This is a genomic window from Dongia deserti (assembly GCF_003574735.1).
Lineage (GTDB): Bacteria > Pseudomonadota > Alphaproteobacteria > Dongiales > Dongiaceae > Dongia_A > Dongia_A deserti.
This window is the reverse complement of the sequence record NZ_QORW01000009.1, coordinates 219931-274605: the sequence shown is the minus strand read 5'-3', so window position 1 is coordinate 274605 and position 54675 is coordinate 219931. Positions and strand designations below refer to the sequence as shown.

Here is a 54675-nt window from a genome sequence, read left to right as displayed (position 1 = left end):
CCGGAGCGGCGACTCCAATATGCGCTCCGTCTGGATCTGCTCGCGTAATGATGTGATCGGCAATCTGGCGGTGCTGGCGGCCGCAGCCGGCGTGTTCGGCACCGGCACCGGATGGCCAGACCTCGTGGTCGCCGCAATCATGGCCAGCCTCAGCATCAGCGGTGGATGGCAGATTGTCCGCCAGGCGCGGGGTGAATTGCGCGCCCAGGCTCCCTACCCCGCTTAGGCGGAGTTGGCAAACTGCTCGATCACCCACTGCCGGAACGCGGCGATGCGCGGGATCTCGATCTCTTCCGCGCGGCTCACCAGGAAGTAGGAGCGGCCGGACTTCACACTCACTTGGAACGGCGCAACCAGGCGGCCGGATTTCATCTCCTCCGGATACATCCGCGGATCGAGCATGCCGACGCCGCCGTCGTTGATCGCGGATTCGATCACCAGGTCGGCGGTTTCCAGCACGATGCCGCGATCGACCACCAGGTCATCGAGGCCGGTCTGCGCGGCGAAGATTGTCCAGCACTGATAGAGGTCGTCGCCTTGGCGTACATGGAGCAGCGGCCGCGTGCGCAGGAACTCGGCGAGATTGTTGCCGGCGCCGGCCGCCACTTTCGGCGAGCAGACCGGTGTGAATTCCTCCCGCATCAGCAGATCGACGATCAGCGCATCGACCGTGTTGGTGCCGAAGAAGATCGCCATATCGACCGGCGCGCTGGCGAAGTCGATGTTGCTGGGCGGGGTGTCGATGCGGATCTCGAGATCGGGATGCTGGCGCTGGAAGTCGGCTAGGCGCGGCATCACCATCCTCCGCGCGAAGGTCGGCGGCAGCGATAAGGTCAAAGGCGGATTGGCATGGGTCGCCTTGATGCCGGCGATCACCTCCGCGATCTTGTCGAAACTGCCAGTCAGGACCGGCAGCAGCTTGCGCCCCTCTTCCGTCAGCTCCAGCGGTCCTTTGCGCTTCAGCAGCTGCACGCCGAGGATGTCTTCCAGGTTCTTGACCTGCCGGCTGACGGCGCTTTGCGTCACCAGCAACTGGTCGGCGGCCCTGGTGAAGCTCAAGGATCGGGCGACCGCCTCGAACGCGCGCAGGGCATTGAGTGGCGGCAGGCGGCGGCGGGTCGGTCTTTCAGCCATCGATACAGCGGGTAGATCGCGTCATAGTTATCAGTGATCAGGTATCAGGAATCAGAAGAGAATACACCGCATTTTCCTCTCATCTGATTACTGATCCCTGATTCCCGATTTCTGGCGTGCTTCGCGCGCGATCATCCAAAGCCCCGCCGCCACGATCAGGGCGGCGCCGCCCAGCGTGCTGACGCCAGGGATATCGCCCCACATGACGTAGCCCCATAGGCTGGCCCAGATCAGTGCGGAATATTCGAACGGCGCGACGAAGCTGGGCGCCGCGACCTTGTAGCCGGCGGTATAGAGGATCGACGCCAGGGCCGCCAATGCGCCGAAGCCCAGCAGCTTGCCAGCATCGAGCAGCGTCGGGGTGATCCAACCGCCGGTCAGGTAGCTGAGGCTCGGGTGGGCCGCATCATGGAAGGCGCCGCTGCCGAAGACGAGGCTGAGCAACAGGCCTGTCACCAGGAATCCGACCAGCTGCCAGAAGCTCATGACCGCCGAATTGACCCGCATGCCGACGGGGCGTGTCAGCATGAGTCCGAGCGCGTAGCACAAGGTGGCAAAGAGCACGAGCAGCGACGCGGGCTCGAACACCCCAACGCCCGGATGCTGCACGATGACGACGCCGATGAAGCCGACCCCGACCGCTGTCCAGCGCCAGGGTGGCACCCGTTCGCCGATCACCAGCCGAGACAGCGCCGCCACCATCAGCGGCATGGAGAAATAGATCGCGACCGCATCGGCGAACTCCATCGCCGCCAGCGAAATGTAGAAGCTGAGGCTGGCCAGCGACAGGATCGCGGCGCGCAGCAGCAACAGCCCGCTCGGCCGCGTGCGCAGGAGCAAAGTGAGTCCGCCATTGGCGGCGATCCAGCCGAAGATCAGCGCCAAAGCCGCGCCGGCACGGAACGTCTGCATCTGATGCACGGGATAGGACTGGCTGAGATCCTTGATGAAGGCGTCCTGCAGCGCCGTCACCGCCACCGCCAGACTGAGGATGAGCGCGCCTTTCAGCCGCTGCTGCGGCCGCGCGTCGGCATCGCTGCGGGCGTCGACCGCCGCCGCCGATCCGGATTTTTCCCGTGTGATGATGGTCCTGCCTCGTCGCCGTGCTGCCCGCCGCGGACACTCATAGCAGGTTCTTCGCCGCTGCCAACGAGAGGCGATGGAGCCAGGAGCTAATTCTTAGGTATTACAGCCATGTAGGCGGAAGCATCCATGGCGGTTTTACCCGATCTTAAGCCTAATCGACTACCTCTTGCGCAACCCTGCAAGCGTGGCTGGCGCCTCGAAGCGCGAGAGGAAGGATACCCCATATGTTCAAGTCCTTGACGATCCGCCGGAAGTTCTATGGCTTCGGCGGCCTGATGGCCGCGATTGCCTTGTTCATCGGCGCAATCGGCTACTGGGGAATTTCCCGACAGAGCACCGAGCTCGATAGCGTCGCCACCACGTCTCTCGCGCTGCGCAATCATCTCGAGAGCGACATGATGCACGACGCGCTGCGCGCCGACATCCTGACCGCATTGCGCGCGGCGCGGGACAGCAACGCGGATGATATGAAGCAGGCGAAGGCTGATCTCGCCGATCATAGCCAGAATTTTCGCGACCGGATCGCCGCCAACAAGGAACTTGCTGTGAGCGCGGAGGTCCGTGGCGCGATTTCGGAGGTCGAACCGAAGCTGGACACCTATATCAGAACGGCCGAATCCCTGATGGCTCTCGCTGAAAAGGATTCGGCCGCGGCTGAAGCCCAATACGCGCCGTTCCTTGCGACCTTCGAGGAGCTGGAAGACAGCCTGGGCAAGCTCAGCGATCTCATCTCCGCCTCCGCGCAATCCGCCAATGAATCCGCTCAAGGCACCGCTGCCCTTGCGGGGAATGGCCTGATCGCGGTCATTGTGCTCGCGATGGTCCTGCTCGCCGGCCTCGTCTTCGTGATGGTGCGTAGCATCTGTGCGCCGTTGGACGTGATGACGGGAGCCATGGGTACGTTGGCATCGGGCAATCTCGATATCAAGATTCCGGCGCTCGGGCGCAAGGACGAGATCGGCAACATGGCTGCCGCCATGCAGGTCTTCAAAGACAACGCCGTTCGTGCCGAGCGCCTGGCTGCCGAGCGGCGCAAGGAGCAGGAGGCGAAGGCCAAGCGCGCCGAAAAGCTGGAGCAGCGCACCGCCGCCTTCGACCGCAGCGTCACCACGGCCCTGACGGCCGTCACCACCGCGACCGGCGAGATGGAGGCCAACGCCGCCGCCTTGTCGGCGACGGCCGAACAGACCAGCCGCCAGGCGAATATCGTCTCAGCCGCCTCGGAAGAGGCGACCAACAGCGTCCAGACCGTCGCCGCGGCAACCGAGCAGCTCTCCGGATCGATCTCCGAGATCAGCCGGCAGGTCGGTCAATCCGCCGACATTGCAAGCAAGGCTGCGGCGGAGGCGGAGCGCACGAACGAGCAGGTGCGCAGCCTGGCGGACGCCGCCCAGAAGATCGGCGAGGTGGTGAGGCTGATCAGCGATATCGCGAACCAGACCAACCTGCTGGCGCTCAATGCCACGATCGAAGCGGCCCGCGCGGGTGAAGCCGGCAAGGGCTTTGCCGTAGTCGCATCGGAAGTGAAGAACCTCGCCAACCAGACCGGGCGCGCGACCGAGGAGATCTCCGCTCAGATCGCCTCGATCCAGAACGCCACCTCGAACTCGGTGGAAGCGATCCAGGGCATCACCACCATCATCAACGAGATCAATCACGTCGCCGCATCGATCGCGAGCGCGGTCGAGGAGCAGGGTGCTGCGACACGCGAGATCGCCCGGAACATCCAGCAGGCCGCCGCCGGCACGCAGGACGTGTCGTCAAACATCACCGGCGTGACGCAAGCCGCCGGCGATACCGGCCACGCCGCCGGTCAGATGCTCGCCGCCACCAAGGAGCTTGGCCAGCAGTCCGAGACGCTGCGCAGCGAGGTGGATCGGTTTTTGCGGGATATCAAAGTTCAGTAGCCAGATGTCAGAGATCAGATGTCAGAATTCACTTCTGACATCTGTCATCTGATCTCTGTTCTCTGATTATGCGATCGTATCGACCTTGCCGCTGCCTTGCGGCGGTGCTTCGCCGGTAGGCTGTTTGGCGACGCCCACCAGCGCGGGGCGCAACAGACGGTCGTGGATCGTGTAGCCGGCCTGCATCACCTGCACGACCGTGCCCGGCTGATGCTCGGTGGTCGGCACTTCGAACATCGCCTGATGCAGGTTGGCGTCGAACTTCTCGCCCATCGGCCAGATGCGCTTGACCTGCTGGCGCTCCAGCGCGGCATCGAGCTGGCGTTCAGTCGCGCTGACACCCTCATGCAGGTTCTTGAGCGCCTCGTCAGAGGCCAGCGCCGCCTGCGGGATCGCTTCCAGGGCGCGGTGCAGATTGTCGCTGACCTGCAGGACGTCGCGCGCGAAATTGGTGATCGCATATTTGGCGGCATCCTCGCGCTCGCGCTGGGCGCGCCGGCGCACGTTCTCCGCCTCGGCCAAGGCGCGCAGCACCTGATCCTTGAGCTGTGCGGCTTCCTGTTTCGCCGCCTCGAGCTGCGCCTCCAAGGATGGGGCGGCAGGAACCTCCTGCCCGTCGTCGATCGGGCCGGGATCGTTGGCCGGCTCTGGCATTTGGGTGTTGTCCTTCTCGTCGCTCATGTCGCGATCCAGTATTCCGTCTCGTCTTAAGGGAATGGCCGCTGTTTTAGGGCCAAGCCATAGATGGTCAATCGCTAAATCCGGTCAAGACGCCGCACGTTAACGAATGGGCCCCGAGCATTTCCGCCGAAGTGGAAGCCGGTTCGGCGTCGAAAATGCAACAAAAAACCAAATTGGCTCAGCCCAGAATCCGCCCGATTACCTTGGCGGTGTAATCGACCATCGGGATGATGCGGGCATAGTTGAGCCGGCTGGGGCCGATGACCCCGACGGCGCCGACCAATTGCCGCTGGCTGTCCCGATAGGGCGAGATCACCGCCGAGCAGCCGGCAAGGCCGAACAGATTGCTTTCCGCGCCGATGAAGATCTGGACCCCTTCGGCCTGATCGGCCGCTTCCAGCAGCTTCAGCAGTTGCTCCTTGGTCTCCAGCGCCGTGAACAGCGAGCGCAGGCGCTCCAGATCCGCCGCCTCCTGCACGTCGTCCAGTAGGTGCGACTGGCCGCGCACGATCAAGGCGCCTTCCGCCCGCTCGCCATCGGACCAGGTGGCGAGTCCCGTCTCAACCACCTTGCGGGTGAGGGAGTCGAGTTCCGCCCGTTGGCTCTCGAGCTCTTCCAGGATCGAAACGCGGGCCATGCCGATGGTGCGCCCGACCAGCCGCGCGCTGAGGTAGTTCGTCGCCTCGATTAGCGTCGAAAGCGGCAGCCCCATAGGCACGTCTATCAGGCGGTTCTCGACCATGCCGCCCTCGGTCACCAGCACCACCAAAGCGCGGCCCGGCGAGAGATGCACGAACTCGATATGTTTCAGCGACCGGTCGCTCTTGGGCGCCAGCACGAGGCCGGCGGCCCGCGACAGGCCGGAGAGGAGGGTGGTCGCCTGCTCCAGCACTTCGGGGAAGGAGCGGCCAGAGGCATTGCACTGCCCGTCGATCGCCTCGCGCTCCTCCGCGGTGAGGCCGCCGACCTCCATCAGCCCATCCACGAACAGGCGCAGCCCCAACTCCGTCGGCAGCCGTCCGGCCGAGGTGTGGGGCGCGAACAGGAGCCCGATTTCCTCCAGGTCGGCCATGACATTGCGGATGGTTGCGGGCGACAAGTGGCCGAGGCGCCGGGACAACGTGCGCGAGCCGACCGGCTCGCCCGTCTCGACATAAGCATCGACGATCTGGCGGAAGATCTCGCGTGACCGCTCCGACATCTCTGCCAGCACTGGCCGATGCCCGGCGATCGTCGGGACGTTGCTGTTTCCACCCTTCGGATTGAATTGCATGGCAGTTCGACCTCCGGATGGACGAATCTAGGAAGCGGGGAACGCAACGTCAACTCACCGTTGCCAGCGTGAGATCCCGCCGGCACAGTCGCTCGCCATGCGTAAGATGAAAACCAGGCGGCGGATCAGGCGCACTGCAGCCACCGATGGTGCTGCCGTTGGCCCATGCCCGCTATGCGACCGGCCGATGGTGACGGGGCCGAGCCTCGACGAGCACCATCCCCTCCCGCGCAGCCATGGCGGGCGCGCGACCGTGACCGTACACAAGATCTGCCACCGCGCCATCCATGCGATGTTGAGCGAGCGCGAGTTGGCGGAGGAATTCTCCGATTTTGACAAGCTGCGCACCCACCCGATGCTGGCCCAGTTCATCGCCTGGGTGAAGAAACGGCCGCCGGAATACTACGACCGCACGCGCTGGTCCCGCAGCCGGCGGTACAAATGACGCCCCCACGTCTGTCATCCCGGCCAAATCGCGCAGCGGCGTAGAGCCGGACCTATGGTGCGTCACCGCTTTCCGCATGGGTCCCGGCTCTCGCTGCGCTCGGCCGGGATGACAGGCGGAGAAGCGTGGTGTAGCTTCCGCCCCGAATTTTGACCCTAATCACAAGGAGCGCGACCCATGCGCCCATCTGGCCGGGCGGCGGACGAAATGCGCGCCGTCGAGCTCTTGATCGACGTCAATAAATATGCGGAGGGCTCGTGTCTCGCCAAATTCGGCGAGACCCACGTCCTGTGCACCGCCTCGATCGACGACAAGGTGCCGCCCTTCCTGCGCAATAGCGGGCAGGGCTGGGTGACGGCGGAATACGGCATGCTGCCTCGCTCCACCCATTCGCGCACCGAGCGCGAGGCCGCCAAGGGCAAGCAGTCCGGCCGCACCCAGGAGATCCAGCGCTTGATCGGCCGCGCCTTGCGCACCGTCACCAACCTCAAGGGATTCGGCGAGCGCCAGATCAAGATCGATTGCGACGTGCTGCAGGCCGATGGCGGCACGCGCACTGCCGCCATCACCGGCTCTTACGTCGCGCTCTATCTCTGCTTCCGCCACATGAAGAAGCTGGGCGCGGTGAACGAGATTCCACTGAACGATCAGGTCGCGGCGGTGTCCTGCGGCATCCACCAGAAGCAGGCGGTACTTGATCTCGACTATGCGGAGGATTCGACCGCCGAGGCGGATGCTAATTTCGTGCTGACAGCCAAGGGCGGCATCATCGAGGTGCAAGGCACCGCCGAGCGGGAGCCGTTCAGCGAGGCCGAGTTCATGCAGCTGCTGAGCTACGCCCGCAAAGGCGTCGCCGAGCTTACCCGCCTGCAGCGCGTCGTGCTGGGGTTGGAGTAATGTGCTAGCGTACCTTCTAATACCATCATTGCCGGGCTTGACCCGGCAATCCAAGTGACGGTCAGTGGTACAGCAACAAAAATTTGGATCACCGGGTCTCGTCGCGCTGCTCCTCGCCCGGTGACGACGGTAAAAGGAAGATGCCCGAGGCCACCTACACCATCACCCGCGAGCACGATCCGGATGCGAAGGAGCGTATCTGCCGCTCCGTGCTGGAGTCGCTGCCGGACTGGTTCGGCATTCCGGAGGCTATCGACCAGTTCTGCCGCGAGGGGCGCGATCTGCGCATGTGGGTGGCGCGCAAGGGTGACGAGGTGGCCGGCCTTGTCACCGTGCTGCAGCACTTCCCGGCGACGGCGGAGCTGCATCTGATCGCGATCCGCGCCGAGCATCACCGCGCCGGGCTCGGCGAACGCTTGCTCGAGGAAGTCGAGACGCATTTGACGAAAAAGGCGACGCGCATCCTGACCGTGAAGACTTTGGCGCCGAGTGCCGGTGACCGGCTTTACGCGCGCACGCACCGCTTCTACGCGGCGCAAGGTTTCGTGCCGCTGGAAGTGTTCCCCACCTTGTGGAACGAGGCGAATCCCTGCCTGTTGATGGCGAAGGTGCTGCGCGTGCCGCGCCGTTTCACGGAGAAGAAGCTGGTGATCGCCAGCCACAACAAGGGCAAGCTCAAGGAGATGGTCGAGCTGATGGCACCCCTCGGCATCGAGGTCGTGCTGGCAAGCGATCTCGCCCTCGCCGAGCCGGAAGAGACCGAGGATTCCTACATCGGCAATGCCAAGCTGAAAGCGGTCGCTGCGGCCAAGGCGTCCGGCCTGCCAGCCCTGGCGGATGATTCCGGCCTGTCGGTCGAGGCGCTGGGCGGCGCGCCCGGCATCTACTCCGCGCGCTGGGCCGACAAGAATGGCGATGGGGCGCGCGACTTCAACATCGGCATGGATCGCGTGCTGCGCGAGCTCAGCCCGCACACCAACCGTCGCGCGCGCTTTGTCAGCGCGCTGGCACTCTGCTGGCCCGACGGGCATTGCGAATTGTTCGAGGCCTGGGTTGAAGGCGAGATCATCAACGGGAAGCGCGGTGCACGCGGCTTCGGCTATGACCCGATCTTCCAGCCGCTCGGCTACGACATCACCTTCGGCGAGATGGACCCCGACCACAAACGCGAAATCAGCCACCGCGCCGAAAGCTTCCGCCAGCTGATGGCGGCGTGCTTCACAGGCGATGATCGCCGCACGTAGAATTTTGCGCGCGCATCGACATAAGGAAGACGTCGTGTGAGCGCGCCTGGCCTCGGCTTCGGCATCTATATCCACTGGCCGTTCTGCCGGTTGAAGTGTCCCTATTGCGACTTCAACTCCCATGTGCGCGAGCGTATCGATCACGCACGCTGGCGTAGCGCGCTCTTGCGCGAACTCGAGCACTACGCCCGCGACACGCAGGGCCGCACAGTCACCAGCATCTTCTTCGGCGGCGGCACGCCGTCCCTGATGGAGCCGGAGACGGTGGCGGCGCTGATCGCACGTGCACGCGACCTCTGGCGGATCGCAGGTGACATCGAGATCACCCTGGAAGCCAATCCGACGTCGGCCGAGATCGAGAAGTTCCGCGCGTTCCGGGAAGGCAGTGTCAATCGCGTGTCGCTCGGCGTGCAGAGCCTGATCGCCCGCGACCTCAAATTCCTCGGCCGGCAGCATGATGCCGCGCAAGCGCTTGCCGCAGTTCAGATGGCCGCGACGACCTTCGATCGCTTTTCCTTCGACCTGATCTATGCCCGACCCGGCCAAACGCTGGAGCAATGGCAAGACGAGCTCGACCGCGCCCTTGAGTTCGCTGCCGGTCACATCTCGCTCTATCAGCTCACCATCGAGCCCGGCACCCAGTTCGAGCAGGCCGTCGCGCGTGGCGATTTCCGCGTGCTGGACGAGGAACATGCGGCCGAGCTCTACGAAGCAACGGTCGCGCGGCTCGGCGCCTCAGGCCTTGCCGATTACGAGATCTCCAACTTCGCCAGGCCCGGTGAAGAATCGCGCCACAACCTTACCTACTGGCGCTATGGCGACTACGTCGGCGTCGGTCCCGGTGCCCATGGCCGCCTCACCATCAATGGCGAGAAGTTTGCCACCCGCCAGCACCGCGCGCCGGAAGCCTGGCTCGACCTGGTGGAGCGCGACGGCCACGCCACGCGCCAGCGCGATCTGGTGCCCCGTCCCGAGCGGCTCAACGAGATGCTGATGATGGGATTGCGCCTGAAGGAAGGCGTGCCGATGACCCGCATCGAGGAGGAATCGGCCAAGCCGTTCGCAGAGGCGCTCGACCCGGCCCGCCTCCAGCGCCTCATCGAAGGCGGCTTCCTCACGCTCTCCGGTGACCGCCTCGCTGCCACGGCAGAGGGACGCCAGCGCCTGGATGCGGTGCTGGCCGCCCTGGTGGCCTAGGGCATTATTTCGATAGACATCGAAATAGGGCTTGACGCTCGATCGACGCCCGCCATATCTCTATTTCCATGAAAGTCGAAAAAGCAGCGAAGCAACTCGAAGCCCTCGGCAACCCGACGCGGTTGAAGGTCTACCGTGCGCTGGTGCGGGCGGGAGAGGACGGCCTAGCGGTCGGGCAGCTCCAGGACAAGATCGGCATTGCCGCCTCCACCCTGTCGCATCATCTGCATCGCCTGATCCTGACCGGATTGGTGACGCAGGAGCGGCAGGCCACGACCTTGATCTGCCGCGCCAACTACCCGGCTATGGACGAGCTGGTCAGCTACCTGGTGGATGAATGCTGCCTCGATGCCTGCCGGCCGGATGAGCGGGCGGCGTGAGGCTCTTTTTTTGACCAGCTATTTCTAAGATTCTGGAAGGAGCGAAACAGATGAGTATCATGGACCAGCTCCCCGTGGCGATCATCGGCGGCGGCCCGATCGGGCTCGCCGCCGCCGCCCACCTCGCCGAACGCGGCATGCCCTTCAAGCTCTATGAAGCGGGAGAGACCGTCGGCGCCAACATCCGCGACTGGAGCCATTGCCGGATTTTCACGCCCTGGGAGTTCGCCACCGATACCGCGAGCTGCCGCCTGTTGGCCGAGCACGGCTGGCGGGCGCCACCGTCCGATGTGTTGCCGACCGGCGATGACATCTATCGGCTCTATCTGAAGCCGCTCGCGCGGGTGCCGGAGCTGGCGCCGCACATCGAAACCGGCGCCAAGGTCGAGGCCATCACCCGCCTCGGCATCGACAAGGTGGCCAGCAAGGGCCGCGAGAGCCGCCCCTTCCGCCTGACCGTCGCACGGATGGGCGAGGCGCCGCGCTACGATTTAGCGCGCGCAGTGATCGATGCCTCGGGCACGTGGCAGCATCAGAATCCGCTCGGCGCCTCCGGCTTGCCGGCGGACGGTGAAGCGGAATTCGCCGAGCGCATCTTCTATGGCATGCCGGACGTGCTGGGGCGCGAGCGTGCGAATTATGCCGGCCGCCGCATTGCCGTGGCGGGCGGCGGCTTCTCCGCGATCAACGTGCTGCTCGACCTCGTGCAGCTCGCCGATCAGCAGCCGCAGACCGAGATCACCTGGATCGTGCGGGCGACGCGCATGCACAAGATCTATGGCGGCGGCGAGAACGATCAGCTGCCGGCGCGCGGCGCGCTCGGCATGCGCCTGCGCGAGCTGGTGGACGGCGGCAGGGTCAAACTGATCCAGGGTTTCGCGACAAGCGAAGTTCGGCGCGCACCGGGCGGCGTGGTCCTCCTCGGCCAAACACCGAACGGTCCAGTAACGACGGACCCGATGGATCGCATCGTGGTCGCCACCGGCCAGCGGCCCGACCTCGGCCTCACGCGCGAATTGCGTCTGGAGCTCGATCCGTGGCTCGAAAGCGTGAAGGCGCTCGGGCCGCTGATCGATCCCAACCTGCATTCCTGCGGCTCGGTCCCGCCGCACGGCCATCGCGAGACCGGACATCCGGAGCCTGGCTTCTACACCATCGGCGTCAAGAGCTATGGGCGCGCCCCGACCTTTCTGCTGCTGACCGGCTATGAGCAGGCGCGCTCCGTGGCCGCTGCGCTGGCCGGCGACATGGAAGCCGCCGACGCGGTGCACCTGACGCTACCGGAAACCGGCATCTGCGAAACCGATCCCATCGAGGATGGCGCCGGCTGCTGCGGCGGCCCCGCGCCCGTGGAAATCGCCGCCCAGCTCGATGCCTGCTGCATCAAGGACGCGGTGGCGAAGCAAGCCGGCAAGCAGGGCTGCGGTTGCTCGTGACGCGCCAAGCAAAGGTCTCCTCCACCGACACAGGGGAGGTTAGGGGGGAAGCCACAGTCTCGCTGGGAGAGAATCTTCGCTCGCTTCTCCCACCCCAGCCCTCCCCCAGCTTGGTGGGAGGAGTGTAACGTTGACGTTAGACGCACATCATGCATGACCGCCATCGCGCCGACAGAGGATAACATCGCGCCATCACCATCCCCCCGCCTCGTGGTCAGCGCGCTGGGCATTGCGCAGATCCTGGCGTGGGGCTCGTCCTACTATCTGCCGGCGGTGCTTGCCGCGCCAATTGCGGAAGACACCGGCTGGCCGCTCAGCTGGGTGATCGGCGGGCTGTCGCTCGGCCTGCTGGTCGCCGGCCTCATCTCGCCCCTGATCGGACGGCGCATTCATGCGCAAGGCGGTCGCACCATCCTCGCCGCCAGCGCGGTGCTGCTGGCAAGCGGCATGATCGTGTTGGCGATATCACCCAACCTGTTCGTCTATCTCTGCGGCTGGGTGATCATGGGGCTCGGCATGGCATGCGGCCTTTATGACGCGGCCTTCTCCACGCTTGGCCAGCTCTATGGCGATCAGGCGCGCCGCGCAATTGCTGCGCTCACTCTGTTCGGCGGCTTCGCCAGCACCGCGTGCTGGCCGCTCTCCGCCTTCTTGGTGTCGGAGCTCGGCTGGCGCGGTGCCTGCGTGACCTATGCGCTCATCCACCTATCGATCGTGCTCCCGCTCTATCTCGTCAGCCTGCGCGGCGAGCGTGCCGCGCGCGGCACAGCCGCCCCCGTGAAGACGGAGTCGCCTAGAACCGCCGGGCTCACGCTGCCCTTTCTGCTGCTGGCAGCCGTCGTCACTTTCAGCTCGCTCATCTCGACCATTCTCTCCGTGCATCTGCTCGCGATCCTGCAGGCGCACGACATCGCGCTGGCTGCCGCGGTTGCTCTGGGTGCGCTCGTGGGACCAGCGCAAGTGGGCGCGCGCTTTGTCGAGATGATGATCGCGCGCTATCACCATCCGATCTGGACCATGGTGGCATCCGCCCTGCTCATGTTGTGCGGCATCGGCGCCCTGTGGATGAACCTGCCGGTCCTATCCCTGGCACTCGTGCTCTATGGCGCGGGTCTCGGAATCGAATCGATTGCGCGGGCCACCCTGCCACTCGCCTTGTTCGATCCCAAGAACTATGCGCCGACCATGGGTAAGCTCGCCTTCCCCAGTCTGATCGCGCAGGCTGCAGCACCCAGTATCGGCGCCTTCGCGATGTTGCATTTCGGTGCCGGCGGTACGCTCGCGACGCTCACCGTGCTCGCCGCCATCAAGGTTGGACTGGTCGGCGCGCTTTATGCCTGCGTGCGGCGCGGGGCCACGCGGTCGACATCGGCATCGGCGAAGTGATAGCGCCGCATGATGGCGCGATGCTCCGGCGAGCCGAGATAGCGTGAAAGTTCGCGATCGAAGGCGAGGCGCAGGTCATCGTTCGATTTGGCGAAGGAATACGCGCCCTCCGCCGCGGCGCCGCCTTGCGCGCCGAAATCTACGACTTGGAGCCGCGCATCCGGCGCAGCGCGCAGAAACCCGCGATGCGCCATCGCCACGGTGGCATAGGCATCGGCGCGTCCGTCCAGGACGGCCTGCACCGCTTCTGCCTGGGTCGGCACGCGCAGGACGCGCGACGGCGGCAGGCCTGCTGCCCGTGCTCCCTGCTCCTGCACCTGGTCTGCGACCACGACCAGCCGCGCATCGGGATGATCCGCGAGCGCACGATAGCTGGTGAGCGCTTTCGGATTCCCCGCCTTCACCATGAAGCCATCCGCGAGCGACCAGACCGGCCGGCTGAACCCGACCAGCTCGGCGCGCTCCGCCGTGATGAAGAGTGGCGTATTGATGTGCCACGCGCCCCTCGCCACGCCAGGCAGCAGCTCCGCAAAGGTGACGAGCCTGGTCTCAACGCGCTCGACCCCGATCGCGCGCAGTACAGCGCGCGCCACCTCGACATCGCAGCCGATTGGGCCGTCAGGACCCGGCGCGCAGAACGGCGGCTCGTCGAGATAGGCGAAGATGATGCTCATGCCCCTAGCGCGGCGGACGGAAGTTGTTGTCTACCACCACGTAGCTGGTGAGATTGTATTTGACGCCCTTGACCGGGCTGACGCCCTGGTGCGGGTGGGTCCAGTACGGCGGAAAGAGCAGCATCAGGCCCGCGCGCGGCTTGACGCGGATGGACTGGAACGGGAACTCAGTGAAGCCGCCTTCCTCCACGTCCTTCAAATACATGAGCACGGCGACCATGCGGTCGTGCGTGCCGGCGACCGAGGCGTCGATGTGCATGCCGAAGCCCTGGCCCGGCTCGATGCGCTCCAGGAGCGGCGGCGTGCGCTTGGTGGCGGGCGTGGAGATGAGCTGCTTCAAGGTCGGGAAGGCTTCGGCATAGGCCTGCAGGTTCTTCTCGAGCGCGGCGGAATATGCATCGGCAATGTCGCGCCATTCCGGCAGGTCGCCGATCTGCAGCATGGTGCCGGACCTGAGGCGTGGCTTGTCGCGCGTCGCGGTGGTCGAGGCATGCTTGCGCTCATCCGCCTCGAAGCGGCGAATCACCTCTTCGCACAATTCCTTGCTGAAGGTGTCGCGGTACATGCGGATGAAGTGCGGCTGCTGGATTTGGGCACCCTGCGGCCCCGGCTGCGCCCCCAGCGCACCGACTTGCGCTCCTCCGCTATCCTTCACCGCCATATCGCGCCTCAACTTGCTTGGATGCGCGACCATAGCAGAAAGAAAGAGCGGCGCGTAACCAGTCGCTGCGACGCGCTGCATCGCCGCCCCCTCACCCTGTCCTCTCAGTCGAGGGGAGAGGGGACGCTATTGCTGGGCTCGTGCGAAGAGCCCCTCTCCCTCGAGGGAGAGGGGTTGGGGTGAGGGGGGAAGCGATGGTTCTTGCCAGCTAGGCCGCCAGCTCGACCGCCCCCAGATATTCCGCCAGCTCAGCGATCGTGAGCACCGGAAAGCCGTTGCGCCGGGCATAGGCCTTCGCGCGCTTGCCGCGCAGCATCTCGCCCTTGCGGTCCATCAGCTCGCACAGCACCGCCGCGGGCTTCAGCCCCGCGAGCCGCGCCAGATCCACCGCGCCTTCAGTGTGGCCGCGGCGGGTCAGCACACCACCCGGCTGGGCGCGCAGCGGAAAGACATGGCCCGGCCGCGCCAGGTGTTCCGGCCGCGCGCCGTCGGCGATGGCGGCGCGCACCGTCGCCAGGCGATCCGCCGCCGACACGCCGGTGGTGACGCCGATCCTGGCCTCGATCGAGACGGTGAAGGCCGTGCCGAAACGCGTCTCGTTCCTGGCCACCATCGGCGGCAGATCGAGCTGACGCACCAGCGTGTCATCCAGGCACAGGCAGACGATGCCGCTGCAATCGCGGATCAGCCGCGCCATCACATCGTGCGACAGGGTTTCCGCCGCCGCGATCAGGTCGGCTTCGTCCTCGCGATCATGGTCATCGAGCAGCACGACGGGAAAGCCGGCGCGCATGGCATCGCACGCGGCGGCAATACGCCTTTCAATCAGGTGGGAGGTGGACATAGTGAAACGCTCCTCGCTTGAGACGTTGGTTGCGAAAAACGTTCCAGGGCACGGATCGCAAGGACGCGGAACTCCGCCCCGACTGGGCGGCTGCGTCCTTGCTCTCGTCTTCTTTCATCCGGACTGTGACCGTCGGCCCAGGCATTCGACCTGGTCTGCTGACCCGCGGAACAGGCGTTCCGCGGCGCTCGCGGGCTCGGCGCGCCGGCTCTTCACCAGTGCGCCCTACCGCCGGTGGGGACTTCCACCCCGCCCTGAAGACGTAACGGCCGGACAGTGGCAGAGCCGCCCGTGTGGAGTCAAGGCAGGGTCAACCGAGCATGCTCTTGATGTCGGCGGAGAAGGTCGGGAAGCCAAAGACCGTGTCGCGCAGCGCCGTCGCGGTGATGCCGTGCTTCATGGCGAGGGCGAAGATGTGGATCAGCTCCTCGCCCGCATGGCCGACGATCTGCGCACCGAGGATATGGCCGCTCTCCTCCTCTACCACGACACGCGACCACGCCGCCGTTTCCGCGTAGGTGCGGGTCGACAGCCAGTTCATGAGATCGTTGGTATGCACCTTGACGCGGCGTCCCTGCTCCGCCGCTTTGGCGGCGGTCAGGCCGACGCTGGCGAGCGCCGGCACGGTATAGACGCAGGACGGGATGCTGAGATAGCCCGGCTTGTGGCGCGGCCCATCAACGATGTTGCGGCCGACGATCCCGCCTTCATAGGTGGCGATCGGCGAGAGCTGTGGTGACGACCAGAGCGCATCGCCGCACACATGCACGGCGGGATTCGATACCGAGCGCAGATGCTCATCGACTTTGATCCGTCCGCGCTCCTGGTCCACCTGCCCCGCTGCCAAATCGAGCGTATCCACATCCGCGATCCGGCCCGCGCCGTTGACGACGCGGTCAGCATCCAGCGCGTGCTCCTGGCCACCCTGCTCGAACGTCACGCGCAGGCGCCCGTTCAACGGCGCGATGCGCTTGATCTTGACGTCGGTGCGCACGTCGATGCCGATGCGAGCGCTTTCCCCCACGATCTCCGCCACCGCGTCAGGATCGAACTCACCCAGCACGCGCGGCTGCACCTCCAGGATCGTCACCTTGGATCCAGCGCGCGCATAGACGTGGCTGAACTCCATGGCGATGACGCCGCCGCCGATGAAGATGACCTCGCGCGGCAGCGTGCGTTCGCTGAGCACGTCGTCGGAGGTGATGAGATGCTCGGCGCCCTCGATCGGCAGGCTCCGCGGCTTTGAGCCGGTCGCGATGACGATGTGCTTCGCCTCGAGGGCGCGGCCGTCCACCACGATCGTGCGCGGGCCGGCGAACTTCGCGTGACCGCGGATCAGCGTGACGCCACGGCCCTCCAACGCACGCTCCATGCGCGCCGGAAGATCCTTGATCATCGCCTTTTCGCGGTCGATCAAAGCGGCCCAGTCCAGCTTCGATTCGCCGACTGCGATGCAATGGTGCTTGGCACGCGCGATCTCATCCATTGCATGGGCGGCGGCCACCAGCACCTTCTTCGGCGTGCAGCCGCGGTTGGGGCAGGTGCCGCCGAGCTCAGCGGGCTCGATCAGCGCGACGGAGAGCCCGGCGGCACGAGTCGGCCCCGTCACGCCCATGCCCGCATTGCCCCCGCCCAGGATGACGACATCGTGTTGTTCGGTGGCCATGGTGCGATCTCCGGCAGGAAGTGGAAAAGACTGGCGCGGCACCCATCATGACAACAGCGGGGGCGGCTCCGCAATCCTAGGGCACCAGTATGATCTCCGCACGAAGCCGGAGCCTGGTGAAATCGTCGACCAGGATCCCAAGCTGTAGCTGCCAAGGACCCGCGACCCACAGGGGCAGATCGCGGAGCCCATAGCGGCCGGGCCCGGTCCGCTCCGCTTTGCGGAGGATGGGCTCGATTCCCGGCGCGGAGAGGCGCAGCACCACTTCCTTCGGGTCGGCCGGGGCGCCCTCCTTCGGCGTGAGCGCGATGGACAGATCGTTGTCGCCGATCCTCCCGGGGCTGAATGACAGGGCAACATCGTAGCGATCATGCGCGATCGTCAGCGTAAGCGCGGACGGCGGTGGGCCGAGAGAGAGGCCGACGGCGAGCATGGTCGCAAGGCTGGCGGCGGCCATATCAAGGCCCAATACCCGACGCAACAGAGCGCGCGCGCTTGGCGCGCCAGTCATGGCGCGGCGCGTCAGCCATAGCCTGTTGGTCGCCGCGATGCCCAGCATCACCGCCACCGCACCGAGCTTCGCGCAGAGGCGCAGGCCGTACGCGCTCTGCCACAGATCGGCCACGCGCGGCAGCAGGAGGATTGTTAGCAGGATGCCGCTTGCCAGCGTCCCCGCCATCGCCAGCGCGCCATAGGTCTGGAACCGTCGGAACAGATCCACGGTCTCGGCGCTTGCATCGCGCTTCAGCGCGAGCCGCAGCGGGCCGATGGCGCCGATCCAGAGAGCCGCAGTCAGGCCGTGCAAGATCATGAGACCATGTCCCATGCCGGCCGGAAGCACGGCAAGGACGTGACCGCTATCGGCCATGCCGAGCAGTGAGACGGCAATGCCGAGCCACTGGCTGAGGGGGGTTGCGCGGGCGGCAAGCAGCGCCAAGCCGATGATTGAAAAGCCGCGCCACTCGAAGTTCGGTGCCGCGAGTGCCGCCTGCCAGCTCTCGATTGAAAGCAGGGCATGCGACAGCAGTCCGGCACGCACTGCGCCTTCCGCACCGATGAACAAGATCATCGCGAGCACGCCTGACAAGGCGATCCAACGTGTCGCCAGATGCAGCGGGGACTCAAGCGACCGCGGCGCTAGTAGCAGTCGGAATAAAGCCGTGCCGGACGCGAACAGCAGCGCGAGGCGGGCGAGCGCGTGCAAAGCCAGTACCGGCCAGTGACTCTCTTCGGCGTGTACCTGCGCCGGCATCGCACCCGCGCCCGCCGTGCCGATCGCGAAAGTGAAGCTGCCGCTGATCACATGGCCGTCGAGCGAGCCGACGCGCCAGCTCACTAGGTATCGGCCGTCCGGCAGGTGATCCTGCATCACCCAGGTGACGCGCCCATCGCGCGCCTTCGGTGTGGTCGGCGGCGAGCAATCGCGCCCGCTGTCGTCGATGACGCGCAAGTCCAGCAGCTGCACCGGCTCGTTGAAGATGAGCTCTATGCGCTCCGGTGCGTGCGCATGGACGGAGTCGGCGGCAGGACTCGTCCCCTGCAACACGGCATGCGCCCACGCGCCCGCTGGGCTGGCCAGCAGGAAGGCGAGGACCAGCGCCAGAAATCCGGCGCCGGTCCTCAAGCGCGCGAACGCGCGGGCCAATCAGTGACCCTTCGGCTCGGTCACGGTGAAGCCTGGCGCCGGATACTCGTAGTCCTCTTCCGACTTGCCGGCTTCCGGGATCTCGATCCACCGCTCGGCGGCGCTGCCGCATTCCTGCACCACGGGCAGGTAGATCTTGGTGCCCGGCTCGAAGTTCGTGACGCGCACGCGGAACACGAACTCGTCATAGAAATTGTCCGGCAGGCTGCCGCCGGTCCAGGCGATCTCCTTCACGCCCTTGGTGACGGGCGTGCCGTAGTAATCGTAGCTCTTGGCGTAGTCGCCTTCCTTCAGCTCGACCTGCCAGCCGGGCTTGGGCATCGGCTTGGCGACGATCAGGCCTTCGGGGATCTGCACGCGCACGGCGTTGGTGGCCGCGCCCTCGCAACCGTGCGGCACGCGCATCACGACTTTGAAACTGGAGTCGGCCGCGGCTTCGGTCTGCTCGAGGGTGACATGAGCCTGGGCGCTGCCGACGGCAGCCAAGGTGACCATAGAAACGGCAAACATTCGCAGTCCGCGCATGGCGGCGCTCCTTGAGATCAAGTGAAAGGGAATGGATTGATCAGGATCTCAAGCGAGAGCGGGCGGGCCGCGGCAGACGATGATCCTTACGCCGCGGGAATCCCAGGCGCGAGTCTCGAAGGACCAGCCCGAGCCAATGGCATGAAGCGCCGGTGCGGGATGCGGCAGCGCCGCCGCACCCGCCAGCGACATCCCGCCCAGCACCAGGCATTCCAGGCAGCCGCCGCCCGAACTGTGGTGCGCGAGCCCGGAATGGTGATGGCTGTGACGGTCGTGCCCGTGGGCCTGATGAGCGCCGGATTCGGCCTGAGCCTGCAGGGCGAGGTCCACCCCCGCCAGGTTGAATGGCGGGGCAAAGGTCAGCAGCAGGACAAGGCAAAGACCAAGCCATTGCCGCCAGGTACGCTCCGTCTGCCGCCGAACCCGGTTCATGCGGGCAGTCTAGACGAAACGGCACAGGTTCCGCCATCTGTAGAGTACCGCTCCGTAGAATCCCCGGTAGACGATCGGGTTATTTCACCGTGAACACCTCGTACCGGACATAGCCGCCTTCGCCGCCTTTAAGCGCGACGGCCCTGCCGATGGCCTGAATTCGGTTGAGCCAGGCGTAGCGGCTGTCCGCGGTCTGGAAGACCGGCGTGGTGATGAAATACATCCCCTCTCCCACGAGGGTCTCGCCCGACGCCATGCGTGCGAAGTCGGTGGGCGCGATCACGATCACGCCGCCATATTGCGCATAGATGTCCGCACCATCGTCGGTGCGTATGCTCATACGCGCGTCGACGCGCAGGCTGCCGCCCGGCACGACGCGCAGCCAATCGGCGGTCGGTGGCAGGATCGACCCCTTGATGCGCGGCCCCTCCACGCGTCCACTGTCGGAATGGAAGATCGTCAGCGTGTCATCGATGCGCTGCGGCGCGCCGGCGATCGGCGCGTGCAGCATCATCAGATAGTCGGTGGCGACGGCGTTCATGCCAGGCACACGGCTTCGACGTTGTTGCCGTCGGGATCGCTCAAGAAGGCCGCATAATAGGTCGGGCTGTAGTCGGCGCGCAGGCCGGGCTTGCCATTGTCCTTGCCGCCCGCCTTCACGCCGGCATCGTAGAATTTGTCCACCGCCGCGCGACTCTTCGCCCTGAAGGCGATATGAGCGCCCGGTGCCTTTGTGCCCTGGTCGGCATAGAGCCACAGGGCCGGCGCGCCCTTCGGGCCGAAGCCGGCGCCGCTCGCATCCTGCGAACAGAGCACGTAACCCAGGGCCGTCAGCGTCGCCTCGTAGAAGCGCACGCTCGCCTTCAGATCCTTCACATGCAAACCGACGTGATCGTACATCGCTAATCTCCTCGTTCGATGAGGAGGTCAGCCTAGTGCGTAGGCCGCGATGCGTTCTTGGAGGATCTTGCGCTCGCCCTTTGCGGCCTTGCGGAAGACGCGCGGGCTGACGCCAGCAGCGCGCCGGAAGGTGCGCACGAAATTGGAGAGATCCGCAAAGCCGACGTCGAAGGCGACGTCGGTGATGCTGCGCGCGGGATCGGCCAGCAGCCGCGCCGCATGACGCAAGCGGCACCGCACCAGATATTGGTGCGGCGTCACGCCCAGCACGCGCGCGAACAGGCGCAGGAAATGGAACGGGCTCAGTCCCGCCTGGCGCGAGACGCGGTCGAGATCAATCGCCTGATGCGCATGCTCCTCCAGCCACAGCGCCGCCTCGACCGCGCGCCGCCGGTCGCGCGTGGCCGTGACAACAGGCTTCTGCTCCGCCGCGGCGGATTTCGCCCGATGGGTGCTGCCCGCGATCTCGACGAACCGTGCTGCCATCAGCAGCCCGGCCTCGTCCAGCGCCACGTCGCTCTGCCGCGCGGCGGCCGCCTCAGCCAGCTCCGCCACCACCATCAGCTCCGGGACAGGCGGCAGTGCGCCGACCGACCAGATCGTATCGTCATCGCCGATTGCCGCGACCAGCTCCGGCGCCAATTGGAACGACAGGCATTCATCGCCGCACACATGATCATGGCTGCACACATACTCATCGCCTGCGCGCCCGATCAGGACGGAGCCCGCGACAAGCTCGAAATACTTGCCACGCGTGTGATACCCGAAGCTCCCCTTGCGCACGAAAGAGATCGAGCTGCGATTGTGCCGCTCGACGAACGGCGTCGCACCGAGCCCGATCCGGCAGCGGTAATCGTAGATCGCGAGGCTCTTGCTCTGCGCAATGCAGGTCATGGTCATGAGCCTAGTGTAACAGCAACCCCGGGATCGTGGCACCCGACGTCAATTCTGGACTTGGAGAAAATTGCGCATCCGACGCAGGTACAGATATCCGCCCAGCAGACCCAGAAGCGGCATAGTAGCCAGCCTAATCACACCGTCGATCCAGTATTCCGGACCAAGGGTGATTAGCGAATAAAGGCTGATCAGCATGCATAGGAAAGCGGAGAGCGCTCCGTTGACCACCGGCCCTTTGCGCGATTCCTCGCAGCAGCCAGATAGCCGCCGACGGGGACCACATCGAACAGCGCCGCAATGACAACGCCCTTGATTGCAATGGATGACATCGGCTCCCCCGGCTCGCACGGTGCGAACTAGAGATTGACGAGCCGCGTTCTGCAACCACCAGCGTCAATCCTGCGGTCGTCCGACCGTATCGGCCATCCGCGCGCCGCGGCGGCCAAGGGGTTGCGGCCAGCCGGTGGTGCTGTCCTTGGCGGTCTGGTGCTCGATCTCGGCGTTGAGCTCGCCACCCATCAGCACAACGGTGGTGGAGAGCCAGGTCCATACCATGAAGGCGATAACCGCGCCCAATGAGCCGTAGGTCTTGTTGTAGTTCCCGAAATTGCCGGTGTACCAGGAGAACAGCATGGAGACGAGGAGCCACAGGATAGCGGCTGCGACGCTGCCCCAGGTGATCCAGCGCCAGCGCGCATTCTGCCGATCGGGGCCGTAGCGATAGAGCACCGCGAGCCCCAGAATCACGATCGCCAGCAGCGCCGGCCAGCGCAGCACATTGATGATGAGCGCGCCCGCCCCGCCCAGCTCCAGGAAGTTGAGCACCGCCGGAATGACCACGATGCCGATCATCGCCAGCACCAGGAACAGGATCATGCCGGCTGTGAAAAGAAGCGACATAGCGTTGAGCTTGATGAAGCTGCGCCGTTCCCGCTCGCCATAGACGACGTTGAGCGCATCGAACAGCGCCTTGATCGCGGCATTGGCGCTCCACAGCGAGACCAGAAGGCTGCCGAAAAAGGCAAAGCTCAGGGCGCGCTGGTCCTGCGATGCCAGATGTTCCAGCTGGCCGCGGATGATCGAGATCGCCTCCTGCGGGATGGCGCCTGTGAGTCCCGCCAATTGCCGCTCGATATCGGCCGGATTGGCGACCAAGCCGTAGATCGATACCAGCGCGGCGAGACCTGGAAACAGCGCCATCAGCACGTAATAGGTGACGCCGGCCGCTTCGCGCATCACACGGTCGGCGCTCATGCTGCGATAGGTGCGGACGAGGATGTCCTTCCAGCCGCGCGGCGGAATCTCTGCCGGGCGATCGGCGGTGCGGCCCCGGTGGCCCCCCTCGGCGTGCTGAAAGCGCCTGGCATCGTCGGCCGCGAGCAGCGCCGTTTCTTCCTGCGCCCGCAGGGACTTGAGCGCCAGCCAGCCGGTCACCCCCGTCATCAGCCAGGACGTGAGGCGGTTCATGGGAGTGCCGCCCTTGAGCTCTGCTCAGGTGCGCTGCTTCGATTCGTCCTCGCGTGCAGGAGTCGTGCCCGCCGCGCCGGCTTCCGCTGCTTCAGCATAAGGCGCGCTCTGCGGCTCGGCCTCCACGTTGGAGGCCCGGTCGCTCCGCTGCACGCCACGTTCGATATCGGTGGCGGCTTCGCGTGCGGCATAGGGCTCGCCGCGCCGGTCCTCGCCAATGCGCGCAGTATCGTCTCGCGCCGCCCCACTCTGCCCGCTTTCCCGCTGCCAAGCATCGCCGTAGCGCCGCTCGCTCGCGCTCTCGCTGGCGCGCGCTCCAGCGCGATCGCCTTCACTGTCTCCGCTGGCCGCACGCATGGTTTCCGAGGCTGCTTCGCGCACACGGTCCTGCACGTCGCGACTGGTTTCGCCCATGATTTCGCGCTCGGCGCGGCTGGACGGAATCATGGCGGCAAGCACTGCACCGACGGCGACACCGAGCCCAGCAACCAGCATCGGCTGCTCGCGACAGAAATTCACCAATGCGCCGTCGGACTGGACCGCGCGACGCGCGGCGCGGCCGTAGCCGGCCGCCCTGCGGGCCACCCGGCGAATCCCACTAGCCGTCTGGTCGTACATGTCTGCCGCGCGATCCCGCGCCTGATGCACAGTCGAGCTCGCCTCCTCGGTCCAGCCCTTAGCGGTCTGGCGCGCTGCCCCGATCGCCTCGTCATGGGCCGTACTCGCGCGGTCGCCCATCTCTTTGGCGCTTTCAAGGGTGCCGGACATGGCATCCCGCGCCTCGCCAGCCCAGTCTTCTGCCGTCTCGCGCGCGCGGCGCATGGCCGATGGCCCGCGGCCGCCATGGCTGAGGTCGTCGGCGACTCCGGCAGTTCTGCCCCAGTCGCGCTCCATACGGCCGTTGCCGTTACGGCGGCGCCCCATCGTGCCGGAGATGGCGAGCCACGCAATCCCGGCGCCGATCAAGGCGACGGGCACCGGATTGTGCACCACCTCGTCGCGCAGGTTGCCGAGATAGGCGCGCCCGCTGTTGTTGCGGAAATAGTTCGTCGCTTGGTCTAAAAGCTGACCCGGCGACATGCGCGCGCGCAGCTCGCCAAGGGTCTGCTCCAGCTGTGCACGCGTCTCCTCGGCTTCGCGCTCAAGCCGCGCGGTCTCTGCGTTCGCCATGTGCCGTCTCCTGTCCCGCCATCCGTTCGCTGGTTGATCCGCCGGTCTCGCCGTAGTGTGCCGTGACGCTGGAATGCCGCGGCACCTCCGCATCGCGCTTCAACTGGTCGATGGTCTTGTCGGGCACCAGCGATGCGGGCTTGACCCAGCTCCAGCCGGTGAGCCCGATGACCATGCCGATGATGAAAGCGCCGCCGCCGACGATGAGCGACGCGACCGCCCGCTCCATGCCGTTCTCCACCAGCCCGGCGATCGCCGCCTGCAGCAGGATGACCAGGGCGGGGATCAGCAGCACCGAGCCCAGCAGGATCATGGCGATGCCGGAGATGGCGCGGCCGGCCTTTTCCGAGACCTCGGCGCGGGCGAGCCGGCTTTCCTTGCGCACGAGTGTGGTCACCTGCGCGACCAGATCGGTGAAGATTTCCGGGATCGGCCGGACGTTATACTTTGCCATGGGTCAAGTCCTCTCGGAAGCGGGGCCGTGCTCATCGCCGTCATGCGCGCTCTTGAGGAACCGCGTCATGACGAAGCCGGCGAGCACTGCACCGCCGAACAGGGCGAGCGGCCGCTCCTGCCCCAGGCGGCGCATGCTGTCGGCGATCTCGCTCAGGTTCCGGTCACGCAGATCGGATGCGGCGTGGTCGATGCGTTCGGCGGCGTCATGGATATAGGTGGCTGCCCTGGGCAGTTGATCCTGCAGCTGGTCGGCGGCAGCGTGGACTGCCCCCGCGATGCCGGACAATTGCCGGGCCCCGGTTTCCTTCTGCTGGTCGGCCGTTTGCGCGGCGCTGTCCTTCAGGGATTCCGTACTCGCAGCCGCTCCGGCGGCTTCGCTTTGGACCATGACTTCCTCCCAAGCAAAAGCTCTAGTGTTGATGCGCAGCTAACAGTGAGACGTGCCACGTCGTTGCGGCACAGCTGAGAAAGCTTGGGTAAGCAGGGTGACCTGAGGAGGGCTTGGCGCAAATTAGGACTGCGCACTCAAGCCCCGGCCGCGTTGCGACGCAACCTACAACCCCGCCTCGAACCGGATTGGCGATCCGTCGAAGAAGCGCGACAGGCGGTAGGGCGCGGGGTCGACCACCGGCTGCTCGCCGCTGACCAGGTCGGCCATCAAGCGGCCAGCGCCCGGGCCGATGCCGAAGCCATGGCCGGAGAAGCCTGTGGCGATGAAGAAGCCCGGCACCTGCGCTGCCGGCGAGATGACCGGCACCGCATCCGGTGTCACGTCGATGAGCCCGGCCCAGTGCTGCGCGATCGTCGCGCCTTTCAGCGCCGGGAAGGTCGCCTGGACTGTCGCCAGCGCGCGATCGTTGAGCCAAGTCTCCGGCTCGGGGTCGAGCACCCGCACGCGCTCGAACACCGTTTCGCGATCGGGCGTCAGCTGTCCCGGCTGCCGCCATTCGTCGAGAAAGCGCTTGCCGACGCGGATGCGCAGCGACTTCCATTCCATCTTCAGCGCCGGCAGGAACTGTGCGAAGAAGCGGAAGGAATCGGGCACGATGTCGGCGCGGCTGGAGCTGCCGTTTGCGATGGTGAAGCCGCCATCCAGCCGCCGGCGGATGCCGAAGCCGGCCGCCCACAAGGCGTTTTCGGGACCCCCGCTGACCGGATTGGTGCGCATCACCGTCGACAGCACCTTGAGCTGCGGCAGCGTCACGCCGGCGGTGGACGCGAACAGGCGCGACCACGCACCGCCCGCCAGCACCACCGCATTGCAGGCGATGCGGCCCTTCTCGGTGATCACGCCGGCGATGCGCCCGACCGCGAGATCGAGGCCGCGCACTGCGCACTGGGTCAGGATGTTGGCGCCGAAGCGGCGCGCCGCATTGGCGATTGCCGGCGCTGCCTTTTGTGGTTCCGCCCGGCCGTCGCTCGCGCAGTGCAGCGCGCCCGCATAGCGCTTGGCAGCGCCCGGTGCCAGACTGTCGATCCCGCTCGCAGGCAGGATGCGCGCGTGGTGCTGATAGTCGCGGCACTGACCCTCGGCCTTAGCGAGCCAGGATTCATAGCCCGCCAACTCCTTTGCATCGTCGCAGAGATAGGCGATGCCGGCCGGCCGGAATCCGGTCTCTGCTTCCACCAGCGCATTCATGCCGGCCCACAGCCGCAGGCTTTCCATCGCCAGCGGCACTTCGCGCAGATCGCGCCCGATGGTGCGGCACCAACCCCAATTGCGGCTGGATTGCTCGCCGCCGATGACACCCTTCTCGCACAACGCGACGGAGATCCCGCGCCGAGCCAGGAACAAGGCTGTCGAGACCCCGGCGATGCCGCCGCCGATGACGACGACGTCGACCTTCTGTGGCACGGTGGAATCGGAATCGACTGGATCGAGGACGGGTCCCAAGGAAGCGCTCGCGGCCGAAGAGAGAATGGGACGCCGATAGAATCAGCCACGCACAGGAATGTCAAAGCTGCCAGCGACCTGGAATGGCCTGCCCCTCGTGGGAGAAGAGTATTTGCCTAGAACAGCCTGCCTTGCCCGCGCTCGAGGTCCAGCAGGTATTCCTTCGCGTTGATGCCCAGTTCGCTGGAATAGCCGCCGAGCCAGTTGGTGCCGACGATGCGGTGGCAGGGGATGATGATGGCGATCGGGTTCTGGCCGCAGGCCTGGCCGACCGCCTGCGCCGGCGCGTTCAGGCGCGTGGCGACTTCGCCATAGGTCAGGGTCTGGCCGTACGGGATGGAGAGCATGACGTCCCACACATCCCTGGCGAAGCCGGTGCCGTCGGCGGCGATCGGCACGTCGAACTGCATCAGGCGCTTATCGAAATAAGCCTGCAACTGCTTCACCGCCTCCTTCACCAGCGTTGAGGATTGTAGGCGCTGCGGCTGCACGCCGCGCCAATGGAGGTGCGTGATCGCGTCGCTGTCGGCGCTGACCTCGATCCAGCCGATCTCGGTTTGCAAGGCTGCGGTCGCCATCCCCTCTTCCCGATGCGGCGTGCCGGTCCCGACGATGTCTACGTGCTGCAACATTCTATCCTACCTTCCGGCTCTTTAGCCAAGAGCAAGGGCGGTGCCCAAGCCCTTCGGATGCGTCACCGGCAGCCCGCAGGTCTGGCCTTTACACACATAGGCTGCCGGTTTGCCGTCCACCATGCCCTTGCCGGCGGCCGGATGTCTCTCCGGCAATTGCGCATCGGGCGGCACCACCTGCAGCAGGCGGTTGGGCAGCGAGCGCTCACGCACCGCATGCACCAGAGCCTGGGTCGCATCGCTGTCTAGCGGGCCGACCACCACGACCTGCAGCGTCGCTTCCAGGAACTCGTTGTTGTTGATGAGGGTGGCGAGAGGGAAGAAATTGCGATTGATCTCGCCCGAGAAGGCCGCCACCAGCGCGCCTGCGCGCTCCAGATAGCGCTCCTCGCCCGTCAGGTGATAGAGCCGGGCCAGCACGCCCACCATGGCGCCATTGCCGTTGGGAATGGCACTGTCGCCTGCGGATTTCGGGCGCTGGATCACGTCCTTCACATCATCGGCGGTCATGAAGTAGCCGCCATGCTTCTTGTCCCAGAAATGTGCGTCCAGCAACCTGACCAGCTCCTCCGCCGCGCCCAGGTAATGCACGGCGCCCGTAGCCTCGAGCAGCGCCAGTGCCGCCGCCGCCAGATGCGCATGATCATCGAGCGTCGCCGCATGCTGCAGCTTGTTCGCGCGCCAGGCATGGAACAGCCGCCCGTTCTTCATCATGGTCGTGCGGATGAAGTCGAATGCGCCCGCTGCCCGCTCCATCCAGGCCGGCTCATCGAACACCACCGCGGCCTCTGCCAACGCCGCGATCATCAGGCCGTTCCAATCCGCCAGCACCTTGTCGTCCCAGCCGGGCCGCACGCGCTTGGCGCGCGCTGCCAGCAGCTTCTCGCGCGCCTCCGCTAGGCGCCCTTCGCCCGCCGCGTCCAGCAGTGACGGACGCTGCGAGCGGTTCAGGATCGTGTGCTCCTCCCAATTGCCTTCGGCGCTGACATCGTAGTGCTGCTTGAAGAAGGCGGATTCGACGCCGAGGATCGCGTCGATCTCTGCCTCGGTCCAGACGTAGAACTTGCCTTCCTCGCCTTCGGAATCGGCATCGAGCGAAGCGGCGAAAGCGCGCTCGTCCCGCTCGTTCGGCGCGGCCAGCATCTCGCGCTCCAGCCAGCCGACGGTCTCGCGCACCCGCGCCTCGTAGAGCGGGTCGCGCGTCTCCTGCCACACTAGAGTCAGCAATCCAACCAGCTCGGCGTTGTCATAGAGCATCTTTTCGAAATGCGGCACCAGCCAGTTGGCATCCACCGCATAGCGCGCGAAGCCGCCGCCGAGATGATCGTAGATGCCGCCCTGGCACATCCGTGTCAGGGTAGTGGCGACCGCGTCCTTGAAGCGCATGTCCTTGGTGCGCTTGTAGGCGCGCCAGAACAAGGTGAAGAGCGGCACTTGCGGGAATTTCGGCGCCTGGCCGATGCCGCCGTTCTGGAAATCGACCTCTTCCAGGAGCCGCCGCGCGATCTGGTCGGTGATCTCCATGGAGATTGCGTCGCCGGCGTGCGGGGTCGCGAGCTTCGCCATCGCCTGGCGCAGCCCGTCGACATTCTTCTGTACCTTGTCCGGTTCCTGGGCGTAGGTCTCGGCCAAGGCGGTCAGCACCTCCGGGAAGCCCGGCCGCCCCCACTTGGTCGCCGGCGGGAAATAGGTGCCGCCCCAGAACGGCCGCCCCTCCGGAGTCAGGAACATGGTGAGAGGCCAGCCGCCCTGCTGCCCCAGGAGGGCGAGAGCCTGCTGATAGATCTGGTCGAGATCCGGCCGTTCCTCGCGGTCCACTTTGATGTTCACGAACAGCTTGTTCATGAGGGCCGCGATCTCGGGGTCCTCGAAGCTCTCGTGCGCCATCACGTGGCACCAGTGGCAGGCGGCATAGCCGACCGATAGCAGGATCGGCCGTTCGGTGCGCTTGGCTTCGGCCAGCGCCTCCTCTCCCCAGGGCCACCAATCGACCGGATTGTCCTTGTGCTGCAGCAGATAGGGTGAGGTCTCTGCTGACAAGCGATTGTTCGGGTTGGGTGTATGGATATGTGCCATGAAGGATGAACCCGCGAAGCCGGAAGTCGCTCCGGAGTTGACGCCGTTCCCAGCCTCAAATCAATGCCGACCGGTGCCGGCTTCCGATGCCGCGTTTCCGAGTTGCCGCGACTCAGACTTGTCCGCTATTTCTGCCGCCATGCGGGAGATCATCTTTGACACGGAAACGACGGGATTCGAGCCCTCCGAGGGGCATCGGATCGTAGAAATCGCCTGCCTGGAGCTGGTCAATCAGATCCCGACCGGCCGCAAGAAGCAATATTACCTGAATCCCGAGCGGGACATGCCGGAAGCGGCATTCCGCATCCACGGCCTGAGCGAACAGTTCCTGCGCGACAAGCCGAGATTCGCGGAGATCGCGGACGAGCTCATGGAGTTCATCGGCGATGCGCCGCTGGTGGCCCACAATGCTGAGTTCGACATGCGCTTCCTGAATGCAGAGCTCAATCTGCTGAAGCGCGTGACTCTCTCCCTCGACCGCGCCATCGACACCGTTCGCCTCGCGCGCCAGAAGTTTCCCGGCGCGCCCGTCAGCCTGGATGCCTTGTGCAAGCGCTTCGCCATCGACAACACCCAGCGCACGCTGCACGGCGCGCTGCTCGACGCGCAGTTGCTGGCCGAGGTCTATCTGCAATTGCTTGGTGGGCCGCAGACCGGACTCAGCCTGACGACGGCCGCGGAAGAGGCCGCGCGCGCCGCGCTCAATGTCGTCGGCCGCATTGTCCGCCCCGCGCGCCCGCATGTCGCCAGCGCCGAAGAGCTCGCCGCCCACGCCACGTTCATCGCCAAGCTCAAGGACGCGGTCTGGCTGGGGTGATCTGACCGCATGCGTCGACGCGCGACGCACCGTCATTGCCACCACACAATCGTCACCCCGGCCTTGAGCCGGGGCCTATTCCGCAGTCGCACGAGCGCTTCGACGATGGATCCCGGGTCAAGCCCGGGATGACAAAAAAGAGAGTGCGTGGGTAGCGACGCGCCCTACCCCGCATTCTTCAAAATCGCCGCCAGCAATCCTGGAAAGCGCCGGTTGAGCTCCGCGCGGCGCAGCGAGACGCGGCAGCGCATGCCCTCGGGCCGGGTGGTGGTGATGCCCGCCTCGCGCAAGATCTTCAAATGATGGCTCATGGTGGACTTGGGGATGTCGCCCGCCAGATCGCCGGCGGAATGCTCCTCCCCATCCGCGAGCGCGCGTGTGATGGCCAGGCGCGTCGGATCGCTCAGGGCGAACAGCACCGCATGGAGCGCTACGTCCTCGATATCCGGCTGTGTGAAATCGCGCTCGGTCATGACCATGAATTCGGGATCACGGAATTGCCCCTCACAAAATTGGTTCCTGACAAATTCGCACTTGCAAAGGGCCGGACTCAGGTTATCTGCTGTGTTCTAGAACCATAGAACATAACCCCAACCGGTTCAAGGTCACCCAATTCGGAGTGTCACGATGATCGAGCTTTACTACTGGCCGACACCCAACGGACATAAGATCACCATCTTTTTGGAAGAAACCGGCCTGCCCTACACCATCATGCCCGTCAATATCGGCGCGGGCGACCAGTTCAAGCCGGACTTCCTGCAGATCGCGCCCAACAACCGGATGCCCGCGATCATCGATCGCGCGCCCAAGGACGGCGGCGCGCCGATCTCGGTGTTCGAATCCGGGGCGATCCTCGAATATCTCGGCGACAAGACCGGCCAGTTCTTCCCGACCGACCTGCGCAAGCGCAATGAGGTGCGGCAATGGCTATTCTGGCAGATGGGCGGCCTCGGCCCGATGGCCGGCCAGAACCATCATTTCGCGCACTACGCGCCGGAGAAGCTTCCCTACGCCGTCACGCGCTACATCAACGAGACCAATCGGCTCTATGGCGTGCTCAACAAGCGCCTGGCGGACCGCGAATTCGTCGCCGGCGAATACTCGATCGCCGACATGGCCTGCTATCCCTGGATCGTGCCCTACAAGAACCAGAGCCAGGACATCGACGCCTTCCCGCACCTCAAGCGCTGGCTTGAAACGATTCAGAACCGGCCCGCCACCATCCGCGCCTATGAGAAGGGCAAGGAGGTCAGCAGCGCCTCGCCCGTCATGACGGAAGAAGCCCGCAAGGTGCTGTTCGGCCAGACGGCGGCGGTTGTCAGATGACAGAGGTCAGGGATCAGAAATCAGAAGGGCGTTAACGGCTGCCTCCGTGCCCTTTCTGGTACCTGATTCCTGGTCCCTGATTCCTGTTTTTCCCCTTGGCCCCCTCCGCGCCGCGGACTAAGGTCTCTTAGTCATACTGCTGTGGATTGCCGACTTCGACGCCCTAGGACGACCGACTTCGCTGCTATTCCTGGAGACAGTGTGACGCGCCGTTGGACGCGGCGCGGTGCAATCATATTTGGGAGTGAGCGATGCCGATCGGTACCGTCAAGTGGTTTAACAGCACCAAGGGCTACGGCTTCATTCAGCCGGAATCCGGTGGGCCGGATGTGTTCGTGCACATTTCGGCTGTCGAGCGCGCGGGGCTCGGCACGTTGAACGAAGGCCAGAAAGTCTCGTACGAGGAGCAGCGCGATCCGAAGCGCGGCAAGAGTTCGGCCGAGAACCTGAAGAAGGTCTAAAGCGTTATCTCGAGCGGGAGCGTCCTTGACGGGACGCTCCCGCTTCCCGTCTGTCGCCTTCCTGCGCATCGATCTGATTGCGCCGCGCAAAACCAAATCTTCCGTCATGCATCCGGGCTTGAAAGCGCGCCGCGAAGGCGCATGATCGCCCGCGAGGGCGTCCGTCATCAGGGAGAGAGAGGCAATGAAGGTTCTCTACACCACGCAAGCGACTTCGACCGGCGGCCGCACCGGCCATTCCAAGACTGCGGACGGCACCCTGGATCTCGATCTGGTGACTCCGAAGGAGCTGGGCGGATCCGGCGGCAAAGGCACGAACCCGGAGCAGCTATTCGCGTGCGGCTACTCCGCCTGCTTCCTCGGCGCGATGAAATATGCCGCCGGGCAGGAGAAGCTGAAGATCTCCGACGACACGTCGGTGACTGCCACCGTCGGCATCGGCCCGCGCGACGACGGCAAAGGCTTCGGCATCGATGTCGAGCTCGCGATCGAGATTCCCGACCTCGATCGCGCCACCGCCGAAAGCCTGGTGCAGAAGGCGCACGTGGTCTGCCCCTACTCGCACGCCACCAAGGGCAATATCGATGTGCGATTGAAGGTTGTCTGAAGTCGGAACTCAGAAATCAGAAGTCGGATGCAGTCAGGTCCGCCTTCTGACCTCTGATTTCAGACTTCTGGAACTTTCCCGACACCCCCGCGGTTGTGCCGGCAGGATCCACAACCCGCGAGGCACCCATGCCGTCGCTGTGTTTCCGTACATCTGTCATCCTGGCTCTGGTCGCTGCGGGCCTGGCGCTCTGGATGACGGCCACCCATGACTACCGCGCCCTGCATGCCGAAATCGTGCTCAATATCCTCGGGTGGGGCTCCTTCATGCTTTATGGGCTCTATTATCGCACCCTCGGCGCTGCCACACCCGGCCTGGCGCGCTTGCACTATTTCGTTGCCCTCGTCGGCGTCATCGTCGAAGCGGTCGGCATCGCCGGCACGGAATGGGGCAATCCGTTCTTCGATCCCATCCGTATCATTGGCGCTTTCATCATTGCGATTGGCTTCGTCCTGTTTGCGGTCATCGTGTTCGGCACGCGCGAGGCTGCCGCACGAACCTGAGGACGATGTGGCGCAGGTCACATCAGAATCAACCTCCAGTGGGCATGCTCTTCGTGTATCCTGGTCCGGCTACACTGAGGGGCTCCGATCATGTCCATGCCATCGTTGTTCTTTCGCACCGCCATCCTGCTCGCCATCGCCGGAATCCTGCTCGGCATTTTCATGGGCATAAATCAGGATTTCCGCCTGGCGCACATGCACGCGCATCTGAACCTGCTCGGCTGGGTTTCGTTCTTCATCTTCGGGGGCTATTACGCGCTTGCGCCGCAAGCAGGCGTGGGCGTGCTGCCCAAGGTTCAGTACGGGCTTTGCCTCGCCGGGCTGCTGGTCTTCATGACTGGCCTGACCGGGATCGGCCTCACTGGCGATCAGGCATTGGCGCCGGTTGCCGCCATTGGATCGCTGCTGATCCTCACGGGCTTTCTCACCTTCGCGTTGATCGTGTTCCGCACACAGATCGCGCCGCGCACGGCCTAGGCCACAGCTACAGCGCGTCGCCTCTTTCCGCTGCGGCTTCGATGACCCCGGCGGGCACGCTGAGTGCATAGGAGCGCAGCGCCGTATAGACCGACTGCTCCCCGCCCATCTCGCTGGAATAGAGCGTGAAATGGGTGACCTCGAAGGGCTCGGTCTTGAACAAGCTGTGCTCCGCCAGATAGTGCTGCAGCTTCTTCAAAGGCGCATCCTTGGGACGGGTCAGCGTCACGTGCGGGGTGTATTTCTGCCCGTCCGGCGGCAGGCCCGCCCGCACGACGGCGGACTCCACCTTGTCATGCAGGTGCTGGAGCGCCGGCTGCTTCTCCACCCCGGCATAGACCGCCTTCACCCGCTGACCGGACGTGAAGGCATCCACCCCTTTGAGCCGCAAGGAAAAGCGCGGCGCCCGGATGCCCGCGAGGGCCGCATCCACGTAATGCGCGTCGCGGCCATCGACCTCGCCCAGGAAGCGCAGCGTGATGTGGAGGTTTTCCGGCGGGACCCACCGGCTCGCGCCCGCCAGCCCACCGCACACTAGACGCAGTTGCCAGCGGATCTGATCCGGCAACGCCAGGGCCACAAACAGGCGCATTTTACACCACCTTCGCGGGCTCTCGTCCGCCCGCGTACCGTCACGTCCGCCACCTTAACAGCCGACCCGCCAAATCCCAAATGTGAATTCCGGTCCGCTTTGGCTTGATTGGGCCTCGCGTGATTGCGTCGGGCGCCGGGAAGTGCTAGCGGAACGGCCAAAGGACCAAACCCCATCAGGACGTTGAATTATGGCCGAGAATGACAAGCAGGGCGGCGCCGAGGCCGGCAATCCGCAGTCCCAGGGCTTCCCCCTCACCGTCGTGACCCAATACGTCAAGGACTTGTCGTTTGAGAATCCGGGCGGCCCGGACTCGCTGATGACCCTCAAGGAGGTGCCGCATGGCACGGTGCGGGTCGACGTCCGGGTGCAGCCGCGCACCCCGCCGGAGATCGAGATCGTCCTGTTCCTGGCGGTGGAGGCCAAGGCCAGCGACAAGGTGGTCTATGTCGCCGAATGCGAATATGGCGGCATCTTCCGCCTGGGCCGCGTGTCGCAGGAAGTCGTGCTGCCCCTCATCATGATCGAGGCGCCGCGCCTGCTCTTCCCCTTTGCGCGCCAGGTGATCGCCCATGCGATCTCCGCCGGCGGCTTTCCGCCGCTGCTGATCAATCCGATCGACTTCGCCGCCCTCTATCGCGACAAGCGTGAGGAGATGATGAAGCAGGCCGCCGCCGCGCAGCCCACCGGCGAAGGCGACGGCAAGACGGCGCTGAACTGACGTCGCGAACGGCTTACGCTCGCTACGACACCGCGTGCTGCTCCGCTAATCCCTTTTTTCGTCATGGTCGTGCTTGGCACGACCACCCACGAATTTGCCTGCAAGGTTTCGGATCTTGCGCATGGAAACGTCATGAGAGGGTTGCATCGCAGCGCCGCATCGCGACAGACTAGCGCCTTCATTCCAAGGAGAGCGACTCATGGCGCATGCATATCGTGCGACGGTGCTGTGGCGGCGGGGCGATCAGGCTTTCACCGACAACCGCTATTCGCGCGGCCACGTCTGGCGTTTCGATGAAGGCCTGGAGGTGCCGGCCTCGTCCTCGCCGTTCGTGGTGCCGAACTATTCAATTACGGCGGCGGTCGATCCGGAAGAGGCCTTCGTCGCCAGCCTCTCCTCCTGCCACCTGTTGTTCTTCCTAACCTTCGCGGCGCGCGCAGGCTTCACCATCGACTCGTATGAAGACGAAGCGCGCGGCGAGATGGCAAAGAACGAAGCCGGCAAGCTCTATGTCGCGCGCGTCACGCTGCATCCCACCATCGTCTTCTCCGGCGACAAGCGCCCGAGTGAGGCGGACATCGCAGCGCTGCATCACCGCTCGCACGAGGAATGCTTCATCGCCAATTCGGTCAAAACCGAGGTGGTGACGGAGATCGTGCCACCGCAATTCGTATGAACCCAAGCCTTTAGGGCATCGGACATGAAGATCCTCATCGTCGGCGCGACCGGCACCATCGGCAAGCTCGTCACCGCCGCCCTTGCGGAGCGGCACGAGATCGTGAAGGCCGGATCGAAGAGCGGCGACGTGCAGGTCGACATCAAGGATGCCTGCTCGATCCGCGAGCTGTTCGAACGTGTCGGCAAGGTGGATGCGGTGATGTGCACCGCCGGCAAGGTGCATTTCGGGGCGTTCGCCGAGCTGAGCGAGGCGGAGATCGGCATCGGCCTCAAGGACAAGCTGATGGGCCAAGTCAACATGGTCCTGATCGGCCGCGACTACGTGAACGACGGCGGCTCCTTTACCCTCACCAGCGGCGTGCTGAGCCACGATCCGATCCGCTTCGGCGTCGGCGCCAGCCTGGTCAACGGCGCGATCGATTCCTTCGTGCGCGCCGCGGCGATCGAGATGCCGCGCGGCATCCGCATCAATTCGATCAGCCCAGGCTTACTGGAAGAATCGCTGCCCTCCTACGGCCCCTACTTCCTCGGCCACGAAGCCGTCCCCGGCAAGCGCGCCGCCAATGCCTACGTGAAGTCGGTCGAGGGATTGCTCACCGGGCAGGTCATCCACGTGCTGTAGAGAACGCGCGCCGCTTCACGCCCACCCCGCCCCTGATCGACAGGGTCGTGCTCAGCACAACCATGTCGGCGGCGCGAAACACTGATGCGATCATCGCGCGCCTAGTCCGATCGAACTAGCTTCCCTGGAATGACTCTACGTCAGCGCGAACTTTTTTCGCTGTGACGACCGCTTTCGCTGTGAATGCCATCACTGCGCCTTAATTAAAAACTAACCACGTTCGTGCAGTCTATCGGCTAAGGCTGTCGGGGAATCACATATGATCTTGCGCCCAGTCGCGGTGCGCCCCTCATATTCGGGGCGCCGCGCTACGTGGTTGCAACGTGATGAGAGTGCATGTCGGGCGCTGCTAAGGCGATGGTGTCGCACCTCGCTCTGCGCGGTGTCGCTCTATCTCAGCGTCATCATCGTCTCGGCAGCTGGGGAAAAGGGCAAGGAAGCCGCCCAACCGCTCAATCTCTTCCTCGACATCACGAGCAACCGCCTGGCCGACGAAGTGGACATGAACCAGAAGCGCCGCCTGAATGTCGCGGGCGTTCCGGTCGTGGTCGGGGGCAAGCGGCAGAATGGCGATGCCGCGCCCAGCGTCGCTGCCGGTGTCACCGGCAGCCACAAGTTCGAACTCGGCAACAACATGTCCTTGAAGCCGAGTGGCGTGGTCAGCCGCACGCATATCGACGGCGACGGCATCCTGTCGAGCGGTCGGTTTGGCGGCGACGCGGCATTCCAATACCAGGAGGGCGGCAGCGGCCTGCTCCTGCGGCCATCGCTCTACGCGACGATGCAGAGAGATGTCCTGGAGCGCATGGACTACGCGCTGGAAGGCAAGTTGTGGCAGGAGATCGGCCGGGGCGTGGACCTGACCGCGACCCTGGGCCAGTCCTGGCGCGTCTCGGAGCTGCTCTATACTGACAACCGCGAGAGCACCTATGGCTGGCTGGGCGTCAAGATCGACCTGTTCGACAAGAGCGCGCTGGAGCTGGCCTACGGTTTCAACACCACAGACGGTCCCTTGCCCTCCCAGTACCGCTTCAGCCAGGGCCCGGGTGTGACGGCGCATCTGGTGCTGGCCCCGGGATGGCGGATCGACAGCAGCTACAAGCTCACCACCACGGAGCGCGGCTATACTGACCAGTATGCGGACGCGCGCCGGCACGATCTGCGGCACCTCCTCAAACTCAGGAGCGACTGGCAGATATCTACCACCACCGGTGCGGAATGGCACATCTCCGCCGGCTATGACTACGACCGGACCCTGACGGATGCACCCGTCACCACACCGGCAAACCACATTGCTTCGATGAACTTCGGGCTGAATTTCTAGGCATCCGGCGCCCTGCATCGCGCCGCTTCCAGGACGCGCCGAAGCTGTGGCGACACGTGATCGCGCCGGCAGCGTAGGGCCTCGGTAACCCCGTTTGGCCGCACCACACTTCTCTTGTAAGATTGCCCGCGTCTGCACACTGAGGGCTGGTCCACCTGGGGGAAGATCCCTGCGCATGCGCCTGCTCGAGCGAGAGTCCGATATTCAAGCCCTGAACTCCTGCCTGGAGCGCATCTCGGCGGGAGAGGGGCGCGTGGTGCTGGTGTATGGCGAGGCCGGCATCGGCAAGACTGCTTTGTTGCGGCAATTCGCGGCCGGGCAGCGGGCTGCCAAGGGCCTGCCGGCGCGAGTCCTGTGGGGCGGGTGCGAGGCCTTGTTCACGCCGCATCCGCTGGCGCCGCTTTATGACATCGCGCGGCAGATCGGCGGCGAATTCCCAGCGGCGCTTGAGACCGCCACCAAACGCGAGGCGCTGTTCAACATCACCATTGACCGACTGGCGCGCCTGCCCGCGCCCGCCATCCTGATCTTCGAGGACGTGCATTGGGCGGACGAGGCGACCCTGGACCTCATCAAGTTCCTGGGGCGCCGGCTGCAGGGGCTGGGCCTGATGCTGGTGACCAGCTATCGCGATGACGAAGTCGGACCCCGGCACCCGTTGCGTTCGGTGATCGGCGACCTGCCATCGCGTTCTGTCCACCGGCTGCACCTCGCGCCGCTCAGCGAGCAGGCCGTGGCGACACTGGCGGAAGAGATGGGTCGTTCGGCGAAAGAGCTGCACGCGGTCACTGGCGGCAATCCGTTCTTCGTGACCGAGGTGCTGGCGGGGTCGCAGAACAATGTGCCACAGACGGTACGCGATGCGGTGATCGCGCGCATGGCGCGGCTGTCAGAGGACGCGCTTGCCATCGCCAACCTGGCGGCCCTGGTGCCGGGCAGAATGGAACGCGAACTGCTGGATCGGCTCGCGCCCGGCGCGGGCACCGCGGTGCAGGATTGCCTCGCGGTCGGCATGGTGGCGCTAGAGGATGGCTCGCTCGCCTTCCGTCACGAGCTGGCGCGCCGCGCGGTGGAGGAGCACCTGCCGCTGCCCCAGCGGCAGGCGCTGCATGCGCGCATCCTCGCCGCCCTGCTGGAGAGAGCTGATGTTCCGACCGCGCGCCTCGTGCATCACGCGGACCTCGCCGGCGACAGCCCGGCGGTGCTGCGCTTCGCGCCCCTCGCGGCCGAGCGCGCGGCCGCGCTGCGATCCCACCGCGAAGCGGCGGCGCACTATGCGACGGCGCTTCGTCATGCGGGCTCTCTGCCTGATGAGGCACGTGCGGAGTTGAATGAGCGCCTGTCCTATGAATGCTACCTGACCGACCAGATCCAGGATGCGATCAAGGCGCGCGAAGCGGCGCTCGCTCTCCGGCGCACGAGCGGAAATCGCTTGAAGGAAGGCGACAACGCGCGCTGGCTGTCGCGCCTGTCCTGGTTCTGGGGCAACAAGGCCGACGCCGAGCGTTACGCCAGCGAAGCGGTAGAGATCCTGAGCGCGCTGGTGCCGGGGCGAGAGCTCGCCATGGCCTACAGCAACCGCGCACAGCTAGGCATGCTCGAGGATAATGTAGAGGCGGCCCTCAGCTGGGGCAGGAAGGCGATCGATCTCGCGACCACGCTCGGCGACCAGGAGATTCTCAGCCATGCACTGAACAATGTCGGTACCGCGCGCATGCAGGCAGACCAGAGCGGCCTGCCCGATGTCGAGCGAGCACTGAAGCTGGCGTTGGACGGCGGCTTCGAAGAGCACGCGGCGCGTGCCTATACTAACCTCGCGACCAGCACGGTCCGGAAATATGATCTTGCACGCGCCAATCGATATCTGGCGGAGGGCATCGCCTATTGCGAGGCACACGACCTTGCATCCTGGGTGCGCTACATGAAACCGTTCCGCGCCGTGGCGCATCTCTTGGAAGGGACGTGGGACAAGGCTGCGGAGGATGCGGAGGCCGTCATCCGCCATCCCAGCATCGCGCCGGTCAGCAAGATCACCGCGCTGATCGTGCTGGGGCTGGTGCGGGCGCGCCGCGGCGACCCCGATGTCGAGACGCCGCTTGACGAGGCGCGGGCGCTGGCACTGCCGACCGGAGAGTTGCAGAGGCTCGCCCCTGTGGTCGTCGCGCGAGCGGAGGCGGCGTGGCTGCGCGGCAATCTTGCGGAACGGCTGGAAGAGGTCCGCCCTGCTTACGAACTCGCAGGCAAGGGTTCGCATTCCTGGGTGAAGGGCGAGCTGGCTTTGTGGCTCTGGCGTTGCGGTGAACGGATCGACGAGCTGGACGAGCTCGCCAAGCCCTTTGCGTTGCAGATCGCGGGAAACTGGCGCGCCGCCGCGGCAGCCTGGCAAGCGCTCGGCTGCCCTTATGAGCAGGCGTCGGCGCTCGCCGACGGCGATGAAGAGAAGGCTCTGCGCCGCGCGCTGGAGATCCTTGAAAGGTTGGGCGCCGGCCCGATGGCCGGCATGGTCCGCCGCAAGCTGCGGGCGAGCGGCGCACGCGGCATCGCGCGCGGACCTCATGGGCAAACGCGACAGAACCCGCAAGGTCTCACCAATCGGGAGATGAAGGTGCTGGCGCTCCTCACCGAAGGCTGCCGCAACGCGGATATCGCGCGCCGGCTGTTCGTGTCGGAAAAGACGGTGGACCACCACGTCTCCGCCATCCTCGCCAAGCTCGCCGTCCGCTCGCGCGGCGAGGCCGCCGCCATGGCCAACCGGCTGGGACTCTGCGCGGCGAAGCAGCAAGGCGATCGCTAGCACGCTCCAACCACCCATTCATCACGTCTTGTCTGCCGTGGTGCGGCGGCACCCCCCATCCCAACCTTCGCTCACAAGGGGGAAAGGGGCTCACTGTGCGCTTAATGCCCGCCGGAAAGGGAGTTAGACGTGTGGGGCCGAAAAAATAGGGAACTCTCCCGATTTGTCCGAGATGCGCCTTCGCTAGGGTACGCGGCACCGGAATTGCCCGGAGACTTTTTTGCAGGGGTGAAGCACATGCCTCGCTATGTGGTGGAGCGTGAATTTCCCGACGGACTGAACGTGCCCGTCAATGCCGATGGCGCCAAGGCCATGGCTGGCGTCATCGACGTCAACTTGTCGGACGGCGTGACCTGGATTCATACCTATGTCAGCACCGACAACAACCGGCGCACCTATTGCGTCTATGACGCGCCCAATCCGGAAGCGATCCGCCGGGTTGGTGCCAAGAACAACCTGCCGGTGGGCAAGATCACCGAAGTCCGGGTTCTCGACCCCTATTTCTATCGGCCGTGACCGATTGTTCCGCCCGGCTTGGAGCATCGTGCGATGGCCCTGATTCGTGAAGCGGTGACTCCGAGAGAGCTGGACGACGTCCGCTCGCTGATGCGCGCCTTTGTGGCGTGGCATCACGAGCGGCATGTCGAGGACGTCACTTTGATCGAGCGCTACTTTGACCGGCGCGCCTTCGATCAGGAGCTAGAGGGGCTGCCGGGCAAATATGCGCGGCCGCAGGGCCGCTTGCTGATCGCCTATCAGGATGGTCAAGCGGCCGGCTGCGTCGCATTGCGTGACCTGGGCGATGGGGTTTGCGAAATGAAACGCATGTTCGTGCCCGCTTCCTTTCGCGGCACGGGCATCGGTCGCGCCCTGGCGACGCGTATCATCGCGGAAGCACGCGATGCAGGCTATCGGCGGATGCGGCTCGATACCAGCAAACGGCAGCGCGAAGCCATGCGGCTCTATGAGAGCGCCGGCTTCCAACGCATCGCGCCCTATTACGCGCTGCCGGATGACGTGAAGGATTGGCTCGTCTTTTTCGAATTGACCCTGCAAGACTAAGAGCCAGGCGAACGCGAACCGCGGCGCAGAAGCCGCTACATGGTAGGGCCCGGCGGCATCAAGGTGCGCCCGTCATAGCGTTTGACTTCCAGCGTGAAGACGTCGATCCCTTCGATGCAGCGTGCATTGATGGAGATGCGATCGCGATAACCGGTGCGCATCAAACCCGTCCCGCAGGTCGGGCAGAATTGATGACCGCCACCGGCATCGCGCCACAGATACGTGGAGATGTTGCGCTTCTGCGTGACGAGACGGACGGACTCCATCGGCACGCTCCAGTGCAGAAAGCCGGAGCGCGCGCACGTCGAGCAATTGCACTCCTCCAGGCCGGCGAGCTCGGCATCGACTTCCAGCTTGATCGCGCCGCAGTGGCAGGAGAGGGAATAAGGTCTGGGCATCATCTGCACCTTTCCAGATGCGGCAGTCCAAAATGCTAGCATGGCGTCAGGCGGCGTGCGGCTTCAAGTCCTCGGGGGGTCCAAGATTCGGTGCGGCCGGCACCTTTGCGATCCTAGGATCCTTTGGCAGCCCGGTGCGTTGGGTGCTGCGCCGCGCCCGCCCGCCTGGTGCCAAACCGCTTTACGCCGCAGCCATCCACGCACTAGCATCGGCCTTCCGGGGAGTGGGGGGAGCATGTGGATCGAACGGCGGCTGCCGCGCCTACGGCGGCATCGTGCGCTTGGTCTGGCCGCAGCGGCGGTGCTGGTCGCCGGCGCCATCGCGGCGCGCGCCGCGCTTCCGGAATTGCCGCCGTTCCTCACCTTCTTTTCAGCCGTTTTGCTCAGCGCGTTTGTCGGCGGCCGTGCTGCCGGTCTGCTGGCCCTGGTTGCGACGGGCCTCGCCGCGCCGTTCTTCCTGCAACCGCAATTCGCGCTGCCGGGCAGCGGCTGGGGCTTGGTGCAGGTCGCGGGCTATCTCGCCACCAGCGGGCTCATCATCTTCATTGTCGACTTGCTGGACAATGCGATCGGGCGGCTGAGGGCGGAGCGCGAGCGGCTCAGTCTCGCGCTACGCGCCGCGAATGCCGGGACCTGGGAGTGGATCGGGCAGGAGGTTCGCTGGGACCGGACCTTCTACGACGTGACGGGCCTGGATCCTGATACGCCGCCGTCGATCGACGACTACCTCGCGCGGGTGCATCCCGACGACCTGCCGCGCATGTCGCGCCTGCGCGCCTACCTGGCCGGCGAGGCGGAGATGGCGCCGGTGGATGAGTTCCGCTTCACCCGGCCGGATGGCAGGACCGTCTGGCTGCAAACCTATCGCGCCGTGGTCGACAAGGCGACGCGGCACATGACCGGCGTCACCCAGGACATCACCGCCCGCAAGGAGAACGAGACGCGCATCGCGCTGCTGCTGCGCGAGGTGTCGCATCGGGCCAAGAACCAGTATGCGGTGATCGCGGCGGTGCTGCGCGAGACGGCCAAGAGTGCACAGCCCGAAAAACTGGTGGAAGAACTGGAGGCTCGCCTGCGCGCGATGGCGCGCTCGCAAGACCTGCTGGTGAACACCAGGTGGGAAGGCGCTACGATCGACGCTGTGGTGCGCACGCAGCTGGAGCCGTTCGGGGTCGGTGCGCGCTGCGAGATCCTGGGCGCGCCGATCATGATCTCGTCCACGGCGGTGCAGTATATCGGCATGGCGCTCTATGAGCTCGCGACCAACTCGATCAAATACGGCGCCCTCGGCGCGCCGAACGGCAAGGCGACGATCAGCTGGTCGCTGGTGCCGGCCGGTGCGCACGGCAAGGCCAGCGAGTTCCAGTTCGAATGGCGCGAAGAAGGCGGGCCCAACGTGCACGAGGTCGTCTCCAGCGGCTTCGGCCGCAAGGTGCTGGAGCAGCTCGTCTCATTCGCCTTGGACGGACACTCGACCCTGATCTTTCATCCGAGCGGCATCAGCTGGGCCCTGTTCGCGCCGGCGAACTCCGTCCTGCCACGCCAGGCCACCTACGCTATCGACTAGCCGCGATCGACCCGCGCTGCATAGCAGCCCGGCCGCGCGTAATGCAGGTGGAGATACGCCACCGCATCGTTGGCGAAGAAGCGGCCGATCATCTCCTCGAGCAGGCGGCCTTCGATCACGTCGGCATCGACCATCATGCCGCTCTCGTCGAACGCGCGCACGGAGAGCAGGCGCTTGCGCAATTGCTCGGGGATCTCGCCGACCTTGTCGTAGCGCGTCTCGCCGTGGCGCACATAGACGGCGTGGCGCGAACGGTAGGGCGTATCGGCATCCTGATGTTCGTAATTGACCAGGATCACCTCGTCGCCCGCCTGGGCGTCGGTCAGGCTGACGCGGCAGGGATAGCCGCTGTTCTCCGCGATCCGGCGCACGGCGCCATGGCGTCGCAGGTCTTCATCGCTCAGGCCGAACAGGTGCTGAAACGGCTCGGCGGGCAGGCCGGAAATGCGGAATTGCATGGTGCGCTCCTCGGAGTTCCTATCGGAACGACTATGCTGAACGCCCCACCGGGCGACGCTCCGGTTCTTGCGCTCAACCATGAAATCTCCTAAGGTTGCCTCATGCGATTGATCCCGACCCTCGCCCCGCAGATCTTGAATCCGCTGGGGCAGCGATTTTGGTACCGCTGGTACATGCCAGCGGCCTAGGGATCGCGCACCCGAGATTGATCCAGACGAGGCCGCCCGCATCCGGCGGCCTTTCGTTTTGGACCCCTCCAGCGAATGACGATCAGATGACCGGGCGGCGCTCAACAGAAAGAGGAGCCGCCATGAAGCCCGTTACCTACGATTTCGACGTCATCACCGACACCCCAGCACCACAACGCCGCGCGCCGGAGCAAGTCGAGAAGGCACCGCAGGCGAATGCGGAAGAGGAGCGGCGACGAACGGCCTCGCTGGAACGCAGTAGCAGCGAAAAGATCCGCGCGGCGGAGTAGGTGACCGCCTGTCGCTTCTCTTTCGGTCATCGCCGGACTTGACCCGGCGATCCAAGTCGCCGTGGCTGTCTTTTGCGCCAGAACTTGGATCGCCGGGTCTCGCCATTGCATGGCGGCCCGGCAATGACGGAAGAGGGGAATCGGCTTAGGCATGCCTATGCCCGCGTGAATTCCATGATCCAGTTGGTCTCCCACGCCTTGCCGTCGCGCGAGAAGCTCTGCTCCCAGCGGCATGAATTCGGCGTGATGCGGGACCACAGGTACGTGACTTTGATCGGCTGGCCTTCGTGCTCATCGTCGCCATGGAAGCGGCCTTCCCCGTTTTCGAAGCGTCCGAAGACCGGCGGGAAGAGCAGGCCTGTCACGCTGTTCGCCCAATAGATCGCCCATCGGCGCTCCGCGGGGTCGAACAAGCGCAGGGTCATGCCGCTGAAGCCCTGGGTCGGAAACTCGTTCTCGTCGACATTGCCGATGCCGCCCAGGATCTTGCGCGCGACCGAGGTGCCCGGGAACTCGTACCAATCGTCCGCGCCCTTCAGAAGCGTGCGCAGCCGCCGGTGGCGGCAGGTCCAGCTCCCGATGAAGAAATCGAAGTCGTTGCGCCCGTCATTGGTGGATGCGGTCTTGCCCGCCGCGTGCGCCGCGCCAGCCATGGCTCTCCTCCCATCCCGATGAGCGGAGCCTAACGCGGCCTGTTGTCGAAGTTTGTCAGGAGCGCGAGGGGTGGGCTGGCTGTTTTCTGGAAGCAGGCGAGTGAGCCTCCGGAGTGCACCATGACACGACAGACCAAGTTCCAGATCGGCTACTGGGTTCTTGCCCTGATCGGCATCCTGCTGCTGCAGAGCACGATCTCCACCGTGCGGCAGGTGGCGCAGATTCCCTACAGCGAGTTCGAGCGCTACCTGGAGGAAGGCCAGGTTGCGGAGGTCTCCGTCTCCGATAACTATATCCAGGGGCGGCTGAAGGAGCCGCTGGAGAACGGCAAGCAGGAATTCGTCACGACCCGCGTGGAGCCCGACTTCGCGCAGCAGCTGCGGCAGCATGACGTGCGCGTCACTGGCCAGATCGAGAGCACGTTCTTCACCGACCTGCTCTCCTGGGTGCTGCCGGCGCTGATCATCGTCGGCATCTGGATCTATGCCATGCGCCGGATGGCAGGCAGGCTCGGTGGCGGCCTGATGCAGATCGGCAAGAGCAAGGTCAAGGTGCTGGTCGAAGCGGACACCGGCGTGAAGTTCGACGACGTCGCCGGCGTCGACGAAGCCAAGGACGAGCTGAAGGAAGTCGTCGCATTTCTGAAAGATCCGCAAAGCTACGGCCGCCTCGGCGCGCGCATGCCCAAGGGCATCCTGCTGGTCGGACCGCCGGGCACGGGCAAGACGCTGCTGGCCAAGGCGGTCGCCGGGGAGGCGAAAGTGCCGTTCCTCTTCATCTCCGGCTCGGAGTTCGTGGAGATGTTCGTGGGTGTCGGCGCCGCGCGCGTCCGCGACCTGTTCGAGCAGGCGCGCGGCAGGGCGCCGGCGATCATCTTTATCGACGAGCTCGATGCGCTCGGGCGAGCGCGCGGCCTCGGCCCCTACGGCGGCCATGACGAGAAGGAGCAGACCTTGAACCAGCTGCTGGCGGAGCTGGACGGGTTCGATTCCTCGACCGGCCTGGTGCTGCTCGCCGCCACCAATCGGCCGGAGATATTGGATCCCGCCTTGCTGCGCGCCGGCCGCTTCGACCGACAGGTGCTGGTCGACCGGCCGGACAAGACGGGGCGCATCGCGATTCTCGGCGTGCATCTCAAGAAGGCCAGGCTGGCCGCTGATGTGGATGCGGAGAAGATCGCGGCCCTCACGCCCGGCTTCACCGGCGCGGATCTCGCCAACCTGGTGAACGAGGCGACCTTGCTGGCGACCCGGCGCGGCGCGGCAGAGGTCACGATGGAGGATTTCACGAACGCCGTGGAGCGCATCGTGGCCGGCCTCGAGAAGCGCAACCGCCTGCTCAATCCACGCGAGCGCGAGATCGTCGCGCATCACGAGCTCGGCCATGCGCTGGTCGCGAGCACCCTGCCCGGCACCGACCTGATCCACAAGGTCTCGATCATTCCGCGCGGCATCGGCGCTCTGGGTTACACGGTGCAGCGCCCGACCGAGGATCGCTTCCTGATGACGCGGGAGGAGCTGGAGAACAAGATGGCCGTGCTGCTGGGTGGGCGGGCCGCTGAGTGGATCATCTTCAAGCATCTCTCCACCGGCGCGGCGGACGACCTCGGCAAGGCGACCGATACCGCGCGTGCCATGGTGACGCGATATGGCATGTCGGAGGAGTTGGGCCATGTGGCGCTGGAGAAGGACCAGCGCTCCTTGCTCAGCCCCAACCCGCTGCTCGCCGGCCCGCGCGAGCGCGACTTTTCGGACGACACCGCGACGGCGATCGACCGGCAGGTGCGCAAGATCGTCGATCAGGCCTTCGAGCGCGCGGTCGCGATTCTGACGCGCCATCGCGCCGCCCTCGAGCGCGCGGCCAAGCGCCTGCTGGAGAAGGAGACACTGGACGAAGCCGAGCTCAAGGAGCTGCTGCGGCTGGAGGAGAAAAAGGCGGCGGAGTAGGCAAGGGCACGTGCGACGATCCAGTTCCAGCAATCGCATGTGGATCGCTGCCGCCCAATGAGGGGCGTTCGGGCTGCTTATCCGATCGCGTCGGGTCGCCACGCTATGACACCGGCCGTTCTGGCCCTGACCTCGGGAGCGGCGAGGCAGGTGGCAACGGCTTCGTAACCCGGGCTCCCCCGATAGGGAGTAACGCACATTGGCGGACTATGGTTGGCTGGGCACAGTAAGATTGTCTCGCCACCGCCGACAGCATCCAGGTCCAGAATTGACGACGAGCGGGTCAGGAGAAATAGAGCACGATCCTTCCGCATCCTCAGGCGCAAGTGGGCAATAAGAGCCATTTGAGTCGTTTGCTCCAAATCCTGCTCGACCATGTCGATGACAAGCACTCTCGGCGCTTCCGCCTCCAATGCCACGACTAGAGCAATCAAGGCATCTGACCTCTGAGCGCCATCGTCGATGAGCCAAGCCAGGACTCGTTCGACACGTGCTTTCAGTGCCGCATCGGCGTCGAGATGAGAACGCGCTTTCGCGCTGTCGGCCAACCGCTCCAAGCCAAGGAATCCAGTTTCGGGAAGCGTTTCGGCCAGGCGCTTGGCCAACCGCGTCTTGCCGCTGCCGAGCGGGCCGGTGATGTAATTCAGCGGCCGGATATCGCGTAGCTCGAACATCTCGCCGCCCCAAGGCCAGGGAAGATCAAAGGAAACCGTGAGGTGGGCGCGGGTATCGATGACATGGGCTAATTCTGCGGAGGCTGGCGCCTGCCCACGCGCGAGATCGGACCGAATGCGGCGCACCTTCTCCAAGGTGCTGGCAATCTGCTGCGCCTGAACGTGAAGGCATGCCTCATGCGCCGCCAAACCGGCTTCCAAGTCGCTAGGATCGCCACCGAGCACGCGCGCCACTTGCGCGAGACTGAGCCCTAACGCCCGCAGCGATACGATTTCGGCAGCCCGTGCCATCTCGGCAGGGCCGTAAGTTCGCCATCCCGCCGAAGTCCGCTCCGGCACGATCAGACCGCGCTGCTCGTAAAGTCGCAGTGCCTTGGCTGAGACACCAAGTTTGGACGCCGCTTGCGAGGGACTAAGACTCCTGGCTGGGCTCACGAATCACCCCTTCTCCGTTGGTCCCTGTCCTTATCGAGCCAGCCCCAAGGGTCAGGTCAAGTGGATCATCGCTCTTCGAGGAATTTGAACTGGGACACCGCCATCTGCTGTCAGAACTTGACAGCGTCCCGATCCATGCTCCGTTGTGAGAGCGCAGCGGAGCACAAGTCATGAAACTTTATTCCGGGCCGTTGAGCCTGTTCTCGCGCAAGGTGGAGATCGCCCTCAGCGAAAAGGGCGTCGCGTTCGAGCGCGTGATGGTGCCGTTCACGCAGGAGCGCGGCTATCAGCCGAAGCATCCGGACGTGCTGGCCGCCAACCCCAAGGGACAGGTGCCGGTGCTGGTGGACGGCGACTTCACCTTGTTCGATTCGACCTTGATCTTCGAGTATCTGGAGGAAGCCTATCCGACGCCGCCCTTGATGCCGAAAGGTGCTGTGGCGCGGGCGCAATGCCGGATGATGGAACTGCGCGCCGATGAAGTTGTGTTTCCCCACGCGCGCACCTTCTTCTATCGCACCGATCCGCCGCACCCCGATCCGGCGCGGCGCGCGGCCGACGAAGAGGCTGGCGCCCGGGCGGAGGCCGCACTGCGCGATCATTTCACCGCGCTCGCCGAAATTCTCGGCCGGCGCGACTTTCTGTGCGGCGATCTCTCCTGCGCCGACATCGCGATGTTCATGACCGTCCTGTGGACCCAGCGGCTCAAGGGGCCATCGATCCGGGACTATCCGGCTCTTGCCGCTTGGTATGACCGGCTGCGGGCACGGCCGCCCTTCGGGAAGGCGGCGGCGGAAATCGCCGCGGCCGATCGGGAATTGACACGGCCGATCGGGAATTGACACGGCCGATCGGGAATTGACACGGCCGATCGGGAACGGCTGAAGGCCGGGTGCGTTCTCCGCGCAGAGCTCGGCGAGGGAGGTGACGATGAGCGATCGCGCCGTCAAACCCAGGATCGCGCGCATCTGGCGCGGCCGCGTGCCGGCGGCAAAGGCCGACGAGTATGCGCGCTACAATTACGAGGTGGGCATCAAGCCGCTGGAGGAGAAAGCGCTCGGCGTCCAATCGCTGCGCGAGGACCGTGATGGCGAGAGCGAGTTCATCACCATCTCCTATTGGGAGAGCATCGAGGCGATGGCGCGCTTCACCGGCAGCGACCCCAAGCAGATCCATCACCTCGACCGCGATCCCGAGTTCCTGATCGAGTTGCCGCAATCGGTGCAGATCCTGCACATCATCGCCAGCAGCGGCAATTGCGGCGGGGATTGAAGGTGATGAAGGGCGCTTCTCCTTTCATATGTGGCGCTCATCCCCTCACTCCCAGCATCGGCTGCCGTTTGCCATCTCGAGCAGATCCGGCGGCAACTCGTGCGCGGCAGCGGGCTGTTTCAGCGGGTAGTCATCGTCGTCGGCCAGCGGCTCGGCACTGAGCCGCCCGAACGGGCCGCTGATCCGGACAGGGATGTCGAGCGCGAAGAAGCTGGTGCTGCCCGGCTCCGTCTTGATCGTCACGTCGAGCTTATCGTTCGGCAGGTCGATCTCACCGCCGCCGGTCGCGGTCGCATCGGCCGATTCCAGGCGCAGCGGTGCGAGCACGGCAAGCCCGTTCTTCATCGTCACCACGCCCAGCAGGCAGGAGACCGGCACGGTTCCTTCCTGGCTGCGGAACAGGCTGCGCAGGTCGGCGGACAACCGCTCGACCAGGCTGCGCGCAATCGCGCCATTGCGCAGCGCGAGGACGGCGGCACCTTCGCTGCGCTTCAACGCCGCGCCGACCGTCGGTCCCGTCATGGAGAAGGTGAGAGCACCGTCCATCCGGCCGCGAATCTCGCCGTCCGTAGCGCCCAAGGTGCGGGCGACCGCATTCACCCTCGCGCGCGAGAGGCGCGCCTGCATATTGAGCTCGCGATCGGCGAGCGATGCCGCCATGTGCACCGTTCCGCCTCCGCCCAAGGCAAAGCTCAGGTCTTTGACCCGCACTTGGCCGCCTGCCAGGCGGCCCTGCAAAGCGGCGCTGTGCAGGTCTCGTCCGCCGATGGTGGCGCGCAGAGCCGTCAGCGCAGCGGTCATGTCCACGGTCAGCGCACTTGGTTTGAGGGGGATCGCACTTAGCCTCGGCGGGCCGTCTCCGCCGGCGAAGGAGCGCGCGAGATCATCGATATCCAGCGTGCTGAAAGCGAGATCGAGCGCGATGTCGTCGGGTTGGCCGGATTCGCCTTCGTTCAGCGAGAGAGCGCCCGAGAAGTCGGATTGCTTCACTTGGCCCTTCGCCGCGGCCAGCGACCACAGATCGCCGTCGCGCCGCAGGATCCCGCCGATCGAGAGCGGCACGTTCGCCTGCGTCTTGCCACTCATGACGCCGATGATGTCAGCGAGCGTGCGAGCGTTGATCGAGAGCTCACCACGTGCGCCATCGAAGTCGAGCGGCTTCCATAATTTGCCGTTGAAGGCGATGTCGGTATCGCGTCCACCCAGGGTGAAGCGCGCGCCGAAGGGCACGTTGTCATCCCGCAGCGTCCTGTAGGAGTCCGTCTCGGCGTCGAGGCGCGCCGGAACATCGTTGTAGGCGCCTTCGGCCCGCAGACGCGCGGGCGCATCTTCCGTGGGCGAGGAGATCGCCACATGATCGAGCCTGATGCTCAGCAGCGTGTCGCTGCGCGTGCGATAGGTGATGAGCCCGCGATCGCCGATGAAATCGATCAGCGTCGGAAACTCGGTCCGATTCTTCGGAAACAGCGCGAGGCCGGTCGCGCCTTCGCCGAACGTCCAGTTCCCGTTTCCACCCCCGTCGCGCTCCAGCACGACGGCCGCATCGGCGATGCGCAGCCGCTCATAGTGGAGCACGCCCCGGAACAGCGAGCCGAGGTCGACGAGCGCCGAGATCCGCCCGACCCGCATCATTTCGGGTTTGCTGCCCCAGCTCGCGTTGGCAATGGCGAGATCCCTGATCTCGATGCCGAGGGGATTGCCCCAGTCGACGTGAAGGCTGCCCAGGCTGACGCGACGCCCCAGCGTATCGCTGGCCCCGCGCTCCGCGATCGACGTCAGATCGGCACGCGACAGCCAGAGAGCGGCGCCACCCGTCGCCAGCACCAATAGGATGACCAGCCCTCCCAGGCCGATCGCGGCTGCCCGGGCCAGCCGGCCGACATGACTTCGCCTGTCTTTTGGCATGCGCCGTCAACCCCTGACGGCGCAACCAGTTCCGCAAGTGGCGCGTCCAAACCCCAGAAATCGGCGCGAAATCCGCTCTCAGCCGGCCGACAGGCTGGTCCCGATCCTGATTTCAGACGTCCGCGTGCGATGGATCGGGCATTCGTCGATAATTTCCATGAGGCGCGCCTTCCGCTGCGTCGAGGTACGGCAATCGCATATGAGGAACCAGCCGCGACCCCTCCTCCCCTTGCGGGAGAAGGATACGAAGGTTTGGCGAGGCACAGCCGCGCCTAGCCGGAGTCGGACGAGGGGTGGCGCACCGTAAGGTGCGCGGTCGCAAGAGCGCAAGAACGATCGTGCCAGATATTGCATTTGCAGCGCTTGCGCGGCTCACGCACCTACGGCGCAGCCACTTTATCCAAGCGCGGCGGATCTGCACGTCAAGACCAGTGAAGAGATCGCGGCTGATTCATTCGATCTGGCGGAACGCATGCGAGCCTATGGCATGCCATAGCGATAAGCAAATCCTGGCGAATTCCATCTCTGATGCGTCCGCCTGCTAGGGCGCGCCAGATTGCCACCTTCGGTTGTTGAAGCGCAACCGCCAGCATGGCATCATCGCCCCGGCTTCAAACCGGGGAACTGCTTCGCACTCATGACCGCGCGCGTCCGCACTGTCGCATTCCAGGGCATCGATGTGCTGGGCGTGGATGTGCAGGTGCAGATGGCGGGTGGCGTTCCCGCCTTTGCCATCGTCGGCTTGCCGGACAAGCAGGTGGCGGAGAGCAAGGAGCGCGTGCGCGGCGCCTTGACGGCGATCGGCCTGGCGCTGCCGGGCAAGCGCATCATCGTGAATCTGGCGCCGGCAGACCTCGCGAAGGAAGGCACGCATTTCGACCTGCCGATTGCGCTGGCGATGCTGATCGCGCTCGGCGCGCTCACGCCCGATGATGTCGCGCAGCACGTGTGCCTGGGCGAGCTCGGGCTCGACGGCTCGATCGCGCCGGTCGCAGGCGTGCTGCCCGCTGCGATGTTCGGCGCGCGCCAAGGAATGGGTCTCATCTGCCCCAAGGTGCAAGGCGGCGAGGCAGCGTGGGCCGGCGAGCTCGACGTGCTCGCGCCCGATCATCTCATCGCGCTGATCAATCACTGCAAGGGGCGGCAGATCCTCTCCGCGCCGAAGCCGCAGCTCGCCGAAGAAGATGCGATCTATCCCGACCTCCGCGACATCAAGGGCCAGGAGAGCGCCAAGCGCGCGCTGGAGATCGCGGCAGCGGGCAATCATAATCTCTTGATGGTGGGCCCGCCGGGCTCCGGCAAGTCGATGCTGGCGCAGCGCCTGCCGGGATTGCTGCCGCCGCTCGATCCCGCGGAGGCGTTGGACACCAGCATGATCCATTCGCTGGCGGGCCTGCTGCAGGATGGCAAGCTGCGCCGGCGCCGTCCCTTTCGGGATCCGCACCATTCGGCCTCGCTGCCGTCGCTGGTCGGCGGCGGGCAGCGCGCCAAGCCCGGCGAGATCTCGCTTGCGCATCTCGGTGTCTTGTTTCTCGATGAGCTGCCGGAGTTCCAACGCGCGACGCTCGAGGCCTTGCGCCAGCCGCTGGAGTCGGGCCGCGCTTCGATCGCCCGCGCCAACGCGCATGTCACGTATCCCGCGCGCGTGCAGCTGGTCGCCGCGATGAACCCGTGCCCGTGCGGCCATCTCGACGACCCAGTGCAGGCCTGCGGCCGCGCGCCCAAATGCGCGCAGGATTACCAGAGCCGCATCTCCGGCCCCTTGTTCGACCGCATCGACCTCCACATCGACGTGCCCGCCGTGAGCGCCACCGATTTGACGCTCCCGCCGCCCGCCGAAGGCAGCGCCGAAGTCGCCGCCCGCGTGGCGCAGGCGCGCGCCATCCAGACCGAGCGCTACAAGCAGAAAGGCAACGGCATCCGCACCAACGCCGAATGCGACGGCGAGTTGCTGGAGCAGGTCGCCTCGCTCGACGAGGCCAGCCGCAAGCTCATCACCCAAGCGATCGAACGCTTCCGTCTGTCCGCGCGCGGCTTCCACCGCGTGCTCCGCGTCGCGCGCACGCTCGCCGATTTGGAAGGCGGCGGCGCCATCAAGCAGATCCATGTGGCGGAGGCGTTGACCTACAGGCGCGTGTTGCCGGGGCGGTGAGCATGCGGCTGCTTCTCTCATATTTGGATCAGAACGAAGAACTAGCCGGCCAGCTGCCTCGACGCGGTACGATCGAGCGCCTGGTTCGCTCGAGCAACGATATCGAATGGGCTTTGGTCCACCTGGATCAGCCGATCGAGTACCAGAACAGCCTCTACCAGCGCGTTCTGCTGCGTTCGCGCTGGCACGGATTTCCACTTGGTGGCGAACAGGCGACCTCTGTTCACATTCTCCTCGCGCCGAGCGACGCTCCTCTGGACAATGGCTTTGCAGTCGATCCTGCGAACCACGTCGCCTGGGGAATGGCAGAGCGACTCCTCGCGTAGACGCTGTGCGGAATGGGGGATTTAGGGTCGGAATGAAATTTCCCGAGATTGCTGTTCGCTCTGCTCGAAGGAATTAAGTGAGTTCGGTTCGATGGATCCAGGTGATTGGGGGGTGAAATGACCGTTGCAGCGGCGGAATCCATGCCACTGTCGATCGTGCAGGCCAGGGACACGACCCTGGCCGAAGGCAAGCAGATGAGCACCGTTGCATGGCGTCACATCGCTGCGACCTGCCGTCGTGATCCACTATTCTGGGCGTTCCAGCTGCTCGTGTCTGGCGCCTTGCTGTTTGCCATGGTGTCGCTGATCGAGTTCGCGAACCAGTCGGCTGACGCGAGTTCGTTTTACACCTGGAGCCCGGCGACGATCCCGCTCGCGTTCGTAGCCTTCTCCGCGATGCAATCCCGGGTGCGAATAGTGGCGGGGCGCGGTAACGCCGAGATGTCCAAAGCAGGCTCTCGCTACGCGATCGACGGAAGGGGCCTGACGATCGAAGGGAAAGAGTGCCTGACACATCTCTCCTGGCAATGCATTCTTCAGGTAACCGTTTCGGACCCTTTCTTTGCAGTTCGGGTCTCCTCCATCCACACATATGCATTCCCCAAGGCGGCCTTCGACGCACAACAGGTCGAGCATTTCTGCGCTGAGCTGGAGCGCCGTTGGTCGGCACACCACGGGTCCCAGGTTGCCACGGAACGGGCGACCAGCCCTAGGAGTTAGGCTGGCCTCGCCCCGGCTTCGCTCCTTCCCAGCTTGTGCCAGGGGCGTATACTGACGGTGCACTTTGCCTCGCGAGAGGCCGTGGCCATGCCCGAGCGCACAGAGTCAGAGCGCACAGAACTCACGCGCAGCGTGCGGTTCGAGAAGACCGACATCCTGCGCATGTTTCCGTCCTTCGTGTGGAAGGCGGAGCTGGCACGCGGCGTGTTCCAACCGATGAACGCCGCCCTCATCGCCGCGCTCGGGGAGATCGGCGCGCCGCTCTCGTCGTTGCGTCCTGAGCAGAGCTGGCAATCGCCACATGACTTGCATGAACGCGCGCCGTTCCGCGCGCTCATCGACTGCGTCCAGGCGGCGGCGCAGGGCGCGCTCTCCTATCTCAAGGTCAGCCATGCCGGCATCCTCGTCAGTGGCTGCTGGGCCAATGTGAATGCGCCGGGTGCGGCCCATCCCGAGCACAGCCATCCCAACAATTATCTGAGCGGCGTTTATTACGTGAGGACGCCACCGGGGGCCGACACCATCGACTTCCACGATCCGAGACCCCAGGCCGGCATCGTCCGCCCGCCGGTCACCGCGCTGACCGCGGAGAACACCGACGAGGTGGTGGTGCGGGTCACCGAAGGAACGCTGCTGCTCTTCCCCGCCTGGCTGTGCCATTCAGTCGATGCCAATGCCAGCCAGGAGCTGCGCATCAGCT

The 54675-nt window shown here is 65.3% G+C and carries 59 protein-coding genes, 2 pseudogenes and 1 riboswitch (2 of these 62 cut by a window edge); of the genes and pseudogenes, 32 read left to right on the top strand and 29 right to left on the bottom strand.

Annotated features, from left to right (window positions below):
• Nucleotides 1-226, top strand: partial view of a cation transporter gene (locus tag DTX69_RS16400; protein WP_284735820.1) — the end only. Its footprint begins 419 nt before the window's first position; the window shows 226 of its 645 coding nt (coding positions 420-645); its start codon lies off the left edge, out of view; it ends in the stop codon at nucleotides 224-226.
• On the opposite strand, the gene DTX69_RS16395 is transcribed toward DTX69_RS16400, so the two are convergent.
• Both DTX69_RS16395 and DTX69_RS16390 read right to left on the bottom strand, forming a co-directional pair.
• A complete protein-coding gene (locus tag DTX69_RS16395; RefSeq protein WP_119302624.1) occupies nucleotides 223-1134 on the bottom strand; it encodes a LysR substrate-binding domain-containing protein in 912 nt (303 codons plus the stop codon). The two genes, DTX69_RS16400 and DTX69_RS16395, sit on opposite strands and share 4 nt — an antisense overlap.
• Before the next feature lie 87 nt (nucleotides 1135-1221).
• Nucleotides 1222-2127, bottom strand: coding sequence for a DMT family transporter (locus tag DTX69_RS16390; RefSeq protein WP_284735826.1), 906 nt, complete (start codon nucleotides 2125-2127; stop codon nucleotides 1222-1224).
• Between the two features lie 317 nt (nucleotides 2128-2444).
• Between DTX69_RS16390 and DTX69_RS16385 the strand changes: the two genes are divergently transcribed.
• Entirely contained in the window at nucleotides 2445-4127 is a 1683-nt protein-coding gene (locus tag DTX69_RS16385; RefSeq protein ID WP_119302622.1) for a methyl-accepting chemotaxis protein, read from the top strand.
• A gap of 66 nt (nucleotides 4128-4193) precedes the next feature.
• Here DTX69_RS16385 and grpE read toward each other — a convergent pair whose 3' ends face one another.
• Together grpE and hrcA are read right to left on the bottom strand one after the other, a co-directional pair.
• Nucleotides 4194-4808 carry a nucleotide exchange factor GrpE gene (gene grpE / locus DTX69_RS16380; protein WP_119302621.1) on the bottom strand — a complete coding sequence of 205 codons (615 nt, stop codon included), beginning with the start codon at nucleotides 4806-4808 and terminating at the stop codon, nucleotides 4194-4196.
• A 178-nt stretch (nucleotides 4809-4986) separates the two neighbouring features.
• A complete protein-coding gene (gene hrcA, locus DTX69_RS16375) occupies nucleotides 4987-6081 on the bottom strand; it encodes a heat-inducible transcriptional repressor HrcA (RefSeq protein WP_119302620.1) in 1095 nt (364 codons plus the stop codon).
• 97 nt (nucleotides 6082-6178) lie between these two features.
• Here hrcA and DTX69_RS16370 point away from each other — a divergent pair, with 97 nt between their 5' ends.
• The 8 genes and pseudogenes from DTX69_RS16370 (at nucleotide 6179) to DTX69_RS16340 (ending at nucleotide 13066) form a co-directional block, all read left to right on the top strand.
• Complete coding sequence (locus tag DTX69_RS16370; RefSeq protein ID WP_284735819.1) at nucleotides 6179-6526, top strand: HNH endonuclease family protein; 348 nt, start codon at nucleotides 6179-6181, stop codon at nucleotides 6524-6526.
• 177 nt (nucleotides 6527-6703) lie between these two features.
• Nucleotides 6704-7423: a ribonuclease PH gene (rph, locus tag DTX69_RS16365; RefSeq protein WP_119302618.1), complete on the top strand. Its 720-nt coding sequence runs from the start codon at nucleotides 6704-6706 to the stop codon at nucleotides 7421-7423.
• A 140-nt stretch (nucleotides 7424-7563) separates the two neighbouring features.
• Nucleotides 7564-7959: pseudogene (locus DTX69_RS31015) on the top strand (GNAT family N-acetyltransferase); the annotation flags it as partial.
• Between the two features lie 75 nt (nucleotides 7960-8034).
• On the top strand, nucleotides 8035-8667 hold the full coding sequence (gene rdgB / locus DTX69_RS31010; protein ID WP_456073059.1) for an RdgB/HAM1 family non-canonical purine NTP pyrophosphatase: 633 nt from the start codon (nucleotides 8035-8037) through the stop codon (nucleotides 8665-8667).
• Nucleotides 8668-8703: 36 nt separating this feature from the next.
• The gene (hemW, locus tag DTX69_RS16355; protein WP_119302616.1) at nucleotides 8704-9864 is read left to right on the top strand and encodes a radical SAM family heme chaperone HemW; all 1161 of its coding nucleotides are present in this window, start codon (nucleotides 8704-8706) and stop codon (nucleotides 9862-9864) included.
• A gap of 68 nt (nucleotides 9865-9932) precedes the next feature.
• Entirely contained in the window at nucleotides 9933-10244 is a 312-nt protein-coding gene (locus DTX69_RS16350) for an ArsR/SmtB family transcription factor (RefSeq protein ID WP_119302615.1), read from the top strand.
• A gap of 50 nt (nucleotides 10245-10294) precedes the next feature.
• Entirely contained in the window at nucleotides 10295-11680 is a 1386-nt protein-coding gene (locus DTX69_RS16345) for an NAD(P)-binding protein (protein ID WP_119302614.1), read from the top strand.
• 153 nt (nucleotides 11681-11833) lie between these two features.
• Nucleotides 11834-13066 carry an MFS transporter gene (locus DTX69_RS16340; RefSeq protein ID WP_119302613.1) on the top strand — a complete coding sequence of 411 codons (1233 nt, stop codon included), beginning with the start codon at nucleotides 11834-11836 and terminating at the stop codon, nucleotides 13064-13066.
• Here the strand turns inward: DTX69_RS16340 and DTX69_RS16335 are convergent.
• From DTX69_RS16335 to DTX69_RS16255, 17 genes are all read right to left on the bottom strand, one after another.
• Nucleotides 13012-13740: a transporter substrate-binding domain-containing protein gene (locus tag DTX69_RS16335; protein WP_119302612.1), complete on the bottom strand. Its 729-nt coding sequence runs from the start codon at nucleotides 13738-13740 to the stop codon at nucleotides 13012-13014. The two genes, DTX69_RS16340 and DTX69_RS16335, sit on opposite strands and share 55 nt — an antisense overlap.
• Nucleotides 13741-13744: 4 nt before the next feature.
• Complete coding sequence (locus DTX69_RS16330) at nucleotides 13745-14401, bottom strand: 2OG-Fe(II) oxygenase (RefSeq protein WP_162917268.1); 657 nt, start codon at nucleotides 14399-14401, stop codon at nucleotides 13745-13747.
• Between the two features lie 208 nt (nucleotides 14402-14609).
• Nucleotides 14610-15245 (bottom strand): 3,4-dihydroxy-2-butanone-4-phosphate synthase, encoded by a 636-nt coding sequence (gene ribB, locus DTX69_RS16325; RefSeq protein ID WP_119302610.1) that lies wholly within the window; start codon nucleotides 15243-15245, stop codon nucleotides 14610-14612.
• Nucleotides 15246-15347: 102 nt separating this feature from the next.
• A riboswitch (FMN riboswitch) is annotated at nucleotides 15348-15511 on the bottom strand.
• 44 nt (nucleotides 15512-15555) lie between these two features.
• Entirely contained in the window at nucleotides 15556-16911 is a 1356-nt protein-coding gene (locus DTX69_RS16320) for a dihydrolipoyl dehydrogenase family protein (RefSeq protein ID WP_119302609.1), read from the bottom strand.
• Between the two features lie 76 nt (nucleotides 16912-16987).
• The gene (locus DTX69_RS16315; RefSeq protein ID WP_119302608.1) at nucleotides 16988-18556 is read right to left on the bottom strand and encodes a copper resistance CopC/CopD family protein; all 1569 of its coding nucleotides are present in this window, start codon (nucleotides 18554-18556) and stop codon (nucleotides 16988-16990) included.
• Nucleotides 18557-19081, bottom strand: a complete 525-nt coding sequence (locus DTX69_RS16310; RefSeq protein WP_284735818.1) for a YcnI family copper-binding membrane protein — start codon at nucleotides 19079-19081, stop codon at nucleotides 18557-18559.
• A gap of 48 nt (nucleotides 19082-19129) precedes the next feature.
• Nucleotides 19130-19513 (bottom strand): DUF2946 family protein, encoded by a 384-nt coding sequence (locus tag DTX69_RS16305; RefSeq protein WP_119302606.1) that lies wholly within the window; start codon nucleotides 19511-19513, stop codon nucleotides 19130-19132.
• Nucleotides 19514-19592: 79 nt separating this feature from the next.
• Nucleotides 19593-20054, bottom strand: a complete 462-nt coding sequence (locus DTX69_RS16300; protein ID WP_119302605.1) for a DUF3237 domain-containing protein — start codon at nucleotides 20052-20054, stop codon at nucleotides 19593-19595.
• Nucleotides 20051-20413: a VOC family protein gene (locus DTX69_RS16295; protein ID WP_119302604.1), complete on the bottom strand. Its 363-nt coding sequence runs from the start codon at nucleotides 20411-20413 to the stop codon at nucleotides 20051-20053. Before DTX69_RS16295 ends, DTX69_RS16300 begins: the two co-directional genes overlap by 4 nt.
• Before the next feature lie 27 nt (nucleotides 20414-20440).
• Nucleotides 20441-21307 carry a helix-turn-helix transcriptional regulator gene (locus tag DTX69_RS16290; protein ID WP_284735817.1) on the bottom strand — a complete coding sequence of 289 codons (867 nt, stop codon included), beginning with the start codon at nucleotides 21305-21307 and terminating at the stop codon, nucleotides 20441-20443.
• A gap of 396 nt (nucleotides 21308-21703) precedes the next feature.
• Complete coding sequence (locus tag DTX69_RS16285) at nucleotides 21704-22777, bottom strand: YihY/virulence factor BrkB family protein (protein ID WP_119302602.1); 1074 nt, start codon at nucleotides 22775-22777, stop codon at nucleotides 21704-21706.
• Nucleotides 22778-22801: 24 nt separating this feature from the next.
• Complete coding sequence (locus DTX69_RS16280; RefSeq protein ID WP_162917267.1) at nucleotides 22802-23947, bottom strand: DUF3618 domain-containing protein; 1146 nt, start codon at nucleotides 23945-23947, stop codon at nucleotides 22802-22804.
• Complete coding sequence (locus DTX69_RS16275) at nucleotides 23919-24401, bottom strand: phage holin family protein (RefSeq protein ID WP_119302600.1); 483 nt, start codon at nucleotides 24399-24401, stop codon at nucleotides 23919-23921. Before DTX69_RS16275 ends, DTX69_RS16280 begins: the two co-directional genes overlap by 29 nt.
• A 3-nt stretch (nucleotides 24402-24404) precedes the next feature.
• Entirely contained in the window at nucleotides 24405-24791 is a 387-nt protein-coding gene (locus DTX69_RS16270; RefSeq protein WP_119302599.1) for a hypothetical protein, read from the bottom strand.
• A gap of 165 nt (nucleotides 24792-24956) precedes the next feature.
• Nucleotides 24957-26297, bottom strand: a complete 1341-nt coding sequence (locus DTX69_RS16265) for an NAD(P)/FAD-dependent oxidoreductase (RefSeq protein ID WP_119302598.1) — start codon at nucleotides 26295-26297, stop codon at nucleotides 24957-24959.
• Nucleotides 26298-26413: 116 nt separating this feature from the next.
• Nucleotides 26414-26929, bottom strand: a complete 516-nt coding sequence (locus tag DTX69_RS16260; RefSeq protein ID WP_119302597.1) for a methylated-DNA--[protein]-cysteine S-methyltransferase — start codon at nucleotides 26927-26929, stop codon at nucleotides 26414-26416.
• Between the two features lie 21 nt (nucleotides 26930-26950).
• Nucleotides 26951-29005 carry a thioredoxin domain-containing protein gene (locus DTX69_RS16255; protein WP_119302596.1) on the bottom strand — a complete coding sequence of 685 codons (2055 nt, stop codon included), beginning with the start codon at nucleotides 29003-29005 and terminating at the stop codon, nucleotides 26951-26953.
• A gap of 139 nt (nucleotides 29006-29144) precedes the next feature.
• Between DTX69_RS16255 and dnaQ the strand changes: the two genes are divergently transcribed.
• Entirely contained in the window at nucleotides 29145-29822 is a 678-nt protein-coding gene (dnaQ, locus tag DTX69_RS16250; protein WP_119302649.1) for a DNA polymerase III subunit epsilon, read from the top strand.
• A 164-nt stretch (nucleotides 29823-29986) separates the two neighbouring features.
• Here the strand turns inward: dnaQ and DTX69_RS16245 are convergent, their stop codons facing one another.
• The gene (locus tag DTX69_RS16245; RefSeq protein ID WP_119302648.1) at nucleotides 29987-30295 is read right to left on the bottom strand and encodes an ArsR/SmtB family transcription factor; all 309 of its coding nucleotides are present in this window, start codon (nucleotides 30293-30295) and stop codon (nucleotides 29987-29989) included.
• A gap of 154 nt (nucleotides 30296-30449) precedes the next feature.
• Here DTX69_RS16245 and DTX69_RS16240 point away from each other — a divergent pair, with 154 nt between their 5' ends.
• From DTX69_RS16240 to DTX69_RS16220, 5 genes are all read left to right on the top strand, one after another.
• Complete coding sequence (locus DTX69_RS16240) at nucleotides 30450-31148, top strand: glutathione S-transferase N-terminal domain-containing protein (protein WP_119302595.1); 699 nt, start codon at nucleotides 30450-30452, stop codon at nucleotides 31146-31148.
• Nucleotides 31149-31399: 251 nt separating this feature from the next.
• Nucleotides 31400-31609: a cold-shock protein gene (locus DTX69_RS16235; protein WP_119302594.1), complete on the top strand. Its 210-nt coding sequence runs from the start codon at nucleotides 31400-31402 to the stop codon at nucleotides 31607-31609.
• A 184-nt stretch (nucleotides 31610-31793) separates the two neighbouring features.
• Complete coding sequence (locus DTX69_RS16230; RefSeq protein WP_119302593.1) at nucleotides 31794-32216, top strand: organic hydroperoxide resistance protein; 423 nt, start codon at nucleotides 31794-31796, stop codon at nucleotides 32214-32216.
• Between the two features lie 128 nt (nucleotides 32217-32344).
• Nucleotides 32345-32719: a hypothetical protein gene (locus DTX69_RS16225; RefSeq protein ID WP_119302592.1), complete on the top strand. Its 375-nt coding sequence runs from the start codon at nucleotides 32345-32347 to the stop codon at nucleotides 32717-32719.
• A gap of 90 nt (nucleotides 32720-32809) precedes the next feature.
• On the top strand, nucleotides 32810-33196 hold the full coding sequence (locus tag DTX69_RS16220; protein WP_119302591.1) for a hypothetical protein: 387 nt from the start codon (nucleotides 32810-32812) through the stop codon (nucleotides 33194-33196).
• A gap of 7 nt (nucleotides 33197-33203) precedes the next feature.
• On the opposite strand, the gene thpR is transcribed toward DTX69_RS16220, so the two are convergent.
• Nucleotides 33204-33788 (bottom strand): RNA 2',3'-cyclic phosphodiesterase, encoded by a 585-nt coding sequence (thpR, locus tag DTX69_RS16215; RefSeq protein ID WP_119302590.1) that lies wholly within the window; start codon nucleotides 33786-33788, stop codon nucleotides 33204-33206.
• A 190-nt stretch (nucleotides 33789-33978) separates the two neighbouring features.
• On the opposite strand from thpR, the gene secB reads away from it, so the two are divergent.
• The 7 genes from secB (at nucleotide 33979) to DTX69_RS16180 (ending at nucleotide 40989) form a co-directional block, all read left to right on the top strand.
• Nucleotides 33979-34509: a protein-export chaperone SecB gene (secB, locus tag DTX69_RS16210; protein ID WP_119302589.1), complete on the top strand. Its 531-nt coding sequence runs from the start codon at nucleotides 33979-33981 to the stop codon at nucleotides 34507-34509.
• A 199-nt stretch (nucleotides 34510-34708) separates the two neighbouring features.
• Complete coding sequence (locus tag DTX69_RS16205) at nucleotides 34709-35185, top strand: OsmC family protein (RefSeq protein WP_119302588.1); 477 nt, start codon at nucleotides 34709-34711, stop codon at nucleotides 35183-35185.
• A 24-nt stretch (nucleotides 35186-35209) separates the two neighbouring features.
• A complete protein-coding gene (locus DTX69_RS16200) occupies nucleotides 35210-35809 on the top strand; it encodes a short chain dehydrogenase (protein ID WP_119302587.1) in 600 nt (199 codons plus the stop codon).
• Between the two features lie 382 nt (nucleotides 35810-36191).
• Complete coding sequence (locus tag DTX69_RS16195; protein ID WP_119302586.1) at nucleotides 36192-37133, top strand: hypothetical protein; 942 nt, start codon at nucleotides 36192-36194, stop codon at nucleotides 37131-37133.
• 175 nt (nucleotides 37134-37308) lie between these two features.
• Nucleotides 37309-39927, top strand: coding sequence for an ATP-binding protein (locus tag DTX69_RS16190; protein ID WP_119302585.1), 2619 nt, complete (start codon nucleotides 37309-37311; stop codon nucleotides 39925-39927).
• Nucleotides 39928-40164: 237 nt separating this feature from the next.
• The gene (locus DTX69_RS16185) at nucleotides 40165-40443 is read left to right on the top strand and encodes a DUF4242 domain-containing protein (protein WP_119302584.1); all 279 of its coding nucleotides are present in this window, start codon (nucleotides 40165-40167) and stop codon (nucleotides 40441-40443) included.
• Between the two features lie 33 nt (nucleotides 40444-40476).
• Nucleotides 40477-40989, top strand: coding sequence for a GNAT family N-acetyltransferase (locus DTX69_RS16180; RefSeq protein ID WP_119302583.1), 513 nt, complete (start codon nucleotides 40477-40479; stop codon nucleotides 40987-40989).
• 35 nt (nucleotides 40990-41024) lie between these two features.
• Here DTX69_RS16180 and DTX69_RS16175 read toward each other — a convergent pair whose 3' ends face one another.
• Nucleotides 41025-41390 carry a GFA family protein gene (locus DTX69_RS16175; RefSeq protein ID WP_284735816.1) on the bottom strand — a complete coding sequence of 122 codons (366 nt, stop codon included), beginning with the start codon at nucleotides 41388-41390 and terminating at the stop codon, nucleotides 41025-41027.
• 232 nt (nucleotides 41391-41622) lie between these two features.
• Between DTX69_RS16175 and DTX69_RS16170 the strand changes: the two genes are divergently transcribed.
• Nucleotides 41623-42954 (top strand): HWE histidine kinase domain-containing protein, encoded by a 1332-nt coding sequence (locus DTX69_RS16170; RefSeq protein WP_162917266.1) that lies wholly within the window; start codon nucleotides 41623-41625, stop codon nucleotides 42952-42954.
• Here the strand turns inward: DTX69_RS16170 and DTX69_RS16165 are convergent.
• Nucleotides 42951-43412, bottom strand: a complete 462-nt coding sequence (locus DTX69_RS16165) for a DUF1203 domain-containing protein (protein WP_119302646.1) — start codon at nucleotides 43410-43412, stop codon at nucleotides 42951-42953. The genes DTX69_RS16170 and DTX69_RS16165 overlap by 4 nt on opposite strands.
• A 311-nt stretch (nucleotides 43413-43723) precedes the next feature.
• Here DTX69_RS16165 and DTX69_RS30220 point away from each other — a divergent pair, with 311 nt between their 5' ends.
• Nucleotides 43724-43891 carry a hypothetical protein gene (locus DTX69_RS30220; RefSeq protein WP_162917265.1) on the top strand — a complete coding sequence of 56 codons (168 nt, stop codon included), beginning with the start codon at nucleotides 43724-43726 and terminating at the stop codon, nucleotides 43889-43891.
• Between the two features lie 155 nt (nucleotides 43892-44046).
• Here DTX69_RS30220 and DTX69_RS16160 read toward each other — a convergent pair whose 3' ends face one another.
• Nucleotides 44047-44544, bottom strand: coding sequence for a hypothetical protein (locus DTX69_RS16160; protein ID WP_119302581.1), 498 nt, complete (start codon nucleotides 44542-44544; stop codon nucleotides 44047-44049).
• 120 nt (nucleotides 44545-44664) lie between these two features.
• Here DTX69_RS16160 and ftsH point away from each other — a divergent pair, with 120 nt between their 5' ends.
• On the top strand, nucleotides 44665-46491 hold the full coding sequence (gene ftsH / locus DTX69_RS16155; protein ID WP_119302580.1) for an ATP-dependent zinc metalloprotease FtsH: 1827 nt from the start codon (nucleotides 44665-44667) through the stop codon (nucleotides 46489-46491).
• A gap of 77 nt (nucleotides 46492-46568) precedes the next feature.
• Here the strand turns inward: ftsH and DTX69_RS16150 are convergent, their stop codons facing one another.
• Together DTX69_RS16150 and DTX69_RS31005 are read right to left on the bottom strand one after the other, a co-directional pair.
• Entirely contained in the window at nucleotides 46569-47366 is a 798-nt protein-coding gene (locus tag DTX69_RS16150; RefSeq protein WP_284735815.1) for a P-loop NTPase family protein, read from the bottom strand.
• A 30-nt stretch (nucleotides 47367-47396) separates the two neighbouring features.
• Nucleotides 47397-47600: pseudogene (locus DTX69_RS31005) on the bottom strand (MerR family transcriptional regulator); the annotation flags it as partial.
• Between the two features lie 170 nt (nucleotides 47601-47770).
• Here DTX69_RS31005 and DTX69_RS16145 point away from each other — a divergent pair.
• Both DTX69_RS16145 and DTX69_RS16140 read left to right on the top strand, forming a co-directional pair.
• Complete coding sequence (locus tag DTX69_RS16145) at nucleotides 47771-48442, top strand: glutathione S-transferase family protein (RefSeq protein ID WP_119302578.1); 672 nt, start codon at nucleotides 47771-47773, stop codon at nucleotides 48440-48442.
• An 88-nt stretch (nucleotides 48443-48530) separates the two neighbouring features.
• A complete protein-coding gene (locus tag DTX69_RS16140) occupies nucleotides 48531-48872 on the top strand; it encodes an antibiotic biosynthesis monooxygenase family protein (RefSeq protein WP_119302577.1) in 342 nt (113 codons plus the stop codon).
• 45 nt (nucleotides 48873-48917) lie between these two features.
• Here DTX69_RS16140 and DTX69_RS16135 read toward each other — a convergent pair whose 3' ends face one another.
• Entirely contained in the window at nucleotides 48918-50777 is a 1860-nt protein-coding gene (locus DTX69_RS16135; protein WP_119302576.1) for an AsmA family protein, read from the bottom strand.
• Nucleotides 50778-51414: 637 nt separating this feature from the next.
• Between DTX69_RS16135 and DTX69_RS16130 the strand changes: the two genes are divergently transcribed.
• The 4 genes from DTX69_RS16130 to DTX69_RS16115 all read left to right on the top strand — a co-directional run.
• Complete coding sequence (locus DTX69_RS16130) at nucleotides 51415-52929, top strand: YifB family Mg chelatase-like AAA ATPase (RefSeq protein WP_119302575.1); 1515 nt, start codon at nucleotides 51415-51417, stop codon at nucleotides 52927-52929.
• 2 nt (nucleotides 52930-52931) lie between these two features.
• The gene (locus DTX69_RS16125; RefSeq protein ID WP_119302574.1) at nucleotides 52932-53255 is read left to right on the top strand and encodes a hypothetical protein; all 324 of its coding nucleotides are present in this window, start codon (nucleotides 52932-52934) and stop codon (nucleotides 53253-53255) included.
• A gap of 117 nt (nucleotides 53256-53372) precedes the next feature.
• On the top strand, nucleotides 53373-53975 hold the full coding sequence (locus DTX69_RS16120; protein ID WP_119302573.1) for a YcxB family protein: 603 nt from the start codon (nucleotides 53373-53375) through the stop codon (nucleotides 53973-53975).
• An 87-nt stretch (nucleotides 53976-54062) separates the two neighbouring features.
• A protein-coding gene (locus DTX69_RS16115; RefSeq protein WP_284735814.1) for a 2OG-Fe(II) oxygenase family protein crosses the window boundary here: on the top strand, nucleotides 54063-54675 show its 5' portion. It continues 77 nt past the right edge of the window; the window shows 613 of its 690 coding nt (coding positions 1-613); its start codon is at nucleotides 54063-54065; its stop codon lies off the right edge, out of view.

Excerpts from the sequence above, each read along its gene's own strand:
- grpE (WP_119302621.1), bottom strand. The coding sequence starts at position 4,808 with ATGAGCGACGAGAAGGACAACACCCAAATGCCAGAGCCGGCCAACGAT.
- DTX69_RS16200 (WP_119302587.1), top strand. The coding sequence starts at position 35,210 with ATGAAGATCCTCATCGTCGGCGCGACCGGCACCATCGGCAAGCTCGTC.
- DTX69_RS16245 (WP_119302648.1), bottom strand. The coding sequence starts at position 30,295 with ATGACCGAGCGCGATTTCACACAGCCGGATATCGAGGACGTAGCGCTC.
- DTX69_RS16240 (WP_119302595.1), top strand. The coding sequence starts at position 30,450 with ATGATCGAGCTTTACTACTGGCCGACACCCAACGGACATAAGATCACC.
- rph (WP_119302618.1), top strand. The coding sequence starts at position 6,704 with ATGCGCCCATCTGGCCGGGCGGCGGACGAAATGCGCGCCGTCGAGCTC.
- DTX69_RS16335 (WP_119302612.1), bottom strand. The coding sequence starts at position 13,740 with ATGAGCATCATCTTCGCCTATCTCGACGAGCCGCCGTTCTGCGCGCCG.
- secB (WP_119302589.1), top strand. The coding sequence starts at position 33,979 with ATGGCCGAGAATGACAAGCAGGGCGGCGCCGAGGCCGGCAATCCGCAG.
- DTX69_RS16165 (WP_119302646.1), bottom strand. The coding sequence starts at position 43,412 with ATGCAATTCCGCATTTCCGGCCTGCCCGCCGAGCCGTTTCAGCACCTG.
- DTX69_RS16145 (WP_119302578.1), top strand. The coding sequence starts at position 47,771 with ATGAAACTTTATTCCGGGCCGTTGAGCCTGTTCTCGCGCAAGGTGGAG.
- DTX69_RS30220 (WP_162917265.1), top strand. The coding sequence starts at position 43,724 with ATGAAGCCCGTTACCTACGATTTCGACGTCATCACCGACACCCCAGCA.
- DTX69_RS16270 (WP_119302599.1), bottom strand. The coding sequence starts at position 24,791 with ATGGTCCAAAGCGAAGCCGCCGGAGCGGCTGCGAGTACGGAATCCCTG.
- DTX69_RS16185 (WP_119302584.1), top strand. The coding sequence starts at position 40,165 with ATGCCTCGCTATGTGGTGGAGCGTGAATTTCCCGACGGACTGAACGTG.
- ftsH (WP_119302580.1), top strand. The coding sequence starts at position 44,665 with ATGACACGACAGACCAAGTTCCAGATCGGCTACTGGGTTCTTGCCCTG.
- DTX69_RS16235 (WP_119302594.1), top strand. The coding sequence starts at position 31,400 with ATGCCGATCGGTACCGTCAAGTGGTTTAACAGCACCAAGGGCTACGGC.
- DTX69_RS16340 (WP_119302613.1), top strand. The coding sequence starts at position 11,834 with ATGACCGCCATCGCGCCGACAGAGGATAACATCGCGCCATCACCATCC.
- DTX69_RS16170 (WP_162917266.1), top strand. The coding sequence starts at position 41,623 with ATGTGGATCGAACGGCGGCTGCCGCGCCTACGGCGGCATCGTGCGCTT.
- DTX69_RS16350 (WP_119302615.1), top strand. The coding sequence starts at position 9,933 with ATGAAAGTCGAAAAAGCAGCGAAGCAACTCGAAGCCCTCGGCAACCCG.
- DTX69_RS16180 (WP_119302583.1), top strand. The coding sequence starts at position 40,477 with ATGGCCCTGATTCGTGAAGCGGTGACTCCGAGAGAGCTGGACGACGTC.
- DTX69_RS16320 (WP_119302609.1), bottom strand. The coding sequence starts at position 16,911 with ATGGCCACCGAACAACACGATGTCGTCATCCTGGGCGGGGGCAATGCG.
- DTX69_RS16190 (WP_119302585.1), top strand. The coding sequence starts at position 37,309 with ATGCGCCTGCTCGAGCGAGAGTCCGATATTCAAGCCCTGAACTCCTGC.
- DTX69_RS16225 (WP_119302592.1), top strand. The coding sequence starts at position 32,345 with ATGCCGTCGCTGTGTTTCCGTACATCTGTCATCCTGGCTCTGGTCGCT.
- DTX69_RS16285 (WP_119302602.1), bottom strand. The coding sequence starts at position 22,777 with ATGAACCGCCTCACGTCCTGGCTGATGACGGGGGTGACCGGCTGGCTG.
- DTX69_RS16385 (WP_119302622.1), top strand. The coding sequence starts at position 2,445 with ATGTTCAAGTCCTTGACGATCCGCCGGAAGTTCTATGGCTTCGGCGGC.
- DTX69_RS16205 (WP_119302588.1), top strand. The coding sequence starts at position 34,709 with ATGGCGCATGCATATCGTGCGACGGTGCTGTGGCGGCGGGGCGATCAG.
- DTX69_RS16260 (WP_119302597.1), bottom strand. The coding sequence starts at position 26,929 with ATGTTGCAGCACGTAGACATCGTCGGGACCGGCACGCCGCATCGGGAA.
- DTX69_RS16175 (WP_284735816.1), bottom strand. The coding sequence starts at position 41,390 with ATGATGCCCAGACCTTATTCCCTCTCCTGCCACTGCGGCGCGATCAAG.
- DTX69_RS16220 (WP_119302591.1), top strand. The coding sequence starts at position 32,810 with ATGTCCATGCCATCGTTGTTCTTTCGCACCGCCATCCTGCTCGCCATC.
- DTX69_RS16290 (WP_284735817.1), bottom strand. The coding sequence starts at position 21,307 with ATGACCTGCATTGCGCAGAGCAAGAGCCTCGCGATCTACGATTACCGC.
- hrcA (WP_119302620.1), bottom strand. The coding sequence starts at position 6,081 with ATGCAATTCAATCCGAAGGGTGGAAACAGCAACGTCCCGACGATCGCC.
- DTX69_RS16330 (WP_162917268.1), bottom strand. The coding sequence starts at position 14,401 with ATGGCGGTGAAGGATAGCGGAGGAGCGCAAGTCGGTGCGCTGGGGGCG.
- DTX69_RS16280 (WP_162917267.1), bottom strand. The coding sequence starts at position 23,947 with ATGGCGAACGCAGAGACCGCGCGGCTTGAGCGCGAAGCCGAGGAGACG.
- DTX69_RS16120 (WP_119302573.1), top strand. The coding sequence starts at position 53,373 with ATGACCGTTGCAGCGGCGGAATCCATGCCACTGTCGATCGTGCAGGCC.
- DTX69_RS16230 (WP_119302593.1), top strand. The coding sequence starts at position 31,794 with ATGAAGGTTCTCTACACCACGCAAGCGACTTCGACCGGCGGCCGCACC.
- DTX69_RS16130 (WP_119302575.1), top strand. The coding sequence starts at position 51,415 with ATGACCGCGCGCGTCCGCACTGTCGCATTCCAGGGCATCGATGTGCTG.
- dnaQ (WP_119302649.1), top strand. The coding sequence starts at position 29,145 with ATGCGGGAGATCATCTTTGACACGGAAACGACGGGATTCGAGCCCTCC.
- DTX69_RS16125 (WP_119302574.1), top strand. The coding sequence starts at position 52,932 with ATGCGGCTGCTTCTCTCATATTTGGATCAGAACGAAGAACTAGCCGGC.
- DTX69_RS16370 (WP_284735819.1), top strand. The coding sequence starts at position 6,179 with ATGCGTAAGATGAAAACCAGGCGGCGGATCAGGCGCACTGCAGCCACC.
- DTX69_RS16295 (WP_119302604.1), bottom strand. The coding sequence starts at position 20,413 with ATGTACGATCACGTCGGTTTGCATGTGAAGGATCTGAAGGCGAGCGTG.
- ribB (WP_119302610.1), bottom strand. The coding sequence starts at position 15,245 with ATGTCCACCTCCCACCTGATTGAAAGGCGTATTGCCGCCGCGTGCGAT.
- DTX69_RS16305 (WP_119302606.1), bottom strand. The coding sequence starts at position 19,513 with ATGAACCGGGTTCGGCGGCAGACGGAGCGTACCTGGCGGCAATGGCTT.
- thpR (WP_119302590.1), bottom strand. The coding sequence starts at position 33,788 with ATGCGCCTGTTTGTGGCCCTGGCGTTGCCGGATCAGATCCGCTGGCAA.
- DTX69_RS16300 (WP_119302605.1), bottom strand. The coding sequence starts at position 20,054 with ATGAACGCCGTCGCCACCGACTATCTGATGATGCTGCACGCGCCGATC.
- DTX69_RS16345 (WP_119302614.1), top strand. The coding sequence starts at position 10,295 with ATGAGTATCATGGACCAGCTCCCCGTGGCGATCATCGGCGGCGGCCCG.
- DTX69_RS16140 (WP_119302577.1), top strand. The coding sequence starts at position 48,531 with ATGAGCGATCGCGCCGTCAAACCCAGGATCGCGCGCATCTGGCGCGGC.
- DTX69_RS16275 (WP_119302600.1), bottom strand. The coding sequence starts at position 24,401 with ATGGCAAAGTATAACGTCCGGCCGATCCCGGAAATCTTCACCGATCTG.
- DTX69_RS16395 (WP_119302624.1), bottom strand. The coding sequence starts at position 1,134 with ATGGCTGAAAGACCGACCCGCCGCCGCCTGCCGCCACTCAATGCCCTG.
- DTX69_RS16310 (WP_284735818.1), bottom strand. The coding sequence starts at position 19,081 with ATGCGCGGACTGCGAATGTTTGCCGTTTCTATGGTCACCTTGGCTGCC.
- DTX69_RS16135 (WP_119302576.1), bottom strand. The coding sequence starts at position 50,777 with ATGCCAAAAGACAGGCGAAGTCATGTCGGCCGGCTGGCCCGGGCAGCC.
- DTX69_RS16160 (WP_119302581.1), bottom strand. The coding sequence starts at position 44,544 with ATGGCTGGCGCGGCGCACGCGGCGGGCAAGACCGCATCCACCAATGAC.
- DTX69_RS16255 (WP_119302596.1), bottom strand. The coding sequence starts at position 29,005 with ATGGCACATATCCATACACCCAACCCGAACAATCGCTTGTCAGCAGAG.